At 37.6% G+C, this 57,551-nt stretch carries 52 protein-coding genes and 1 other annotated feature; of the genes, 44 read left to right on the forward strand and 8 right to left on the reverse strand.

Annotation, left to right across the window (positions count from 1 at the left end; all coding sequences use genetic code 11):
• Window positions 1-77 precede the first annotated feature (77 nt).
• The 6 genes from CHI06_RS11420 (at window position 78) to aspA (ending at window position 6,548) form a co-directional block, all read left to right on the forward strand.
• Complete coding sequence (locus CHI06_RS11420; protein WP_095248679.1) at window positions 78-1,412, forward strand: Na+/H+ antiporter NhaC family protein; 1,335 nt, start codon at window positions 78-80, stop codon at window positions 1,410-1,412.
• 87 nt (window positions 1,413-1,499) lie between these two features.
• The gene (gene pxpB / locus CHI06_RS11425; RefSeq protein ID WP_095248680.1) at window positions 1,500-2,225 is read left to right on the forward strand and encodes a 5-oxoprolinase subunit PxpB; all 726 of its coding nucleotides are present in this window, start codon (window positions 1,500-1,502) and stop codon (window positions 2,223-2,225) included.
• Between the two features lie 5 nt (window positions 2,226-2,230).
• Window positions 2,231-2,989 (forward strand): LamB/YcsF family protein, encoded by a 759-nt coding sequence (locus CHI06_RS11430; protein ID WP_095248681.1) that lies wholly within the window; start codon window positions 2,231-2,233, stop codon window positions 2,987-2,989.
• On the forward strand, window positions 2,980-3,939 hold the full coding sequence (locus tag CHI06_RS11435) for a biotin-dependent carboxyltransferase family protein (RefSeq protein ID WP_257009250.1): 960 nt from the start codon (window positions 2,980-2,982) through the stop codon (window positions 3,937-3,939). Before CHI06_RS11430 ends, CHI06_RS11435 begins: the two co-directional genes overlap by 10 nt.
• Window positions 3,940-4,114: 175 nt before the next feature.
• Window positions 4,115-4,999, forward strand: a complete 885-nt coding sequence (locus tag CHI06_RS11440) for a YitT family protein (protein WP_095248682.1) — start codon at window positions 4,115-4,117, stop codon at window positions 4,997-4,999.
• A 124-nt stretch (window positions 5,000-5,123) separates the two neighbouring features.
• Window positions 5,124-6,548: an aspartate ammonia-lyase gene (aspA, locus tag CHI06_RS11445; protein ID WP_095248683.1), complete on the forward strand. Its 1,425-nt coding sequence runs from the start codon at window positions 5,124-5,126 to the stop codon at window positions 6,546-6,548.
• Window positions 6,549-6,588: 40 nt separating this feature from the next.
• Here the strand turns inward: aspA and CHI06_RS11450 are convergent, their stop codons facing one another.
• The 3 genes from CHI06_RS11450 to asnA form a co-directional block, all read right to left on the reverse strand.
• Window positions 6,589-7,785, reverse strand: a complete 1,197-nt coding sequence (locus CHI06_RS11450; protein WP_095248684.1) for a polysaccharide deacetylase family protein — start codon at window positions 7,783-7,785, stop codon at window positions 6,589-6,591.
• Between the two features lie 221 nt (window positions 7,786-8,006).
• Window positions 8,007-8,357 carry a hypothetical protein gene (locus tag CHI06_RS11455; RefSeq protein WP_095248685.1) on the reverse strand — a complete coding sequence of 117 codons (351 nt, stop codon included), beginning with the start codon at window positions 8,355-8,357 and terminating at the stop codon, window positions 8,007-8,009.
• Between the two features lie 82 nt (window positions 8,358-8,439).
• On the reverse strand, window positions 8,440-9,453 hold the full coding sequence (gene asnA / locus CHI06_RS11460) for an aspartate--ammonia ligase (protein ID WP_095248686.1): 1,014 nt from the start codon (window positions 9,451-9,453) through the stop codon (window positions 8,440-8,442).
• 499 nt (window positions 9,454-9,952) lie between these two features.
• On the opposite strand from asnA, the gene CHI06_RS29730 reads away from it, so the two are divergent.
• The 12 genes from CHI06_RS29730 to CHI06_RS11520 all read left to right on the forward strand — a co-directional run bounded on the left by CHI06_RS29730 (window position 9,953) and on the right by CHI06_RS11520 (window position 24,178).
• The gene (locus tag CHI06_RS29730) at window positions 9,953-10,120 is read left to right on the forward strand and encodes a hypothetical protein (RefSeq protein WP_179292604.1); all 168 of its coding nucleotides are present in this window, start codon (window positions 9,953-9,955) and stop codon (window positions 10,118-10,120) included.
• Between the two features lie 104 nt (window positions 10,121-10,224).
• On the forward strand, window positions 10,225-10,572 hold the full coding sequence (locus tag CHI06_RS11470) for a PadR family transcriptional regulator (protein WP_095248688.1): 348 nt from the start codon (window positions 10,225-10,227) through the stop codon (window positions 10,570-10,572).
• A complete protein-coding gene (locus CHI06_RS11475; RefSeq protein WP_095248689.1) occupies window positions 10,553-11,191 on the forward strand; it encodes an HAAS signaling domain-containing protein in 639 nt (212 codons plus the stop codon). The genes CHI06_RS11470 and CHI06_RS11475 overlap by 20 nt, the downstream gene beginning before the upstream one ends.
• Window positions 11,192-11,260: 69 nt before the next feature.
• The gene (locus CHI06_RS11480; protein ID WP_095248690.1) at window positions 11,261-12,721 is read left to right on the forward strand and encodes a DUF4153 domain-containing protein; all 1,461 of its coding nucleotides are present in this window, start codon (window positions 11,261-11,263) and stop codon (window positions 12,719-12,721) included.
• Between the two features lie 62 nt (window positions 12,722-12,783).
• The gene (locus CHI06_RS11485; RefSeq protein WP_095248691.1) at window positions 12,784-13,272 is read left to right on the forward strand and encodes a DinB family protein; all 489 of its coding nucleotides are present in this window, start codon (window positions 12,784-12,786) and stop codon (window positions 13,270-13,272) included.
• Between the two features lie 385 nt (window positions 13,273-13,657).
• Complete coding sequence (locus CHI06_RS11490) at window positions 13,658-15,406, forward strand: SulP family inorganic anion transporter (RefSeq protein WP_095248692.1); 1,749 nt, start codon at window positions 13,658-13,660, stop codon at window positions 15,404-15,406.
• 24 nt (window positions 15,407-15,430) lie between these two features.
• Window positions 15,431-15,763 (forward strand): ArsR/SmtB family transcription factor, encoded by a 333-nt coding sequence (locus tag CHI06_RS11495; RefSeq protein ID WP_095248693.1) that lies wholly within the window; start codon window positions 15,431-15,433, stop codon window positions 15,761-15,763.
• Window positions 15,764-15,995: 232 nt separating this feature from the next.
• On the forward strand, window positions 15,996-17,222 hold the full coding sequence (gene iscB, locus CHI06_RS11500; RefSeq protein WP_142300951.1) for an RNA-guided endonuclease IscB: 1,227 nt from the start codon (window positions 15,996-15,998) through the stop codon (window positions 17,220-17,222).
• A 239-nt stretch (window positions 17,223-17,461) separates the two neighbouring features.
• The gene (locus CHI06_RS11505) at window positions 17,462-19,276 is read left to right on the forward strand and encodes a TIGR04190 family B12-binding domain/radical SAM domain protein (protein WP_095248694.1); all 1,815 of its coding nucleotides are present in this window, start codon (window positions 17,462-17,464) and stop codon (window positions 19,274-19,276) included.
• 250 nt (window positions 19,277-19,526) lie between these two features.
• Window positions 19,527-19,727 (forward strand): cold-shock protein, encoded by a 201-nt coding sequence (locus tag CHI06_RS11510; RefSeq protein WP_007083969.1) that lies wholly within the window; start codon window positions 19,527-19,529, stop codon window positions 19,725-19,727.
• A gap of 171 nt (window positions 19,728-19,898) precedes the next feature.
• The gene (locus tag CHI06_RS11515; protein WP_095248695.1) at window positions 19,899-21,044 is read left to right on the forward strand and encodes an exonuclease SbcCD subunit D; all 1,146 of its coding nucleotides are present in this window, start codon (window positions 19,899-19,901) and stop codon (window positions 21,042-21,044) included.
• Window positions 21,041-24,178: an SbcC/MukB-like Walker B domain-containing protein gene (locus tag CHI06_RS11520; RefSeq protein ID WP_095248696.1), complete on the forward strand. Its 3,138-nt coding sequence runs from the start codon at window positions 21,041-21,043 to the stop codon at window positions 24,176-24,178. Before CHI06_RS11515 ends, CHI06_RS11520 begins: the two co-directional genes overlap by 4 nt.
• A gap of 329 nt (window positions 24,179-24,507) precedes the next feature.
• Here CHI06_RS11520 and CHI06_RS11525 read toward each other — a convergent pair whose 3' ends face one another.
• Entirely contained in the window at window positions 24,508-24,825 is a 318-nt protein-coding gene (locus CHI06_RS11525; protein ID WP_095248697.1) for a putative quinol monooxygenase, read from the reverse strand.
• A 109-nt stretch (window positions 24,826-24,934) separates the two neighbouring features.
• Between CHI06_RS11525 and CHI06_RS11530 the strand changes: the two genes are divergently transcribed.
• From CHI06_RS11530 to CHI06_RS11545, 3 genes are all read left to right on the forward strand, one after another.
• Window positions 24,935-25,663, forward strand: coding sequence for a YwaF family protein (locus tag CHI06_RS11530; RefSeq protein ID WP_095248698.1), 729 nt, complete (start codon window positions 24,935-24,937; stop codon window positions 25,661-25,663).
• A gap of 491 nt (window positions 25,664-26,154) precedes the next feature.
• A complete protein-coding gene (locus CHI06_RS11535; protein ID WP_095248699.1) occupies window positions 26,155-26,358 on the forward strand; it encodes a nucleic acid-binding protein in 204 nt (67 codons plus the stop codon).
• A gap of 1,194 nt (window positions 26,359-27,552) precedes the next feature.
• Window positions 27,553-28,038, forward strand: coding sequence for a hypothetical protein (locus CHI06_RS11545; RefSeq protein ID WP_095248701.1), 486 nt, complete (start codon window positions 27,553-27,555; stop codon window positions 28,036-28,038).
• A 34-nt stretch (window positions 28,039-28,072) separates the two neighbouring features.
• On the opposite strand, the gene CHI06_RS11550 is transcribed toward CHI06_RS11545, so the two are convergent.
• Window positions 28,073-28,480, reverse strand: a complete 408-nt coding sequence (locus CHI06_RS11550) for a hypothetical protein (RefSeq protein WP_095248702.1) — start codon at window positions 28,478-28,480, stop codon at window positions 28,073-28,075.
• A gap of 165 nt (window positions 28,481-28,645) precedes the next feature.
• Between CHI06_RS11550 and coaW the strand changes: the two genes are divergently transcribed.
• Together coaW and selB are read left to right on the forward strand one after the other, a co-directional pair.
• Window positions 28,646-29,452: a type II pantothenate kinase gene (coaW, locus tag CHI06_RS11555; protein ID WP_095248703.1), complete on the forward strand. Its 807-nt coding sequence runs from the start codon at window positions 28,646-28,648 to the stop codon at window positions 29,450-29,452.
• A 99-nt stretch (window positions 29,453-29,551) separates the two neighbouring features.
• Window positions 29,552-31,408, forward strand: coding sequence for a selenocysteine-specific translation elongation factor (selB, locus tag CHI06_RS11560; RefSeq protein WP_257009253.1), 1,857 nt, complete (start codon window positions 29,552-29,554; stop codon window positions 31,406-31,408).
• Between the two features lie 46 nt (window positions 31,409-31,454).
• On the opposite strand, the gene CHI06_RS11565 is transcribed toward selB, so the two are convergent.
• Entirely contained in the window at window positions 31,455-32,933 is a 1,479-nt protein-coding gene (locus CHI06_RS11565) for a TerD family protein (RefSeq protein ID WP_095248705.1), read from the reverse strand.
• 295 nt (window positions 32,934-33,228) lie between these two features.
• Between CHI06_RS11565 and CHI06_RS11570 the strand changes: the two genes are divergently transcribed.
• The 14 genes from CHI06_RS11570 to CHI06_RS11635 all read left to right on the forward strand — a co-directional run bounded on the left by CHI06_RS11570 (window position 33,229) and on the right by CHI06_RS11635 (window position 48,676).
• Window positions 33,229-34,053, forward strand: a complete 825-nt coding sequence (locus CHI06_RS11570; protein ID WP_095248706.1) for a M55 family metallopeptidase — start codon at window positions 33,229-33,231, stop codon at window positions 34,051-34,053.
• A 13-nt stretch (window positions 34,054-34,066) separates the two neighbouring features.
• Window positions 34,067-34,999, forward strand: a complete 933-nt coding sequence (locus CHI06_RS11575; protein ID WP_095248707.1) for an ABC transporter permease — start codon at window positions 34,067-34,069, stop codon at window positions 34,997-34,999.
• Window positions 35,000-35,953 (forward strand): ABC transporter permease, encoded by a 954-nt coding sequence (locus CHI06_RS11580; protein ID WP_095248708.1) that lies wholly within the window; start codon window positions 35,000-35,002, stop codon window positions 35,951-35,953.
• A gap of 4 nt (window positions 35,954-35,957) precedes the next feature.
• Window positions 35,958-36,962 (forward strand): ABC transporter ATP-binding protein, encoded by a 1,005-nt coding sequence (locus CHI06_RS11585; protein ID WP_095248709.1) that lies wholly within the window; start codon window positions 35,958-35,960, stop codon window positions 36,960-36,962.
• Window positions 36,963-36,985: 23 nt separating this feature from the next.
• Window positions 36,986-38,617, forward strand: coding sequence for a peptide ABC transporter substrate-binding protein (locus CHI06_RS11590; RefSeq protein ID WP_095248710.1), 1,632 nt, complete (start codon window positions 36,986-36,988; stop codon window positions 38,615-38,617).
• A 79-nt stretch (window positions 38,618-38,696) separates the two neighbouring features.
• Entirely contained in the window at window positions 38,697-39,620 is a 924-nt protein-coding gene (locus CHI06_RS11595; RefSeq protein ID WP_095248711.1) for a S66 peptidase family protein, read from the forward strand.
• A gap of 12 nt (window positions 39,621-39,632) precedes the next feature.
• Window positions 39,633-40,733, forward strand: a complete 1,101-nt coding sequence (locus CHI06_RS11600) for a mandelate racemase/muconate lactonizing enzyme family protein (protein WP_095248712.1) — start codon at window positions 39,633-39,635, stop codon at window positions 40,731-40,733.
• Window positions 40,726-41,637 (forward strand): C40 family peptidase, encoded by a 912-nt coding sequence (locus CHI06_RS11605; protein WP_095248713.1) that lies wholly within the window; start codon window positions 40,726-40,728, stop codon window positions 41,635-41,637. The genes CHI06_RS11600 and CHI06_RS11605 overlap by 8 nt, the downstream gene beginning before the upstream one ends.
• A gap of 1 nt (window position 41,638) precedes the next feature.
• Window positions 41,639-42,643 (forward strand): ABC transporter ATP-binding protein, encoded by a 1,005-nt coding sequence (locus CHI06_RS11610; protein WP_095248714.1) that lies wholly within the window; start codon window positions 41,639-41,641, stop codon window positions 42,641-42,643.
• A 3-nt stretch (window positions 42,644-42,646) separates the two neighbouring features.
• Entirely contained in the window at window positions 42,647-43,450 is an 804-nt protein-coding gene (locus CHI06_RS11615) for a serine hydrolase (RefSeq protein ID WP_095248715.1), read from the forward strand.
• A 124-nt stretch (window positions 43,451-43,574) separates the two neighbouring features.
• Window positions 43,575-44,297, forward strand: a complete 723-nt coding sequence (locus CHI06_RS11620) for a sigma factor-like helix-turn-helix DNA-binding protein (protein ID WP_095248716.1) — start codon at window positions 43,575-43,577, stop codon at window positions 44,295-44,297.
• A gap of 30 nt (window positions 44,298-44,327) precedes the next feature.
• Window positions 44,328-44,912: an ATP-dependent Clp endopeptidase proteolytic subunit ClpP gene (gene clpP, locus CHI06_RS11625; protein WP_095248717.1), complete on the forward strand. Its 585-nt coding sequence runs from the start codon at window positions 44,328-44,330 to the stop codon at window positions 44,910-44,912.
• A 147-nt stretch (window positions 44,913-45,059) separates the two neighbouring features.
• On the forward strand, window positions 45,060-45,521 hold the full coding sequence (locus CHI06_RS11630) for a MarR family winged helix-turn-helix transcriptional regulator (RefSeq protein WP_095248718.1): 462 nt from the start codon (window positions 45,060-45,062) through the stop codon (window positions 45,519-45,521).
• A gap of 2 nt (window positions 45,522-45,523) precedes the next feature.
• A complete protein-coding gene (locus CHI06_RS11635) occupies window positions 45,524-48,676 on the forward strand; it encodes an MMPL family transporter (protein ID WP_095248719.1) in 3,153 nt (1,050 codons plus the stop codon).
• A 42-nt stretch (window positions 48,677-48,718) separates the two neighbouring features.
• Here CHI06_RS11635 and CHI06_RS11640 read toward each other — a convergent pair whose 3' ends face one another.
• Together CHI06_RS11640 and CHI06_RS30455 are read right to left on the reverse strand one after the other, a co-directional pair.
• Window positions 48,719-49,603 carry a cupredoxin domain-containing protein gene (locus tag CHI06_RS11640; RefSeq protein ID WP_095248720.1) on the reverse strand — a complete coding sequence of 295 codons (885 nt, stop codon included), beginning with the start codon at window positions 49,601-49,603 and terminating at the stop codon, window positions 48,719-48,721.
• 142 nt (window positions 49,604-49,745) lie between these two features.
• Window positions 49,746-49,880, reverse strand: coding sequence for a hypothetical protein (locus CHI06_RS30455; protein ID WP_257009251.1), 135 nt, complete (start codon window positions 49,878-49,880; stop codon window positions 49,746-49,748).
• Between the two features lie 136 nt (window positions 49,881-50,016).
• Window positions 50,017-50,236, forward strand: a binding site (T-box leader).
• Window positions 50,237-50,282: 46 nt separating this feature from the next.
• On the opposite strand from CHI06_RS30455, the gene proS reads away from it, so the two are divergent.
• The 7 genes from proS to CHI06_RS11675 all read left to right on the forward strand — a co-directional run bounded on the left by proS (window position 50,283) and on the right by CHI06_RS11675 (window position 57,482).
• Window positions 50,283-51,713, forward strand: coding sequence for a proline--tRNA ligase (proS, locus tag CHI06_RS11645; RefSeq protein ID WP_095248721.1), 1,431 nt, complete (start codon window positions 50,283-50,285; stop codon window positions 51,711-51,713).
• Between the two features lie 231 nt (window positions 51,714-51,944).
• Entirely contained in the window at window positions 51,945-52,505 is a 561-nt protein-coding gene (locus CHI06_RS11650) for a GNAT family N-acetyltransferase (protein ID WP_095248722.1), read from the forward strand.
• Window positions 52,506-52,675: 170 nt separating this feature from the next.
• Window positions 52,676-53,341: a vWA domain-containing protein gene (locus CHI06_RS11655; protein WP_095248723.1), complete on the forward strand. Its 666-nt coding sequence runs from the start codon at window positions 52,676-52,678 to the stop codon at window positions 53,339-53,341.
• A gap of 133 nt (window positions 53,342-53,474) precedes the next feature.
• On the forward strand, window positions 53,475-54,716 hold the full coding sequence (hmpA, locus tag CHI06_RS11660; protein ID WP_095248724.1) for an NO-inducible flavohemoprotein: 1,242 nt from the start codon (window positions 53,475-53,477) through the stop codon (window positions 54,714-54,716).
• Between the two features lie 90 nt (window positions 54,717-54,806).
• A complete protein-coding gene (locus CHI06_RS11665; RefSeq protein ID WP_095248725.1) occupies window positions 54,807-55,583 on the forward strand; it encodes an SGNH/GDSL hydrolase family protein in 777 nt (258 codons plus the stop codon).
• Between the two features lie 14 nt (window positions 55,584-55,597).
• Window positions 55,598-56,509: an ABC transporter ATP-binding protein gene (locus CHI06_RS11670; RefSeq protein ID WP_095248726.1), complete on the forward strand. Its 912-nt coding sequence runs from the start codon at window positions 55,598-55,600 to the stop codon at window positions 56,507-56,509.
• Window positions 56,502-57,482: an ABC transporter permease gene (locus CHI06_RS11675; RefSeq protein WP_095248727.1), complete on the forward strand. Its 981-nt coding sequence runs from the start codon at window positions 56,502-56,504 to the stop codon at window positions 57,480-57,482. The genes CHI06_RS11670 and CHI06_RS11675 overlap by 8 nt, the downstream gene beginning before the upstream one ends.
• The last annotated feature ends 69 nt before the right edge of the window (window positions 57,483-57,551 follow it).

Here is a 57,551-nt window from a genome sequence, read left to right on the forward strand (position 1 = left end):
GCACAAATCAAAAGAGTTCTAAAATCAACAGTTACCTTTAACACAGCCTAGGTTAAACGGAAGAGAGGGTGTTTACCATGAGTACAAACAAAAAAGGCAATCCATGGGCGTTGATACCTTTTGCTGTATTTTTAGTATTATTTATCGGATCGGGAATTGTCACGGGCGATTTTTATAAATTTCCGGTCATTGTGGCAATTGTTATTGCAGCAGCTGTAGCGTTAACAATGAATAGGAAAGAAACTTTTAATCAAAAGGTAGAAATTTTCACTAGAGGTGCGGGGGAATCAAATATCATGCTTATGGTTGTGATTTTCCTGTTAGCAGGTGCCTTTTCAGAGACAGCTAAAGGCATGGGTGCAGTAGATTCAACAGTTAATATGGCATTATCTATAGTACCTCAAAATCTGTTAATGGTCGGTGTCTTTATTATTGCTTGTTTTATATCCTTATCAATGGGGACAAGTATGGGAACAATTGTAGCACTAGCCCCTATAGGAGTTGGTATTAGTGAGCAAACGGATATATCACTTGCTCTTTCGATGGCAGCAGTGATAGGTGGAGCCATGTTTGGGGATAACTTGTCTTTTATTTCGGATACCACGATTGCAGCAGTCAGGACGCAAGGGACAAAAATGAAAGATAAATTTAAAATGAATTTTCTTATTGTTCTTCCTGCAGCCATTATTACCTGTATCATTCTTGCTATACTAACAATGGGTGAACAAGCCAATATCAGTCAGCAATCCTTTAATTGGATAAAGATTCTACCCTATCTAGGTGTACTAATTACTGCGTTGGCAGGAGTAAATGTATTTTTGGTTCTTGCATTCGGAATACTGTTCGCCGGTTTTATTGGGATAGTTGATGGCAGTTATAAGCTTATGGAACTCATTCAGAAAACGAGTGAGGGTATGGCGGGAATGTTTGAAATATCCTTCCTGGCCATTTTAATTGCTGGTATGGTGGAAGTAATAAAACATAATGGCGGAATTGATTATTTACTCCATCTCGTAACGAGTAACATTAAATCGAAAAAAGGTGCTGAATTCGGGATCGCTGGACTTGTAAGCTTAACAGATCTAGCAACTGCAAATAATACAATCTCAATCGTTATTGCTGGACCGCTTGCAAAGAATATAGCTGATAAGTACGGAATTGACCCTCGCAAATCAGCAAGTTTACTCGACGTTTTTTCGTGCAGCATTCAAGGATTAATCCCATATGGAGCTCAATTGCTCGTTGCTGCAGGGGTAGCTGGCATATCCCCTGTCAGTATTTTAACCTATTCTTATTACCCAGTATTAATAGGAATATGTGGAGTGGCAGCCATTTTAACTGGTTACCCACGTCTTACTATAAAAAGTGGTAATGAAAACACGACTAAACAATTACGTTCTGATCTACAGTGATCAGAGCGTTTTTTTTGCATAATCACGATGAATTACATAAAGTAAAGTTTAATAATAACAAATTCTTGCGACAAGAAGGTGAGGTAAATGTGTGTTGAAATTGTACCATTAGGTGATTCCGCAATCACGATTACCTTTGGCAATAAAATTGATGAAAGGATTCATCATCAAATTCATCAATTTCTACATGTGTTTAGAGGAAATAAGGTGGTAGGAGTGCTAGAATGTATCCCTGCCTATACGTCCATCTCCATATTTTATAATCCCTCAATTATTTCATATAATCTATTAAAGAAAAAAGTATATTCAGCCTATGAGGCTGCACTGGAAACAACCAAAATAGAATCAATTGTCTATAGGATCCCGGTTTATTATGGCGGGGAGACTGGACCGGATCTAAATTTCATTGCCGAATACAATAAAATAAGTGAGCAGGAAGTAATTAATCATCACGCAAACAAAGAATACTTGATACATATGATTGGGTTTGTAGCGGGTTTCCCATATCTAGGCGGACTTTCCGATAAAATCACCGCTCCTCGTCTAGAAAAGCCGAGATCCAAAATAGCGGCAGGGTCTGTTGGTATTGGAGGAAGTCAAACGGGGATATATCCAGCTGAGGTACCTTCGGGTTGGAGGATTATTGGCATAACCCCATTACGATTATTTGATATTGAAAATGAAAATCCGTCGCTTTTATCGACAGGAAATTATGTCACCTTCCTGCCTGTAGATTATGAGGAGTTCCTTTACCTAAAAGAACGGGCAGCTGCTAGAAAGTATGAAATATTGACTTACAAAAAGGGAGAGTAATAGACATGAATGTTATTGATCTTAATTGTGATCTTGGAGAGAGTTATGGGTTATATAAAATTGGAAATGATAAAGAAATTATGAAACATATCTCTTCTGCAAATATTGCTTGCGGCTATCATGCTGGAGATCATAATGTGATGATGGAAACCGTAAAACTGGCTAAAAAGTATCATGTGAGAATTGGCGCACACCCTGGATTTCCTGATCTAGCAGGATTTGGACGGCGGGAAATGAATATTAATCCAACAGAAATTTATAATCTAACCCTCTATCAGATTGGTGCCCTAGCTGCGTTTGCTCAAACTCAAGGTGTATCATTGGTTCATGTAAAGCCACATGGTGCACTATATAATATGGCATCTAGTAGTCGTTCAATCGCTGTTGCTATTGCACAGGCTGTAGCAGATTATGATAGAAGATTAATCCTTTTTGGTTTATCTGGCAGTGAACTTATACTGGCAGGTAATGAAAAGGGCTTGCTGACAGCGTCAGAAGTATTTGCTGATCGAACCTATCAGCCTGATGGGACCTTAACCTCGAGAAGCCAACAGAACAGTATGATTCATGATGTGAAGCTTGCAGCGGAAAGATTAATTCGAATGGTTAAGGAAGGAAAAGTAACTGCAACAGATGGTACCGACATAGATATCAGTGCAGACACAATATGTGTTCATGGCGATGAACCTGATGCCTTAGAGTTTAGTAAGGAATTAAAACAAGCTTTGTTAAAGGAAAATATAGGGATAAGAAAGTGTTGGTAAGTAAGATGAAGACTCCAATCTTTAAGGTAATAAAACCAGGATTGCAAACTACTGTACAAGACCTCGGAAGATATGGATTCCGTGAATACGGGGTTAGCCCATCAGGAGCGATGGACTCATATTCTTTACAAATGGGTAATTTATTAGTTGGTAACTTCTTAGGTGAGGCAGCACTTGAAGCACCTCTAATAGGACCCGTTCTCTTGGCTTTGCATGACGTCTCTATTGCAATATGCGGCGGTAATTTCACCCCGAAAATTAATAATAAGGAGGTAAACCTTTGGAAATGCACCGTAATAAAGAAAGGGCAAACCCTCTCGTTTGGCAGGGTAAAAGAGGGAGCAAGAACGTATATTAGTGTTGCTGGAGGTATTCATGTTCCACTCGTATTGAACAGTAAATCAACATATTTAACAGGGAAATTTGGAGGGTTGGATGGCAGGGCTCTAAAAGAAGGAGATATCCTTTATGGGAAACCCTGCATCAGAAGAAATAGATTTCTTCACGCCAAGTTTATTCCAGAATATACGAATTCATTAACACTTAGGATAATAGCGGGCCCCCATAAGGATAAATTTACTTCATTCGGATTCGAAACATTCCTGACTAGAGAATATATCATCTCTCCTCAATCAAACCGAATGGGGTATCAATTATCGGGTCCAAAAATTGAGCATAGCAGTACAGCTGATATTATTTCTGACACCATTCCCTTAGGTGGAATTCAAGTCCCACCAAGCGGGCAGCCCATTATTCTAATGGCTGAGCACCAAACTACAGGAGGCTATTCTAGAATAGGAACGGTTATATCAACAGATATCCCGCTTCTTGCTCAAGCTAAACCGGGAACAAGGATAAGATTTAAGGAGATTTCCCTTCAATCTGCCCAAAATTTGATAATCGAATGTAAGAAAACGATAAAATATTTAAACTTGTTGTCTAGGTCTTAACCTTCCTAAAAGTGAACTTAAATTCAGGTTTAATAGATTTTATGATATAATGATAGTAATAAATAATTCATGATAGCTGCATAACTTGGTAATAATAACCTAGTCCGAGAATTAACAGCATAATTAACTTCTCAAGTATGGTTTTTATAATAAATTTTTGATAAGGTGTGATTTTGTGACAGAATTAGTAAACGGAAAAGTGCAGCATCGAAAACTGCCTCTTAGTAAAAAAATCTTTCGAGCGATAGCCATTTCTCTCGGTGCGATATTAATGGCTACCGGTCTAGAGATCTTTTTAGTCCCCAACAAAGTAATTGATGGCGGCGTAACAGGTATATCGATAATGTTATCTCATCTAACGGGTCTTGAGCTCGGTATCTTTCTATTCCTGTTAAACCTGCCATTTGTATATTTGGGATACAAACAGATGGGTAAAACCTTCGCTATTTCTACTGTATATGGAATTATTGTTTTATCTGTTTTTACAACATTATTTCATCCAATACCAGCCTTTACCGACGATATACTTCTTGCGACCATTTTTGGCGGCATGATATTAGGAATTGGAGTTGGAATTGTTATTCGCTTCGGTGGAGCATTAGATGGTACAGAAATACTATCGCTTGTGATCACCAAGAAAGTACCATTCTCCGTTGGTCAAATTATTATGTTTATTAACCTCTTTATTTTAGGGGCAGCAGGATTTGTGTTCAGTTGGGACCGGGCGATGTATTCCTTGCTAGCTTACGTTATTGCTGCGAAAGCAATTGATACGGTAGTGGATGGTTTCGAGGAATCGAAATCTGTTTGGATTATCAGTGATGTAGCAGAAGAAATTGGAAATGCCGTAAATGCTCGCTTAGGTCGTGGTGTAACATACCTTAAGGGTGAGGGAGCCTATACCGGAGACCATAAGAAGGTAATTTTCAGTATCATCACTCGACTAGAAGAATCGAAACTGACAACGATTGTTGAGGAAATTGATCCAAATGCCTTTTTGGCGATAGCAGACATATCCGAAGTTAGGGGCGGACGTTTCAAGAAGAGGGACATCCATTAATTTACACATTTACGAAAAAATCTCAGGGCTAAGTTCTCTGGGATTTTTTTATTATCCTCTTTCAACGGTTTTTATGTTACATTTGATGTGTAACTGATAGATTACTAGAAAAGGATGAAACGGGATGTCAACAGACAAGAAAAGAATTGAGAAAGACTTCTTAGGTGAAAAAGAGATACCGGTTGATGCGTACTATGGGATTCAAACGATCAGGGCAGTAGAGAATTTTCCGATTACAGGTTATCGCATTCATGAGTCCCTAATTAAAGCGCTTGCAATGGTAAAAAAGGCAGCAGCAATTGCTAATATGAATACTACTAGATTATACAAAGGTCTTGCTGATGTCATCATACAAGCTGCAGATGAGATTATTGCTGGTAAATGGGATGATCAATTTATCGTCGATCCGATTCAGGGTGGTGCGGGTACATCGATGAACATGAATGTAAATGAAGTCATCGCTAATCGTGGACTCGAATTACTTGGCCAAGCTAAAGGTGATTATTTTCATTTAAGTCCTAACACACATGTAAATATGTCACAATCTACGAATGATGTTTTTCCAACAGCAATACATATCTCAACTCTTACATTATTAGAAAAATTACTAGTAACAATGGAAGATATGCAAAAAGTATTCAAACAAAAAGCTGTCCAGTTTGAGAAGGTTATTAAAATGGGACGTACGCATCTACAGGATGCCGTTCCGATTCGTCTTGGACAAGAATTTGAAGCTTACTCTCGGGTCCTTACTCGTGATATCAATCGAATTAAACATACACGAGAGCATTTGTTAGAAGTGAATATGGGAGCGACAGCAGTAGGAACAGGCTTGAACGCAGATCCTAAATATATTAAAGATGTAGTGAAACAACTCGCTGAAATCAGTGGTTTTCCACTTGTAAATGCAGAGCACCTTGTGGATGCTACCCAAAATACAGACGCTTATACAGAGGTTTCAGCCGCTCTAAAAGTCTGCATGATGAATATGTCGAAAATCGCTAATGACCTTCGCTTGATGGCTTCAGGTCCTCGAGCTGGGCTTGGTGAAATTCGTCTGCCTGCACGTCAGCCAGGTTCTTCGATTATGCCAGGAAAGGTGAATCCAGTTATGCCTGAGCTAATCAATCAAATTGCCTTCCAGGTGATTGGGAATGACCACACCATTTGTCTTGCATCTGAAGCTGGTCAACTTGAGCTGAATGTAATGGAGCCAGTTTTAGTTTTTAACCTTCTTCAGTCCATCAGTATTATGAACAACGGGTTCCGTGCTTTTACAGACCATTGCTTAACAGGCATTGAAGCAAATGAAGAGCGTTTAAAAGATTATGTAAACAAAAGTGTGGGAATTATTACGGCTGTAAATCCACATCTCGGATACGAAGTAGCAGCACGAATTGCCAGAGAAGCGACCATTTCTGGGAAATCTGTTCGTGAACTATGTTTACAGTATGATGTTTTAACAGAAGAGGAATTAGATATTATATTGAATGTCTATGAAATGACTGAGCCAGGTATTGCAGGAGAAGAACTTTTGGATAGAGATTAATCTTTGAAGGGTGCTCCTTAATGAGCACCCTTCTTAGTGTCTATAAATCGAGTAATTCTGTTAGGGTTACTAAGTTATATCCCATTGATTTTAGTATAGGGATGACCCTATCAACTGCTTCAGGTGTATTGATTCCTCCAATATGCATGAGGATGATGTCTCCGTTGCTTGCTCCTGATTGTATTCTTGAAATAATAACTTCAACAGAAGGCTGCTGCCAGTCAATGGTATCAATGGTCCATTGGATGCTGTATGGATATCCTGCACTGCCAACAGCTTTTAGGGCAGCTGCATTATAGGAACCAAAAGGAAAGCGGAAATAAGGACGTGGAGTAACACCTGTTGCTCGTTTTATTGCTTCTTCTGCTTTTATAATATCCTGGACAAAAATATTCGTATTCGTGTTAACTGAATCTGGGTGGGAGTAAGTATGGTTTCCAATATCATGCCCATCAACAGCCATTTTCTTAGCGTAACTCGGAAACTTATCTGCCCAGCTTCCTGTAAGGAAAAAAGTCGCTTTAACGTTATGCTTTTTCAGTACATCCAAAATTGCAATTCCAATTGCGTCACTGCCGGCATCAAAGGTTAAGGCGATTTCCTTTTGCTGAAGGCTGCCGTTTGAAATGATGACAGATTGCGCTGTCGTTGGTGGAGTTTCTTGTTTTGGCGGTTCTTGTGGCGGAGGTGGCTCAACATTTTTTCCATATAATTTTAAGATTTGACCAACGAAGATATTATCTGAGGTTAGATTATTCCATTGCTTTATTTTAGCAACTGTCAAATCGGCCCTCTCTGCAATCGACCATAAGGTGTCTCCAGCCACAACTTTATAATCCACAGTTCCATCTTCTGGGACAATAATTTTTGCAGGTTCTGCAGGAGGTGGATCGGCTGGCTCCTCATCTTTCGGATCTTCATCTTTTGGCTCTTCACCGGCTGGTTCTTCATCATTTGGATCTTCAACTGTTGGATTTACTGGTGGAGGATTTTCTATACCTGGGTCCTCGTTTCCTTTATCAGGAATTTCGGTCATGGGTGGATCAGGATTGTTTTGTCCAGGCTTTGAAAGGTCCCAATTTAAGAAAAACAACATAAAGACAAAGCCAATCATACTCAAGGCTGTAAGTGAGAAGTAAATCCACTTCCCCCTCTTTTTTTGGAAGTGCGAAACAACCCCCAATACTAGGAATAATGAAAATATCATAACGGTAAGAATCATTATTATTCCTGTCATCGAAAATTCCCCCTTATTGATAAAAATGAATAGGGAGCAGAATTCAAGTTCGGATTATTACTGTATATGGGTACATAATGATTGTCAGTGAGGAATTTAGTAGGAGGAACAAATTTCTGCTTTAATTATATCATATGAAGGGTTATAGGCAGATGGTCACGAATTATTGGTAACAACATAAAAAGAACCGCACATGATTATCATCCGTGCGGTTCTTTACGTTATTTTTCACTCTTCTTATCATTCTTTTTGTCATTCTTTTTATCACTTAGAGCCCTATAGATTTGTGTATACATGCTTCCTTCAGTGATATTTTCTAGGAAAAAAGGACCAATAAGTTCTAAGTATTCCTCATCGTCAAACAACCTTTTGTTTTCTAATTCCATTTCTCCTAACCCATCGTATGTAGTAAGAAGTGCATAGGTATGATCTTCTCCTGAAATAGGTGTTAGGATTTCAACATGATGGTTATAATTATCATTTCTGAATTTTTTAATCTCACGTAAATTGTCTATCGCTTCTTTAAATTTATCCTGTTTAATAATAAACGTCTGATAAACAAAAACAGACATTAAAGCACCCCCTCAAGAAATATACAAGCATACATATCTTTATAAATCTCCAGAAAGTCTTCTTATTATTCAGGTAGTTAATTTACAAGAGTGTGATGTTTGCTTTTCTACAGTTTTCAATAATTTCATCATTCCAGACGGAAACCTGAACCTCGCCAATGTGTACTTTTTGAAGGAACAACATACATATTCTTGATTGTCCAATTCCTCCTCCAATTGTATAAGGCAGTTCCTGATTTAGAATAGCTTGATGGTATTCTAAGGACATTCTATCCTCAGTATTTGAAATCTTTAACTGTTTTTTTAGTGCCTCTTCATCTACACGAATGCCCATAGAAGAAACTTCAATGGATTGTTCCAGAAGGGGATACCAGAAAATAATATCACCATTTAATGTCCAATCATCATAATCTGGTGACCGACCATCATGTTTTTCCCCAGATAATAACTGACCCCCAATTTGCATAATGAACACGGCACCATATTCTTTTGCAATCCTGTCTTCTCGTTCTTTCGGTGAAAGATCTGGATACATTGTTTCAAGTTCCTGCGTGGTAATAAAATGAATCTCATCAGGCAGAGTAGGCTCAAGTACAGGATAATGCTCGTGTAAATAGTTTTCTGTGTTTTTAAATACTTGAAATATTTTTTGTACTTCTGATTTTAAAGTCCCTAAGTTACGCTCTTCTTTTGTAATAATTTTCTCCCAATCCCATTGGTCTACATAAATGGAATGCAAGTGGTCAAGAACTTCATCTCTTCTAATCGCATTCATATCTGTGTATAAACCTGCATCATGGGCAAAGCCATACCTTGCCAGGGCCATCCTTTTCCATTTTGCTAACGATTGAACAATTTCAATATTTGCATTTTTAATATCTAGTGCCTCAAAGGAAACCATTCTTTCGACACCATTTAAGTCATCATTTAAACCCTTGCCGGATTTTAAAAGGATAGGGGCCGATACTCGGGTTAAATTTAAACTCTCAGCTAATGAACTTTCAAAGAAATCCTTTGTTTTCTTAATTGCCACTTCTGTTTGTAAAAGATCTAATTTTGAAGCATAAAGCTGTTGTGTAGATAGTGAATTTTGCATTACATCAAAACCTCCAGTAAATCATAATTGAAAAAGTGTTTTTATATGCAATCAGATGTATTCCAAAAGAATATTCTGAGATTATAGCAAAATTATGATTTCCTTTCCATAGGTTTAGATCAAACAACAAAAAAAAATCTCTCCAACCGATTTGACTCGAATGAAGAGATTTTTTCACTACCTCAGTTGATCCCAATCTGAGTAAGTCCCACCGCCTTGACAACCTGGACATTCAACTGAGTTATAATAAGCAAATTCATTATAGGGATAAACTGTAAAGCCTCTCCCGTAGCAATCAGGACATTTTTCTTGAGTCCTCATATGAGATACATGATTTTGATATCTAGTTTCTCTCCATTGGTTAAAGGAGTTAATTAAACCCATGTTTTACACCTCATTGTTTTTTTCTTAGTATGATGAAAAAATGGAATAATTATACAGGAAATGATTTATGTATGTTTTTTACCATGATTCCCAAACTATTAGAAGAGGTGATACTATGAGTGATTGGAACGAACAAGCAGCCCCTAATAATAATATTCCGCCAAGAATTGTTAGACCCTTTGAGCGTCGTGATCAAAGCGTTAATCATGAGTTTTCCGAGGAATTATCTGATGGCGGGGAACGTGACGAATTTATCCAACATCAAAAAAAGATTAAGAAATAGTCAGGATTGGTGACGATTTGAAAAATCGTCACTTTTTTGTTTTACAAATGATTTTATCTAGTGTAGAATTTCTATGTACCTAATAATTCTAGGTAGGTGAGGAAATGTTTAATCGTGAACTTGTAAAGGGAAGTACTTCATTAATCTTGCTTCAATTGTTAAATGAAAGAGATATGTATGGATACGAATTAGTGAAAGAATTAGAGCAGCGAAGTGATAATGGCTTAAGCGTTAAAGAGGGGACATTATATCCAGCTTTACACAAGCTTGAAAAACAAGAGTATATAGAGTGCTATTGGCAGGAACAGGAAAAAGGTCCCGCACGGAAATACTACCAAATTACAGATGCCGGAAAAGAAGTACTGAATGAAAAAACCCGTGAATGGCAGGATTTTGTAAAGGTGATGAACAAGGTAATAGGGAGATCAAAGCATGGAACGGCCGAAGAATAAATTTCTAGAAGAGCTCGAAAAAGGGCTTGGAAACCATCAAGATAAGAAAAGTATTCTAATGGAATATGAAGTCCATATCGAGGAAATTCTTATTGAATCTTATGATTGTAATGATGAGACTGAAATAATGGAAAGATTTATTTCCAGACTAGGGAGTCCTGAGGATATAGCAGCCATGTGGAAAGAGGAGCTCTCTGTAACACCGAGTAATATGAAATGGCTTTTTATCCTCATGAATATACTCTTTTTTGGGGGAGGAAGCTTATTAACGTTTTTCCATAATGTATTTCAATGGAATTGGCTTTCCGTTATTTGGAGTCATCTAACGGCAATCCCAGTCTTAATTGCCTTTATTTATATGTTTTTTTGGGCATTGCTCGGCTACGAAATTGGAAAAGGCTTTGGACATGGAGGAAGAAGCCTGCTAAAAAAGACTTTTTTACTTTCATTGATACCAAATCTGTTGTTAATGGTCTTAACGGTATTTGAAATTATTCCGCATTCGTGGTTTGAACCGTTATTAACAAAATCATTTATTATTGCTTGTATCATTTTGACCATCATCTTATATCCAATTAGTTGGCTTGGATATCGGTGGGGTAAGAAGGCATCGATATAAGCAGCTTTTTTTACCTACATACCTAGTAAAACTATGTATATAGAATTTCTATATGGAAGAGGGATATTTATGGAATTGAAAATAGGCAAATCAGATTGGATTTTTTTATTGTTGTGTATGGTGTTAGGAATTGTGGCAGAGGAAGCTTTTTTTAGAGCTGAAATAGGCATATCCTACTTAGTGTTTATTGTTGCCTTTTATGGCTTGTTCTTTTTCCGATACCGCCGTGTTTCCTCCTCTCACCAGCGATTCGGTTATCTTGTATTGATTTGTATCTGGCTGTTAGCAGCTAGCTATTTTATTAATGATAATATGTACTTTTATGCTTTGAATATTATCGCGATTCCAATACTTGTTTTTTTCCATCTTGTATTAGTAACAAGTCAAAAAAGCATTCGTTGGAATAAACCTGCCTTTATTACCTACTTATTTTTGAAATTAGGTGGTGCAATAAAGTATAATTTCGTATTTGCGTCACTTTTGGGAAAGGTTTTTAAACAGGGTGTCGACGAAAGTAAGTTTCAGGTGTGGAAAAAGGTTTCAATTGGAATATTGATTTCCATTCCCGTTTTGATGGTTGTTTTAATGTTGCTTATGTCTGCAGATACTCAATTTGAAAAGATGGTAGGGGGAATTCCACAATGGTTTCAAGTAATCGATGCTGAAGTAGTTTTTCGTATCGTCGTAGTTTTATTTTATACTTTTGCCTTCTTTGGTCTTATGCAGGTTCTGATGAAGAAACAAATAAATGTAATGAATCAGAATGGTGATGAACAAACCTTTAAAATGGATGATGTCATTACCATTACTGTCCTAGTGTTAATAAATGTGGTATATGTCCTCTTTACCATTGTTCAATTTAAATACTTTTTCAGTGGGTCGCTGCAAGGTGACTTCACCTATGCTGAATATGCAAGAAAAGGCTTTTTTGAACTTTTATTTGTTACACTGATCAATCTTTCGATTACTGTACTTGTTTTAACCTTTGTTAAGAGCACGATAGGTTTCATAAAAAGATTTATTCAATTGCTGCTAACCACTCTTGTCCTTTCGAGTGCTGTGTTATTGAGTTCAGCCTTCATGCGTTTAAGCATGTACGAAGACGCATATGGGTTTACCTTCATAAGAGTGATGGCGCATTCGTTTATGATTTTTCTTGTTGTCATTTTCATGTATACCTTAATTAAGATTTGGATAGAAAAACTTTCCTTATTCCACTTTTATTTTATAAGCGCATTACTCTATTACACAGTGATGAACGTAATAAACGTCGAGCAAATTATCGTGACAAAGAATATTGAACGATATGAACAAAGTGGGAAAATTGATTTGCATTACCTAAATAGCTTATCTTACACAGGTATTCTAGGATTAATTGAGCTATATGAAGAAAACCCTCAGCTTCCGGGATTGAAAAATGTATTACTAGAAAGAAAAAATGAAGCAAATCTGAGCAATAATTCTTGGCAATCCTATAACTTAAAAAGAGTTCAAGCAAATGAAGAATTAAGAAAACTTCACTTAGAATAAAGGTTATCAAGGGATTTGGTCGAATTTATTAGGATAAACATTTATCTAGGGGAGATTGGATAATGAATCGTAAAGATGTATTACTTGAACAATTTCTTTGTTGTCAAAAAAAGAGTCATTGGTTTGTTTCTTTTGAAAAAGCAGTCGCTGGATTAACTCCGGAGCAAGCCAACTGGAAAAAGACTGATTCCGAGAATTCTATTTGGGAAATTATTAGCCATTTAGTTTTTTGGAATGAGAGATTTTTAAACCGATTTAAGAATATTGCGGTTCCAAAGATGGAAGGGAGTAATGATACTACTTTTACTTTTTTAAAAGAGTTGGAATGGGAGCAAGTCTTAGAGCGCTTTAATGTGGTAATCACTGACTGGTATGAAACCCTTAAGAATAGTGAAGATGAGAAGCTTGATCAATATATTAGTAAAGATTCGAAAGAAACATGGTTAGAATCACTATCGAGTATTACCCTTCATAACGCTTATCATATCGGGCAAATTGTTACAATTCGAAAAATGCAAGGTTCCTGGGATCCTGAACAGGGGTTAAGCTAACTGAAAAAACCGGGCCGGTCTTTGGTAGTAATTAATACTTTCATGATGACCATAATTGAAGGATAAGTGAAAAAGTTGTCACCATGACAAGAATCAATAATGATGGTTGTAATCGAAGGGAAAACTTATAAAAAAATAAAAAAGACGCCTGCATATAGCAGGCGTCTTTGCGTATTGAGGCGAAAAACCACACTCCACATAGTGCGCTCCAAAAAGGAATGTTTCTCGACTTACACAACTCAGCTCATCGCTCAATAAATATACCACAGTGAAAGGGGACAATACAACTGGAAATATTTTTTAAACAAATGTCTTGATTATTGCTTCGTATTCCTCTATATTCAAATAATCAGATATACAAATTTAAAAGATAAGAAGGGTTCATATGTTTAGTGACAAAAGATTCCATCAATATTCCTTAAGTAATGTACCAAAAGATGTCCTATCAGGACTCATTGTCGGTGTAATTGCCATACCTCTTGGGATGGCCTTCGCGATTGCTTCAGGGGTGAAGCCGGAATATGGAATCTACACAACAATTGTTGCCGGAATCCTCATTTCCCTTTTTGGAGGCTCGAAGTACCAAATCGGCGGTCCAACTGGTGCGTTTATTCCGATTTTATTTGGAATCGTTATGACGTACGGATACGAAAATTTGTTAATAGCAGGATTTTTAGCCGGGATCATGCTGGTTTTAATGGGAATTTTCAAAATGGGATCATTAATAAAATTTATCCCAAGACCTGTAACCATTGGATTTACAACGGGGATTGCGATTACCATTTTTACCGGACAAATTGCTAGTTTCCTAGGATTGACGGGGATTAAGAAACACGAAGAATTTATCAACAATCTAAACGAACTTATCATTAACATTGATACTATTAATCTTTTGAGCATCCTAACAGCTGTCATATGTTTAGCAACCATTATTCTGACACCCAGGATTGCCCCTAAGGTCCCAGGTCCACTAATAGGTTTAGTTGTTTCAACTATGATTGCTACCTTTCTATATCCAGGGCAAGTAGCAACCATTGGAAGTGCTTATGGACAGATTCCAAGTTCATTGCCACAACTCCAAATACCTGATTTGAGCTTTGAAATGATTATTACTCTATTAAAACCAGCATTTATCATTGCCATGCTTGGAGGGATTGAATCCTTACTTTCAGCAGTTGTGGCAGACGGGATGACGAATAGTAAGCATAACAGCAACAAGGAACTTATTGGTCAAGGGATTGCCAATATGATTACACCGCTTTTTGGAGGAATACCGGCAACAGGGGCTATTGCCAGAACAGCCACGAATATTAAAAATGGTGCTGTTTCCCCATTATCAGGGATTATTCACGGTATTGTAGTATTGCTTGTTTTAATGTTTTTCGCTCCATTTGCATCTTATATTCCGCTGGCAAGCATGGCACCTATCCTAATGGTTGTTGCCTGGAATATGAGTGAACGCAAAGTATTTGCACATATATTAAAAACAAAGTCTACTGATTCGCTTGTCTTAGTCGTTACTTTTTTATTAACGGTTTTTGTTAATTTGACAACGGCGGTTGAAGTCGGTTTAGTCATGGCTGCAGTTCTATTTACAATGAGAATGAGCAATCTGATGACCACTACAAAGGCACTGCCAAACCTTGAGCATAAACATGCAAAGGTCGAGACTCAAATCGTATCTGATACGCATGATTGCCCTCAAGTAAGTATTTATAATGTAGAGGGTCCATTATTCTTTGGAGCTGCGCAAACCTTTGAAACTTCGATTATGAATACGATAAACTATCGTCCTAAAATTCTTTTATTACGGATGAGCAGGGTGCCATTTATGGATACAACGGGTGAGGCCAATTTGGCTAGTATTGTGTCCCATTTTTCAAAAAATGGTATAGTGATTATATCGGGAATAAACGAACAGCCCAAAAATGTTTTGAAAAGTACGGGCTTATATGATGTGATTGGTCAAGAGCATTTCTTTGAACACACAGGTGACGCCATTCAATTTGCATTATCTGAACTGGATCGCAATAAATGTCTTGGCTGTAAACACTTCGCATTTAAAGAGTGTAAGAAGCTTTCGGCACAAGAAGTAATGGAAAGCAGTAAACAGAAGCTCTCGGCTACTTACTAGAACGGGATTAAGGACGTGAATGGATTGAATCTTGAAATGCAGCAATTTAAGGCGGAATTTTTCAAAGCTCTTGCACATCCTCTGAGAATCCGCATATTGGAGCTGCTAGCTGAAGGGGATAAGAATGTAAATGAAATTCAAACCCTTGTTGGCAGTGAAGGATCTGCTGTTTCACAGCAGTTAACGATTTTAAGAGCGAAGAATATTGTCTCGGGAACAAAAGAAGGAAATAAAGTCATTTATACGCTTAAAGATCCAATGATTTTTGAACTGCTAGCCGTTGCTCGACAAATTTTTAACAATCATCTTGTGGACGCGATTACGATATTAGATAAGTTCAGAGACGAGGGTCAATAACCCACCACTTACCTAACGGTTGAAGTGGGGGCTTGTTAAAAGCCCTTATTGACTACCCTCAGTCTCTTGCAGACTACGTTGGAAAGGTCATGACACCCTCGGATGCCCCTCAAGTCCGTTGCACTGTCGCTTATGGTTAAAAGCTCTGATGGGTAGGAGCGGTGCTGTAAGCTGAACAAGCCCTTCCAACCTTGGGTATGAGGCACTAACTCCCAAAAAGGAGGTACACGTTATGTTCGTGTACATTGTAAACAAACAAGGGGAACCGCTTATGCCATGTTCTCCTCGCAAGGCAAAAATCTTATTAAAAGAAAAGAAAGCCAAAGTGGTTAAACAAACACCATTTACCCTTCAACTTTTATTTGGAAGCAGTGGGTACAAACAACCCATTTCATTAGGTGTGGATGCAGGCACCAAGTATGTTGGGTTGTCGGCTACCACGGAAAAACAGGTCTTATTGGAGGGACAATCCCAACTTCGCAACGATATCAAAGAATTGTTAGCCACTCGCCTGCAGTTCCGCCGTGCCAGAAGAAGTCGTACCACCCGCTACCGCAAACCTCGTTTTCTGAATCGGAAGCGGAAGGAAGGATGGCTTGCTCCTTCTGTTCAAAACAAAGTAGATGCTCATATCAAATTGGTGAAATTGATTTACAGTATTCTTCCAGTTACCAAATTAACTGTTGAAGTGGCACAATTCGATACGCAACTCCTCAAAAACCCCTCTATTGAAGGTGAACAGTACCAACAAGGAGACCAAATGGGTTTTTGGAATGTACGGGAGTACATCTTTTACCGTGATGGGCATACCTGTCAATGGTGCAAAGGTAAAAAGAAAGAAAAGATTTTAAATGTCCACCACATGGAGAGTCGCAAAACAGGAGGGGACAGCCCTGATAATTTGATTACTCTATGCGAGAGCTGTCATAACGACCTTCACCAAAAAGGGTTGGAGCATCTATTTAAACGAAAATCAAAACCTTTACGGGATGCCTCGCAAATGACCGTCATGCGTTGGTTTATTTACAACCAAATAAAGGAAAAGTACCATGATGCCCAATTCACCTATGGATACATCACCAAGCATACTCGCATCGCTCATGGATTAGCCAAAGAACACAGCGTCGATGCTCGTTGCATCAGTGGAAATCCCTTAGCCAACCCAACAGAAACGGTGGTTCAATGGAAAGCGGTTCGCAAAAATAATCGCCAGTTGCACAAAGCCACGATATCTAAAGGTGGAAAACGGAAAAACAACAAAGCTCCCCGCTTCGTGAAAGGATTTCAACTCTTTGACAAAGTAAGGTACAACGGAATAGAATGCTTTATTTTTGGTAGGCGAAGAAGTGGTTACTTTGATCTCCGCTATTTAGATGGAACAAAAGTTCATGCGTCTGCTAACTGCAAACAATTACACCTCATAGAATATGCGAATACGCTTTTATGTGAAAGGAGGTAGGGCAAGCGATTCCTCCTCGACTTGCTTGGCTGAAGTCGGGTTATCCTCGCCCGAAAGTTGATGAAGAAGTAGTAACCATGCCGAAGAATTAATTTTCCTCGGTTATTTTTATGTTTAACCCTAGGAATATCTTGTTTTTTTAAAAATCAATTAACTGTAATATTTGAACCATCTTTTTCCTTGATTACTATATTACTATAAAGGTGTATACAAATATTAGGAATTTAGGAAGTGATCAAATGATTTACGACTTGGTACTGCTGCATCCACCTACAGTCTACGATTTCAGAAAAGAAATGCTATTTACCGGTCCAATCAGCGATGTGGTTCCCTCATCACCCGTTTTTGAAATGTACCCGATTGGTTTAACTAGTATAGGGGATTATCTTGAACGATTTGGATTAAAAGTGAAGATTGTCAATATCGCAAATCGAATGCTTTTAAATCCGAATTTTGATGTTGAGAAAAAAATTAAGAATATAAAAGCAAAGGCATTTGGGATTGACCTCCACTGGCTTCCTCATGCGCATGGAAGTGTGGAATTAGCAAAAATCGTTAAGAAGTATCATCCTGATACACCGGTTATGTTCGGGGGACTTTCCAGCACGTATTTTCATAATGAATTAATAGAATATCCTTGTATAGATTTTGTTGTCCGCGGTGATACAACTGAAAAATTAATCCTAATGCTGCTAAATAAGTTGGAGAAGAAGGATGTATCGGGATTTGCTGATATTCCTAATCTAACCTGGAAGCGAAATAATCAATATTTTTATAACGAAATTACTTATGTTCCAGATAGTCTGGATGAGTTTAATTTGCCAGGTTATCGCTATGTAATAGGCTCAGTCTTTAAATATTTTAATCTATTAGACCCATTGCCATACAAAGGATGGATGCAATATCCAAATACAGCTATATTAACTTCTAAAGGTTGTAATTATAATTGTTTAATCTGCGGCGGTTCCAAAGATGCCTATGAGTTAAACTGTAATCGGAAGAAGTTAGTCATGCGTTCTCCACAAAAAATGCTCGAAGATATTGCTTTAATTCAAAGATTCACATGTGCACCTATTTTTCTTTTGAATGATATAAGGCAAGGGGGAAGGGAGTACGTTGATGAGTTCCTAGACGGCTTAGCAAAAATGAAGTTAAAGAACGAAATGGTCTTCGAATTGTTTAATTATGCAGATGAGAAATTTTTTGAAAGATTAAATAAGGCAATGCCAAAGTACAGTATCGAACTTACCCTTGAATCGGCTGATGAAGATATCCGTAAATATAATGGCAAACTGCCTTGTACAAATGCCAAGGTAATAGACATGCTCCAATATGCGTTAAAGCATGGATGCGCTAAAATTGACTTATTTTTCATGACGGGAATCCCTAATCAAAGTTATGAAAGTGCTATGAGAAATGTTGATTTTTGTGAAAATATTCACAAAGAATGTGGAGGAGCTTCGAATATTTCGTACTTTGTTGCACCACTTTCGCCATTTCTTGATCCAGGAAGTCCGGCATTTGAAAATCCAGAAAAGTATGGTTATAAAAAATTTTGTAACAAACTAGAAGACTTCCGTGAAGCTATGAAACAACCATCCTGGAAAAATATGCTTAGCTATGAAACAAACAGCATGACAAGAGAGGAAATTGTAAAAGCGACCTATGATTCAGCTTTAAAGTTAAATGAATTTAAATACAAGAATCTTATTATTGTAAAAGATGTTCATGATGAGGTTAGGCTGAAAATAGAAAAGTCAGTCGAGTTCCTTACCAGACTTGACGCACTGGAGCTCCTGCCGGAGGATGAAAAACTAAAAGAGCTTTCCATAATAAAAAAAGAAGTGGATCAAATCAATCGACACAGTATTTGTGGTGAGAATGAACTGAAATGGGAAGTCAAAAAGCTGTTTGCAAACTTCCCATCACTAACCTATATTGGTTTAGAATTACTTATTAAAGATGTCGTAAAGGATATAAAATGTAAATTTGGCAGGATTGATAGGAATCAAGTTATGGATACAAATCCTAGCAGTAATCAGCACGAAAAGTAATGTCATACAAACAGCCAAAAAACACTACAAACCCCGAATTTTGTAGGCTTTTGTCTATCGTATTTTATTGACTATAAATCTGAAAAATGTTAAATTTTAGTCAGCCGTTGCACGAGATTAGATTTATGTTACAAAGCTTGTTCAAGTTTTAACTGAAGTTTGGATAAGAAAGTGGAAGTAAAGCTATCACGTTGTAATTTGGTGAATTTCACACATGGCTTAATCTAAGCCAATAGGAGGATTTTTTTACATGAAAAACGGTAAAGTAAAATGGTTCAACTCTGAAAAAGGTTTCGGATTTATCGAAGCTGAAGATGGAAACGACGTATTTGTTCACTATTCCGCTATCCAAACTGAAGGTTTCAAAACTTTAGAAGAAGGTCAAGAAGTATCTTTCGAAGTTGTTGAAGGTGCTCGTGGACCACAAGCTGCTAACGTAACTAAAAAGTAATTTATGAAGCCAATGATTTAACAGCCCGACCAATGCGTCGGGCTGTTTTTTGCATTTTGTGAAATAATCTTAACCCAGTATTGCCTTTAATTGCTTTGTTTTCCATCCTCATTTAAGTTGGTATTTTGCTATAATAGTATTTATGAGTTAATAAATGATGGGGTGACTAAAATGAAATTTATCCATACTGCCGACTGGCATTTAGGAAAGTTAGTGCACGGTGTATATATGACGGATAATCAGCGTGAAGCACTAAATCAGTTTATAGAAATTGTTGCGGAAGAAAAGCCGGATGCGGTCGTGATTGCCGGTGATTTGTATGACCGTTCTGTTCCGCCAACAGACGCAGTAGAATTATTAGATGAAATTCTGTTTAAAATTAATGTTGAGCTAAAAACGCCTGTTGTTGCGATTGCAGGAAACCATGATAGCGCTGAACGTCTTTCATTTGGCAGCTCCTGGTATAAGCATAGCCAATTCTATTTATCTGGTAAGCTTTCGGATAGCTTTAAGCCAGTACAGGTTAACGGAGTCAATTTCTATTTAGTACCTTATGCAGAACCTGGAGTGGTACGACAACTTCTTGTAGATGATTCGATTCATTCCCATCAGGATGCTATGAAAGCATTGATTGGCAGGATGGAGGAAAATTTGAATCCCAACGAGCCTAATGTGTTGGTAGGACATGCCTTTGTCTTAGGCGGGCAGACTTCAGACTCCGAACGTGTTTTATCCGTTGGGGGATCTGGTTGTGTAGGTGCAGAGCTTTTTGAACCATTTTCTTATACGGCACTGGGTCATCTCCACAGTCCCGATGCCATTAAACATGATAAGGTAAAATATTCCGGATCCCTATTAAAGTATTCATTTTCAGAAGCAAAGCAAAATAAATCGATTTCCATTATTGAAATGGATGAAAAAGGAAATTTTTCTCATCGCTATAGGTCCTTGAATCCAACACATGACATGCATGAACTTGAAGGGCATCTAGAGGAGTTACTAGATCCTTATTTTTATGAAAAACAAAAATTACATGATTATCTGAAAATTACCTTGCTAGATGAAGGTGCATTACTTGATCCGATTAATAAACTACGTCAGATATATCCGAACGTACTCCATCTTGAAAGGAAAATAGATATTACAGATTTGAAGAAAAAGCAGTCATTTAACATTACTCAAAATGAGAAAAAATCCGAGCTTGATTTGTTTGAGCAATTTTATGCGGAAATGACGACCGCAGAGTTTTCCGCTGATAAAAAAGAAGTTATGGCTGATGTGATTGGAAAAGTGTTAAGTGAGGAGGGTACAAAGTGAGACCATTAAAACTAACTATGCAGGCATTTGGCCCTTATGCAGATGTTGAAATCATTGATTTCACTCAGCTGGGGAATCGCACGATGTTTGTCATTTCTGGTAAAACCGGATCTGGTAAAACCACTATTTTTGATGCGATTAGTTATGCGATTTATGGAAAAGCAAGCGGCGAAGACCGCAACGGCCCCGAATTAAGGAGCCAATTTGCAAGAGCAGATTTGGTAACAGAGGTTTCTCTCGACTTTTCAATCCGTAACAAAGGTTATTCGATCACCCGCTTACCTCAACAGCTAAAAAAGAAAGAAAAGGGCGAAGGTTTTACGACATTACCAGCCAAAGCAGAATTATATAGTTGGGATGAGAAGGGTGAAAAGAAATTAATCGCCACCAAGATCAATGAGGTGGAGGAAAAGGTTAAGGAAATTATGCTGATTGACAGCAACCAGTTCCGCCAAATCTTAATGATTCCTCAAGGTGAATTTCGTAAGCTGTTAACGTCCGACAGCAAGGATAAAGAAGTTATTTTACAGCGGTTGTTCCATACTCAAATTTATAAAATGGTGGAAGACAGGCTGAAGGTTGAATCAACAGAATTGAAGAATTCTGTTGAAATACAGGTTCAAACTAGAAATGATAATCTTCGACGTATTCAAGCTGTAACAAACGATGATCTAAAAGGATATTTAGAAGCTGACAGTGTAAACGATTTGATCATGATGCCATTACTGCAGGAAGAAATCAGTGGTATGGAAAGCCTACTTGAAAAATTGGTTATTAGCTTGAAAGTAAAGGAACAGGAACAAGACTCCTTAAAAGGCAAGTTATTTGAAGCCGAAACGATTTTAAAGCAAATTCAAACAAGAGAAGCTTTAAATGCAGAAAAAATTCAACTTGAATCACAAGCAGAAGCTTTTGCTGAAAAAGAAAAACAGGTACAACTTGCGCATAAAGCAGCATTATTGGCACAGCAAGAAGAGCTTTGCCATCGTCTAAAGCGAGATTTGGACCAACTGAAGGGAAATGTAACATCTATACAGAGCGAAATTGAAAAATTAGATGTTCTTACAAATCAATATGAGCAACTGTGGCAGGCAGAGCAGGAGCGTGAAGGTGAACGGCAAAAAGCACTAGATACCATTAATCAATTAATAAATATGAGAGACGATGTTTATTCCTTTGCTGCTTTAGTAAAAGAGTATGCAATTGTGGAAGCCTCGCTCAAGAGTGAAAAGGACAAGTATCAAAAAGCAGAAAATAATTTTGTAAGCTTGGAAGAACGAATCAAAGTACTAAACGACAAAAAGATAGTCATTGAGAAAGGTAAGCTACAATATTTAGAAAATGACCATCAGATTGAAAAAATGGAGACCGAACTTGATAAGCTAGAAAAATATGAACTTAACCTGGGACGCCATCAAAAAGCAGTACAAGATCTTAAAGTGAAATCCAGTAAGTTCGAAAATATAACCGCTAGATATTTGGATGCAAAGGCACTAGTTGAAGATATGGAGAATCAATGGCTGCATGGTCAAGCGTCACTTCTGGCAGCACGACTTACTAGTGGTGAGGCATGTCCAGTTTGTGGTTCAGAGCATCACCCCTCACCAGCTTCAACGAATCAAGCTCTAATCCCTAATGAAGAGGACCTGAAAGCTGCAAAGCAGCAGGCAATTCTTTTGGAAAAAGAAAAATCAGCAACAGAATCTCAGTACTTTGAAAGTCAATCTATTGAAAAAACACAACGGGAAAAGTGTGAAGAGATTATAAACGAAATACACGCTTATCGGATTGATTTTAAGGAATCGGATTTACAATTAACGAAAACAGAAGTGATTTCTAACAGAAATAAGTTACTTGAATCACAAAAAATACTTGCTGCTCAAATTAAAATGCTTGATCAAATTAATCTTGAAATCGAAAAAAGCGATACGGAAAAAACAGCATTACAAAGTGCTATTCAGCAGTTTGCAGCGCATGTATCAGAATTGACTGTACAGTTTACTGAGAAGAGAACGAATTTAACTAGGATGATGAAGGTTATTCCAGAGAATCTTCGTACTGAAGCAGCCTATGAAACAGCACTAACATCATCTAAAAAACATCATGAAATGTTAGTCAAAAGGCTCGAAGAGGCGCAGCAGCGATTACAAGCAGTGAAAGAAAAACAAACTGCTGAAACTGCCAGATTACTGGACGCGGTGATGCACCACTCTAGCAAAGAGAATGAGTTGAAAACAGAAAAAGAACTCTTTGTTAATAGACTTGCAGAACAAGGTTTTATTAATTATGGGGAATACCATTCGGCTAAAAAAAGCGAAGCTGATATCCGTAGTCTTGAAGGTCAAATCCGCAGTTATCGTGAAGAGTTACGCTCTGTTTCAGATCGCTTAAAAGAATTGACTGAGCTTTTACAAGGCATTAAGACCCCAGATGTTGATGGATTAAAAGCTTCTTTAGAGAATTTAGCCCGTGAAATTGAAGTGCTAACCAATAAGCGGACAGATTTATTTGTTAAAAAGAGAGACAATGTGGATATTTACAACAATGTCGAAAGAATTAATGAGCAAATGAAAGTGTTGGAGGAACGATATAAGCTGATTGGACATCTTCACGAAATTGCTAAAGGACAAAATACCTATCGAATTACGTTTGAACGCTATGTACTTGCTGCTTTCTTAGATGATATTTTGCGGGAGGCAAATGTTCGATTAAGGAAAATGACGGCAGGCCGATTTGAACTTCTAAGGAAAACAGACCGTTCAAAGGGGAATGTTCAAAGTGGCTTAGAGCTGCTTGTCTTTGACCAATATACTGGTCAAGAGCGCCATGTAAAAACTTTATCCGGCGGGGAAAGCTTTAAAGCCTCTCTATCATTAGCTCTTGGACTAGCAGATGTCGTCCAAAACTATGCAGGCGGAGTTTCATTAGAGACGATGTTTATTGATGAGGGCTTTGGAACGCTGGACCCTGAATCACTTGATCAAGCGATTGAAGCACTGATGGATATCCAAAGCAGTGGACGCTTAGTCGGTATCATCTCGCACGTTCCAGAGCTTAAAGAAAGAATTGATATTAGACTAGAGGTCATAGCAGGGCAAACCGGGAGCAGGACGGAATTTATTTTTACAAATTAATAAGTTTGTTGTTTGGAGTGACCGGATAACGGAACACATAATGTCCTCGGTCACTGAAGCGGGTCCTTAGTGACCGAAAATGAAAAAGTGTAATGTTCCTGGTCACTCAAGCGAGTCCTGAGTGACCGAAAATGATAAAGAGTAATGTTCTCGGTCACTCAAGCGGGACCTGAGTGACCGAGAAGGAGAAAGAAAAATGCTCCTGGTCACTAAAGCGGGTCTTAAGTGACCGAAAGATGAAAAATAGAGTTAGTTTGGTCACTCAAATAAAAACACGAGAGTTCAGAAGGAATCTCTCATGTTTACTGAATCTATGAATTTAACTATACCTAAATCGCTTTGAAATTTGGAAAGGGATATTGCGCTTCTGCTAGGGATGAGAGATTTGTCAGATCGGCTAAAGAAGCAATTTGATTCCATACAGCCATGACTTTTTCTGATTGATGTGCCTTGTCAATTGCCTCACTAGACTTCCATTCCGCTATTTCAATGATTGTACCATCCTCAGTTTGAAGTGTTAGCAATTCACGTTCTGTTATTAATCCTTCATCTCTTAGGACGGGGATATGTACATTAAGGATTTCTTTTAATTCATTCTCTTTTCCAGGTTTCGGACGATATAGTGCCATAAATACGAGTGCAGACATGTATTAGCCTCCTTATTTTTATAATAATCATCATAACCGTATATACTAAAAAACGTCAACAAATCGCTTGAAGCGCATTGACTTATGACATAAAAACATTGGTGATACAATGGAAAAATATTTTCAAGCAGATGGTAAAGATGCCTTTATTTTATTTTCAAAAACACATTGGATGACGATATTTATTTTAGGTGGAGTAATTGTCTTAATCTTTCTATTTAGAAGATTTCTTAGGAAGACACCCCTCAATAGTATTGTCAGAATAGGATTGGCAGCCACTTTAATTATTTCAGAAATTAGTCTGCATGTATGGCTATGGCGTATAGGAGAGTGGACTATTCAATATTCTCTGCCATTCCATCTAAGCAGTATTTCCATCCTCCTATCCGCAGCTTTACTGCTTACTAGGAGCTATAGTCTTTTTGAATTTACCTATTTTGCAGGCGTTGGAAGCGCTCTGCAGGCAATGTTCACCCCTGATATTAGTGCTTATACGTTTCCCCATTTCCGTTATGTTCACTTTTTTATTTCGCATGGTGGAATCGTGGTGGCAAATTTATTTATGGTATTGGTAGAAAAATATAGACCAACTGCAAAGAGTATTTGGAAAGCTTTTTTGTACTTAAATCTATATACTTTTTTTGTGTTTTTATTGAATTACTTTATTGCAGGAAATTATATGTATATCTCCGAAAAGCCAGTAAACCCATCGATTTTGAATTATTTAGGACCATGGCCATTGTATCTTCTTCCTTTAGAAGTCATTGCATTAATAACCTTTTTGTTATTGTATTTTCCATTCTGGTTCATTAAAAAAAGAAAGGAAGCAGACAAATGACATCAACATTTTCCCATAAGCAAATGGCAGTAAATTGTTTTAATGAGGTTTGGGATTATCTTGAACTATCAGAACGGCAGTAAAAGACGACACTTCTAAAGAAATACTGGTTAACGATTTGAAAACAATACGCATGTATAAAAGAAGATTCTCATAAGAGTAAGTAGTTCAGTTTTTGTGGAGAAACATCGTATATAGGATACTAATTAGCAGACTTAATCACAAATTTACTCAGTCTGTTCTATTTACCGTTATTTCAACATTTATTCGCTTTTGACACACAAAATAACATAGCAAATATCACACCAAATAACAGTGTGACAATAACTATTGTCGAACTGTTATTTAGGTTGTTAAATTGATTGTTAATTGACTTTCAACTAGAAAGGATAAAAAGGGAAATTCTAATTATTTGTTACAATAGGTATATAGATTGTGAAGAGTTGAAACGAAGTAGGTTAGCTTTAATTTGATTTAAAGGGGATTTAATAATGACAAGGATTTGCAATCAATGCCAAACTGAAATGATAAAAGATTGTAAAGTAAATGTTGAATATGACTTGTCTGGAATTACGATTAGTCAAAAGCGTAAAGGACTTTTCAAAAATGTTTCTGCAAAGACTAAAGCAGCTGTATGTCCAAATTGTGGTAATGTTGCTTTCTATATTGATGATTACCAAATATTTAATAAATAATTACTTATTCAGCGTACGGGAGCTTTAACAGAATAGGTTTAATAATAAAAACTCTCAGAGGACTATAACTAAAGGGTTCACTTTAGAGGTGCATGACCTCGTTTTGCCTAAGCAAATGTCACTGAAATTGGCAACAAAAAACATAGAAAAGAGTGTTCATTTGAATAGAAATGGCACTCTTTTTTTACTTTGGCTGTTTGGTAAACTTTGTGTTATTCCGCTTTAGTGATTGAGGACAGTTTTACCGATTTCATGGCAAGATTTGTCCTCAAGAGCGAGTATATTGTACCCGTTTTGGTAATAGAAATGACATATAATTTGACACCAATTTTTCCTTGTACAATATTTAATGTCATTTGATATTGAACATCTATTGTATACTGTCAATTCTTCTTTTAATCAATCTAAACCCTTGATACGATAACAAAAATGGCATACGCCAATTCGTATGCCATTTCGTGCGTCAATTTGGCTTCGTGCACCCTTTAAGTGAACCCTTTAGGATTATAACTCTGAGTGTTTTTATTTGTTATTTGGTATGCGATTTCCACTGTGAATTAGGAGCTATTTGTAATGATTTTTCAGTTTTTCTCCACATTATCTGAACTACGTATCATAAGAGGTCTTCTTTTTTTAAGGAACATGCATGTTTTAGAATATAAAGTTTAAGCTAAATAAGTGGATAATATAGACTGCTTAGAAATAGGAGAGTAGTATGCATGATTGTAACCTTTTATTTTTTCATTAGCTGGGTGCTTGTGATGCTGTTTTTACATAATAGAATACAACAGCATGCCTCTGTTAAAGAAGTAACTCTACTGTTATTACTAAGCTGTCTTATTAATACTCATGCCTATGTTGGTTTGTTTGACACGTTTAAGTGGATGAAAACTACGACGGATACTCAGTTATTTATAGCAGTTCTTTTTTTTAAGAATCTTCTAGTTCCATTATTGATTTCCTGCTTCACCTTCCTAATTTATCGGAGCCCTTGGAATAAAAAGATAGTCTTATTTTTGCTATTTAGCTTGATAATCTTATCGCTTGATTTATTAAATGTATCCAAAGGAATGTACTCCTTTAAGCAATGGAATCATTTTAATACTTTTTTATACTTTACATTTTTTTTGTCGGTCCTATTATTTTCCTTGAAATGGTTCAGAGGTCTGGATTTGAGTTCAGGTGGTGAAAACAATGTCGTGGACTGAAACAGGATTTGGTTTAAATGATTACTGTGTTTTAGTAGGTGTTATCATCACGTGGGGTATTTATTTCTTTATTCCAAAAGTATTCACTAAACAGTTCAGGGTACTTATCTTTCTTTTCAGTTTAACAGTTGCGAGTATCATGGATAACTCTTTTGGAGTAACCCCATTTGATTATTATGATATTATGGATGGTCCCAAATATACGGGCATGGATCTCGTTGTCTATCTCCTTTATCCCCCTTACGGCTATTTTTTTCTCTACTTTTATAGAAAGCTCTGTTTAAGTGATATATATATTGTTTTCTATATATCCATTGCGACAATCATTTCAATTTGCTATGAATGGTTACTTCACAATGTTGGAGTGTTCCATTATAAGAATGGGTATCAAATCGTGTACTCTATATGTTTTTATTTATTTTTCCAAAGCATTCTTATTATCTATTATCGCTTAGTTGAATTTAAACATTAAAAAACCAGAAAAATTTCTGGTTTTTTAGTTTGATTTAATTTTTACCAAGGTAAGTTGTTAACTCTTTAATATTCTTTCCTTGGTAAACCACACCTGCTTGGTCAAAAAGTATATAAGCCGGTTCTGTTTCAATGTTAAGCTCTGGATATGCTTGCTGTGACATTTCAAGCTCAGGCAGACTCAAAATATTATTGACTTTTTCAGTGATTTTATTGTTTTTTTCAATCGGATTATCATTATCCCCGATGACTAAAAGCGAATATGTTTTATCACTTTCAGATAATAGATTTGGATAGGGGAAAGCAGCGATTGTTTCCGTATTTGTTACAGTTTTCTGCTGCGTCTTTTCGGATGTTGGCTTCGTTTCCTCTTTAAGTTCAGTGTTTTGACAACCGACTAATAGAGTCAGCCCTAAAACCATTGGCAAAGCGATTCTCTTCATTTGAAATCTTCCTTTTTTGTAATTGAATTCTTTTCTACACCATAGCACATAATTAGTCGCCTTGAACGGGCTGAATGTGGAGGATTCATGAAATGAAAAAGCAGGATAAATAGGGATTATTGTCAAATAAGTAATAAAATCAGTTCTTTTGAAGGAGTGGGGGCAATGCAACAAATTACTGCAGGAATTGATGCTGGTGGATCTTTAATCAAAATCGTTTATCAGGAAAATGGGAGAATGCATTTTAAGAAATTTTCAATAAACAAGCTGGATTCCGCTATTTCATGGTTAAAAATGGTAGCTCCCTCTTTAAAAGTTTCCATTACAGGCGGTAAAGCTCTTGGTATACAAAATTGTTATTTTCAAGACAGCGCGTTAATCCCTGAATTTCAAGCCACATGTGAGGGTGCACGTTTTTTACTAGCAAAAGAAAATAAGAGTATAGAAGAAACCTACTTGGTTGTAAATATCGGTACGGGAACATCATGGCATCTGGTAAGCGGGGAAAAAGCGGAGCGAATTCTTGGCAGTGGAATGGGCGGAGGTACATTCACGGGTCTAGGTTCTTTATTAACGCAAGTACAGGATTATCAACTGCTTACAGTTCTCGCGGAAGAAGGAAATAAAGGAAACGTGGATATGCTTGTAAAGGATATTTATGAAACAGCAGACAGCCCCATTCATGGTGATTTAACAGCTGCGAACTTTGCAAAGGGTAAAAAACTGGCCCATAAGGAAACAGACAGACTGGCCGCACTTTCCAATATGATTGCTGAAACCATTGTATTGTTAACCTCGCAGGCAGCAACTATTCATCGAGTAAAAAGTGTGGTTATCATAGGAACTGCAATTATTGGTAATCAATCATTAAAACATGGTCTAGAATACTATTTGAATATGTTAGGTTTAACTACGATGTTTTTGGAAAAGGGTGAATATTGCGGGGCGATTGGAGCATATTTAAGTGTCTAAGAATGTTCTCTTGAACTATGTGTTCTTTAAGGATAAAGTAAAAAGGAAGACCGAAAAAAGTAGGTGGCAACTTTGGAAAAACGATATTTTACAATTGGCATGGCTGGACATATCGATCATGGTAAAACTTCTTTGACGAAAGCCCTGACCAATGTCGATACTGATAGATTAAAGGAAGAAAAAGAACGACAAATCTCGATTGAACTTGGATTTGCTCCATTATATGAGGATCAGGGTATTCAAATTTCGGTTATTGACGTGCCGGGACATGAGCGCTTTATTCGTCAAATGATTGCTGGGGTCGCAGGAATTGATCTTGTAGTAATGGTTGTCGCAGCAGATGAAGGAGTCATGCCGCAAACGAGAGAGCATCTGGATATTCTAAAATTCTTAGGAGTGAAAAACGGGCTCGTTGCGATTTCTAAAATTGACAGGGTTGATGAAGAATTTATTGAGCTTGTAAAGGATGATATTTTAGAAGAATTAACAGGGAGTGTCTTTGAGGATGCCCCGTTTGTATTAGTGGACAGTCTTTCGAAAAAGGGCGTAGAAGAGTTAAAAGAGTTAATCATCAAAACGTTAAAAGAGCAGGAAATGAGAGATGCAAAAGGTGCGTTTCGTCTGCCGATTGACCAGGTGTTTACGGTAAAAGGTCAAGGGACGGTGGTTCGTGGAACGGTTTATGAAGGGACCGTGGAAGAGGGTCAAACACTTAAGATTATGCCGCAGGGACTTGAAGTTAAAGCAAGGCAAATTCAGGTTCATCATAAGCAAGCGCAAAAAGCATATGCTGGCCAGCGTACCGCTATTAATCTTTCGGGCGTTCCGAAAGAGGATTTGGAACGCGGTGATGTTTTGGTATCATCTGAACACTTTATTGTTACGAAAACAGTGGATGTAGCGATACGGGTAGTTGAAGATCTCGAACATATGGTGAAACAACGGATGCCGATTAAGCTTCATATTGGAACCACAGAGGTAATGGGACGGATTGTCTTTTTTGACAGGAACGAAATTAAAGAAGAAAACGGTGAAATACTTTGTCAGCTTCGCTTAGAGGAAGAAATCCTCACTAAGCGGGGTGACCGCTTTATTTTACGGCGTCCAAGTCCGCAAGAGACGATTGGCGGCGGCTGGGTCATCGACCCGAGAGGGAATAAATATCGTTTTGGAAATCAAACCATTGAAGAATTGGAAAAGAAAAAAGTTGGATCACCCAAGGAACGAATGACTGCTGCTATTTTTGAAGCTAAAAGCTTAACTTTAGGTGAATTAATAAAACGTACTGCACTTGATGAAGAAACCTTGAATGAGTTTTTAGTTGATGATGAATTTGTCTTATACAATGGTAAAGAATTTACACTCAAAATGTTAATTAATTCGATTGAAGAAGACATCTATGATCGTCTACAAGAATTCCATCAATTGTATTCCATGAAACTTGGCCTTAATAAGGCTGAACTTTTGCAGTCTATGCAAAAAAGATTCCCTAAACCGCTAATAGATTTTGTAGTTGAAAACGGGATTGCAAATGAAGTATTTAAGCGAAAAGAACAGTTTGTTTCATTGGCAAACTTTGTACCGCATGTACCGAAAAGCTGGCAAAAACGGGCTGAAAACATGTTAGGTGGATTAAAGAAGGATGGGCTAAAGGTTCGTTATTATAAAGACTATTTTTCTGATTCTGGTATTCCAGAGAATTTAGAGGCTGATTTAAGTCGTTATCTTGAAGAGCAGGAGTTAGTCATCCATTTAGACGAGCAATTTGCTTATCACGGTGATGTCTTTAAAGAGGCCGTTGAAAAACTGCGAAGTGGTACCGGACAAGAGTTTGAGGTAGGGGATGCCAAGGAAATTCTTGAACTTTCGCGTAAATATATGATTCCATTTTTAGAAAGATTAGATTCTAAAGGTCATACAAAACGAGTGGAAAATAAACGTGTTTGGCAAAAATAAGCAAGTAAAAACCTCAATCCAATATAGCGGATTGAGGTTTTACTTACTATGAAAGAAATTCGCCAGGATTTAATCCTAACTCGCGGCAAATATCGCTGACCATTTGCATTTCATTGTGGTCAAAATTACCGTCTGCATACCCAATGGCAATACAATAGCGAGCCACTAAACGGGCAATTTCTGGTTTTGATCTAATTTTTCCAAGTGCACGGAAGGCTTCTGCTCTTCCTATCATTCGATCAGCTTCTATTTTAGATACAAAGTAGTTAAATCTTTGAATGACTTTATTGCTATCAAAAACGCGCAATTCTTCGCTGGAATTAACAAATTCAATCATTTTCTGACGTTCAGTGGCATCCAAATATCCGTCTGCCATGGAAACCAGGGCACATGCCGCTACTACTGCCTCTAAAACATCCTGACTCTTGTAACGATTAAACAATTCCTGAGCTTTTCTTTTTGATTGATTGGCCCATTCAGTTAAGTCGGCTTGATTCGGCGACCATTTATTACCACAGCTGTTGCAAGTAAATTTTATTTGGTTTTTCCCAATAAAACCACCAAGCAATCCAACTGGCCCTAGAATTAACCCGCCGATCGCTGCTTTCCCCAAACCAAATCCCTTTTGCCCTGTTCGGACATTTGAAGAGTTACAGCGCGGACAATGAATATCATCCCCATATGTACGATGGTTGTTCGGTGATGATGTTTGAGTTGGATATCCAAAAGCTGGCTGCGAATAGGAAGATTCCGGTTGTAAATGAATTCGCTGAGGCTGTTGGTTTTGATGATATGGATTAGAACTGTATTGATTTTGATTAAATGAATTTTGGTTTTGATATTGGTTCTGATTGTTAAATTGATTTTGATTGTTATTAAATTGGTTCTGATTGTTGTTAAATAAATTTTGTTGAACTGGTGGTGCCTGTGATGACGAAGCTGCAGGTGCATCATCTACTGATACACCAAAATTGCGGCATAACGCAGCCAGTCCACCTTGAAAACCGCTGGCAATCGCATTAAATTTCCATTCTCCATTATGACGGTATAGTTCAGCCGCAACAATCGCTGTTTCAACAGTAAAATCTCTTCCAAGGTTAAAACGAAGTAGTTCCTCATTGGTTTGTTCATTAAAGATTCGTACGTATGAATTAGAGATTTGTCCAAAATTTTGCTGCTTCATTTGAGCATCATGAATCGTAATCGTAAAAGCAATACGATGAATGTGGCTGGGAACTCCCTGTAAATTGATACGGATTTGTTCGTCATCCCGTTCGCCAGCACCATTTCGGTTATCCCCGCTATAATTAATCGAGCCATTTCCGCCAGATGGATTATTATAAAAAATAAAATCCTGATCACTTTGAACCTTACCAGTTTGCCCTAATAAAAAGGTTGAGGCATCCAAATCAAAGTTAGAACCATTATGTGCAATATCCCATCCTAAACCCACGACAACATTTTGCAGACCAGGATGTGACTTTGTTAAATCAACTTTTTGTCCTTTACTAAGCGTAACTCCCAAATTTTCCACTCCTTATAAAGTTTATTATTCCTATATTCATTTATAAACCTAATTATGTAGAAGATTGAACTTACTTTCAATTATTTCATTTACTATAACTACGAGGTAAGTGATGATAAAGTTTCAAAATTAATATTTTTTCATTCCTTCTATTACAAATCCAACAAAGCGAACCTAAAATAGTTTTCTTCGGTAAGAACCATTTTGAAATAATATTTTAAAAATAAATTGAAAAAAGTAGAATAATAATTTATAATTTTAAGAAAATTAAGAATTTCAAATTAGGGGGTTGAATATGAAATTATACATATCTGTAGATATGGAAGGAATAACAGGTCTAGTTGATCACACCCATGTCGATTCCAACAAGCATAATTATGAACGGAGCCGAATCATCATGACAGATGAGGCAAACCATGTTGTAACGACTGCTTTTGAACAAGAGTGGAAGGAGGTAGTTGTAAACGACAGCCATTCCAAAATGAATAACTTGTTAATCGAAAGGCTGCATCCTGAAACACAACTTATTACAGGTGATGTGAAGCCTTTTTCCATGGTTCAGGGCTTGGATGAATCTTTTGATGGAGCCATCTTTGTTGGCTATCATGCCCGTGCTTCTTTAAAAGGAGTAATGTCCCATTCAATGATTTTTGGAGTCCGGAATATGTACATTAATGATGTGGCTGTTGGAGAATTAGGGTTTAATGCCTATGTTGCTGGGTATTATGATGTACCTGTCTTAATGGTAGCGGGTGATGATGGTGCCGCTAATGAGGCTGAAAAGCTTATTCCCAATGTCACAACAGCTGTAGTAAAAGAGTCTATTTCACGGTCTGCTGCAAAATCCTTAACACCTGCAAAAGCAGGACAACTTATTCGTGAAAAGGCAGCTTACGCATTAAGAAATAAAGGATCTGTAAAGCCGCTTATCCCGCCTGATTGTCCTTTGTTAGGAATTGAATTTGCTAACTATGGACAAGCAGAGTGGGCCAACCTAATGCCAGGAACAGAAATCGTACCTGGAACAACTATTGTCCGTTTTCAAGCCAAAAATATATTGGAAGCATATCAAGCAATGCTTGTCATGACTGAATTAGCGATGAGAACTACATTCTGTTAGGAAAGGACAAAGCATGAATACATATTTTATCAAACGATTTATAGCCATGATTATTACTCTTTGGCTTATCATAACAGGGACATTCTTCTTAATGCACTCGGTTCCGGGATCACCATTTAATGAAGAAAGAACAACGAACGAAGCAATTCAAAAAAACCTCGAAGCTTATTATCATCTAGACGAACCTCTCTTAGTCCAATATGGAAACTACTTATCCGCTCTACTGCACCTAGACCTTGGTCCATCTATCAAAAAATCATCACAGACTGTCAATGAAATGCTGGGAAGGGGATTTCCGGTTAGTTTTGAACTAGGATTTTATACACTATTCCTCGCGGTCATTTCTGGAATTACACTCGGGATTATTGCCGCCCTTCGTCATAATGGAGTGATCGATTATCTTTCGATGAGTATTGCTGTCCTTGGGATATCGATACCAAACTTTGTAATGGCAACATTTTTAATTGAACAACTAGCTGTTAATTTTCCTATTTTTCCGGTTGCAACCTGGACTAGCCCGAAACATATGGTACTGCCAATTTTAGCTTTGGCAACAGGTCCAATGGCGATTATTGCGAGGTTAACCCGTTCAAGTATGCTTGAGGTTCTAACACAGGATTATATAAGGACTGCAAAAGCAAAAGGATTATCACCCGTTAAAATTGTTTTTAAACATGCTTTAAGAAATGCTCTTCTCCCTGTAGTGACTGTCTTAGGTTCATTAGCAGCGAGTATTTTAACTGGGACGTTTGTAATTGAGAAAATTTTTGCAATTCCAGGGATGGGAAAATATTTTGTTGATAGTATCAATAACCGTGATTTTCCGGTCATAATGGGTACCACCGTTTTTTATAGTGCGATTTTGATTCTCATGCTTTTTTTAGTCGATCTTGCATACGGAGTATTGGACCCTAGAATCAAGCTCCACAAAAAGGAGGCGAAGTAAATGGAACTGCGTAAACAGGAAGAACAGAATATTTCGCCTGGTATTCCTGATGAATGGTTTGTCCCTAAGGTACAAAATCAATCAGAAGCAGAAGCTGTCGTAAGACCTAGCTTGTCGTATTGGAAAGATTCGTGGTACCGGCTTTTAAAAAATAAACTGGCAATGGCTGGGATGGCGTTTTTGATCTTGGTAGCTATATTCGCCATTTTTGGACCCATTATTTCACCTCACTCGGTTGAAACACAAAAGTTAACCTCTCAAAATCTGCCGCCATCCAGTGAATATTGGTTTGGGACAGATGATTTAGGAAGAGATGTATTTACACGAACAGCATACGGTGCCCGTATATCTCTATTTGTTGGTTTAGTTGCCGCCCTTATTGACTTTATTATTGGTGTTGTTTATGGAGGGATTGCTGGTTACAAAGGAGGAAAAACCGATAATCTCATGATGAGGTTCGTGGAGATTTTGTATGGTCTTCCTTATTTACTAGTTGTTATTTTAGTCATGGTAGTGATTGGTCCAGGGTTAACAACGATCATCCTAGCGCTGTCGATTACCGGATGGGTTGGTATGGCGAGACTTGTCCGCGGACAAGTCTTACAAATTAAAAACTATGAATTTGTATTGGCATCCAAAACATTTGGAACGAAAACAGGAAGGATTATTCGCAAGAATCTTTTACCAAATACAATGGGACCAATCATTGTCCAAATGACTCTTACGATTCCATCAGCTATTTTTGCAGAAGCGTTTTTAAGTTTTATCGGCCTTGGAATTCAAGCACCGCATGCAAGCTGGGGAGTCATGGCCAATGATGGTTTGTCTACGATTCTATCAGGATACTGGTGGCGATTGTTTTTTCCAACTCTATTTATATCATTAACTATGTTTGCATTTAATGTTTTGGGTGATGGGCTGCAGGATGCTCTTGATCCGAAACTGAGGAGGTAACATCATGGAAAAAATTCTCCAGGTTAAGGACCTTCAAGTATCCTTTTCCACGTACGGCGGTGAGGTCCAGGCGGTTCGCGGGGTCAGTTTTGATTTACATAAGGGCGAAACGCTCGCCATTGTCGGCGAATCCGGTTGCGGGAAAAGTGTAACCTCTCAAAGTATTATGAGACTGATTCCTGATCCACCAGGGAAAATCATTGGCGGAGAAATCCTTTTTAATAATATGGATGTAATCAAGTTAAAAGAACCTGATCTGCGGAAAATTCGCGGTGCGAGTATATCCATGATTTTTCAGGATCCCATGACCGCTTTAAATCCCACACTTACCATTGGTGAACAAATTATGGAAGGAATCATGGAGCATGAAAAGATATCAAGGGCAGCGGCCAAAAAGGCTGCGGTTGAAATGCTCCAGCTTGTTGGTATTCCGAGCCCTGAAGCACGTTTAAAACAGTACCCTCATCAGTTTAGCGGCGGGATGCGCCAGCGGATTGTGATAGCGATGGCACTAGTGTGCAGTCCTGACGTGTTAATTGCAGATGAACCGACTACGGCTCTAGATGTAACTATACAGGCACAAATCCTGGAATTGTTCCGTGATATACAGAAAAAAACAGGTGTTTCAATTATTTTAATTACGCATGATTTGGGGGTAGTGGCCCAAGTTGCCGATCGAGTGGCAGTTATGTATGCCGGTAAAATTGTGGAAATAGGAAGCAGAAGGGAAATCTTCTATCGACCTCAGCACCCTTACACCATTGGACTGCTTCAATCTGTGCCACGATTAGATATTGAAAAGGCTGAGCTGGTGCCGATCCCAGGAACACCGCCTGACTTATTTTCACCACCTGCAGGCTGTGCCTTTGCTGCACGCTGTAGGTATTCAATGGAAGTGTGTGAACGAGTGTATCCGGTTAGATCCTCGCTAAGCAACAACCACCATGTGGATTGCTGGCTGCAGGACGAACGAGCCAATAAATTGGTTTCAAGGTTTGTAAAAATATAAAACTATTATTTAGGGGGAAGAAGATGAAGAAGTTTATTACGATGATGGTCTCTTTTATGTTGTTATTTGCTTTAGCCGCATGTACAGCAAATAGTGATTCTGGAAGCGAGCCAAAGGATGACGGAAATAGTGATTCTAAGGAAAAAACGGAAAAGGTCCTCTATCTAAATAACGGACAAGAGCCTACATCATTTGACCCGCCTATCGGTTTTGATGCGGTATCGTGGAATGCGTTAAATAATATCATGGAAGGATTAACCCGTTTAGATGAAAATCATCAGCCAAAAGCTGCAACTGCTGAAAAATGGGATGTATCAGAGGATGGCAAAACCTATACCTTCCACATCCGTGAAGATGCAAAATGGTCTAATGGTGATGATTTAACAGCAGATGACTTTGTATTTTCCTGGAAACGGCTATTAGATCCAAAGACAGGTTCTGGAGCAGCATTTTTAGGATATTTTATTGAGGGTGGAGAAGCCTTTAATACAGAAAAAGGAACAGCTGAAGATGTAAAAATAAAAGCAGTAGATTCGAAAACATTTGAAGTTACATTAACAAGTCCGCAGGCTTATTTCTTAAGTGTTATTGCAAATCCAGCGTTTTTCCCAATCAACGAAAAAGTAGCAACTGAGAATCCAGAATGGTTTTCTGAAGCAGATTCTTTCGTTGGTAACGGTCCATTTGCATTATCAGAATGGAACCATGACAGTGATTTCACAATGGTAAAGAACGACAAATACTGGGATGCCAAAAATGTTAAATTAGATAAAATCCATTGGGCTATGGTTGATGATACCAATACGGAATATCAAATGTTCAAGACTGGTGAACTTGATACCTCTGACGTTCCCGCGGATTTAGCAGAATCATTGTTTAAAGAAGGCGATGTCAAAGTAGAGGACCAAGCAGGTGAGTATTTCTATCGCTTTAATGTAACAATGGAACCTTTCCAGAATGTTAATATCCGTAAAGCATTTGCGATGGCTGTTGACCAAAAGCAAATTGTAGATTTAGTTACCAAAAATAAAGAAAAGCCCGCATATGGTTTTGTTTCATATGGCTTTACGGATGCAGCAGGCAAAGACTTCCGTGAAACAAATGGTGACTTACTTAAAACGAATGTAGAACAAGCGAAGGAGCTATTGAAAAAGGGAATGGAAGAGGAAGGCTATTCAACTCTTCCTGAAGTAACATTGACTTATAACACTCTTGATTCACACAAGAAAATTGCCGAAGCCCTTCAGCAAATGTTTAAGGAAAATTTAGGTGTTGACGTAAAACTTGCCAATATGGAATCGAATGTATTTGCAACAGAACAAAAAGCATTAAAATTCCAGCTGTCACGCAGTTCATTCCTTGCAGACTATGCAGATCCAATTAACTTTGTGGAAAACTTCCAAACTGGACATTCTATGAACCGTACAGGCTGGAGCAATGCAGAATTTGACCAATTGGTGAAGGATGCGAAAAATGAATCAGATGAAAAGAAACGATTTGACTTTATGTATAAAGCCGAAAAGATTCTCTTTGAAGAAGCACCAATCATTCCAATCCACTTCTATAACCAAGTATATTTACAGAATGAAAGTGTGACAGGAATTGTCCGTCATCCAGTTGGATACTTAGAATTAAAGTCCGCGGATAAAAAGTAAATCAAGGAAAGGGATGTTCGCAGAACATCCCTTTTGTCCTAAAATTGTAGACTAACAAAAGGTGAGAAAGGGTGATTTGATGAGTTTACTTAAACCAAACCGTCTGCACACAGGGGATACCGTTGGAGTAATTGCTCCAGCTAGCCCGCCAAATCAAAAATATCTCGAAAAAGGAATAGAGTTTTTAAAAGGATTAGGATTACGGGTAAAGGTTGGTAAGAGTGTTGAAAAAATCTATGGCTATTTAGCAGGAATCGATGAAGAAAGGTTAGATGATATACATGCTATGTTTCTCGATTCTGAAGTAAAGGCAATTTTTTGTGCATGTGGCGGCTATGGAACGGGGAGGCTGGCAGCAAATATTGATTACGAAATAATAAGAGCAAACCCGAAGATTTTTTGGGGTTATAGTGATATTACTTTTTTACATACTGCTATTAGGCAAGAAACAGGTCTGATTACTTTTCATGGCCCCATGCTGGGGTCGGATATTGGAAAGGAGGACACTTATACATATTCAAAACAAGGTTTTCAGCAATTATTTAAGCCAACTGATGTAAGTTATACAGAGCGCTTTTCTCCTTTAGAGACATTGGTGGAGGGTGTTGCTAGTGGTGAACTTGTTGGCGGAAATTTATCCCTTTTAGTCAGCACCCTCGGAACTCCATTTGAAATTGATACGACCGGTAAGATTTTATTTATTGAAGATGTGAATGAAGAACCAAGATCAGTAGATCGGATGCTGAATCAACTTAAAATGGCTGGGAAACTAGATGAGGTAGTTGGGATCGTTATTGGAGATTTTTGTGATTGTACATCAAAAAGGGAACTGTCTTTAACTCTTGAAGAAGTTATTAACCATTATGTTTTGTCAGCCAATAAACCGTCTTTAAAAGGGTTCATGATCGGACATTGTAATCCTCATATATCCCTTCCATTGGGAGTAAAAGCGGACTTAAATACGAGTAATAGAAGTTTAATCGTTGAAAGCGGCATCTTTTAAAGGGGGAAAATCATGATTATTAAGGATATTGAAACATTTCGAGTAGCCGTTCCACTCATCAAACCTTTTAAAACAGCATTAAGAACGGTTACAACAGCAGAAGCGATTTTTGTAAGAGTGACGTGTGATAATGGAATTACTGGTTGGGGCGAAGCACCTCCAACTGTGGTTATTACTGGTGATAGTCTGTTAAGTATTGAATCAGCGATTCTCCAGGTAATTAAACCATTTCTTGAAAATAAAAGTCTTCTAAACTATGAATTAATTTTTCAAGGATTAAAGACTATTATGGTAGGAAACTCTAGTGCGAAAGCTGCAATTGATATGGCCTTGTATGATTGTATATCCCAATTTTGTAAACTTCCGCTATACCAGTTCCTTGGTGGGCACAAGAAATTGCTAGAGACTGATTTTACCGTTAGTGTGAATGGTCCTGAAGAAATGGGTGACGATGCTGTATCTTATATTCAAAAAGGCTTTAATGTATTAAAGGTTAAGGTTGGGAAAGACGATGTCACCAAGGATTTAGAACGAATCAAGGAGATTAGAAAAAGAGTGGGCAATACCATAAAAATTCGGTTGGATGCCAATCAAGGCTGGACCGCAAAAGATGCGATTACAACTATTCGTAAAATGGAGGATATTGATTTACGAATAGAATTAGTGGAACAGCCAGTGAATGCGGACGATCTAGAGGGGCTAAAACAAGTTACCGATTCTGTTGATACGCTGATTATGGCAGATGAAAGTGTTTTTACACCTAAGCAGGCATTTCAAGTTTTAAAGACAAGAAGCGCTGATTTAATTAATATTAAGCTGATGAAAGCGGGCGGAATCTATCAAGCTCAGATTATCAATCAGCTCGCTGAAACATGTGGAGTAGAGTGCATGGTTGGAAGCATGATTGAAACTAGACTTGGTATCACGGCAGCAGCACATTTTGCGGCTAGCAAACAAAATATTACTCGATTCGATTTTGATGCACCACTTATGCTGGTGAAGGATATTGTTGAAGGAGGTATTCATTATCAAAATAGATTTATCACACTTCCAGATTGTCCTGGCCTCGGAATTAAGCATGTAACGATAGAAGGAGGGGTTACGGTTGGATAAACGACTTGTAAATGTCCCAGTAGCAACTGTGTGGACATCGTATAACTCTGCAAGAGAATTAGATGTGCCAGCAGTCAGTAATCCGGTCGACATCGATCGATGGTTAGAAGGGTTAACATTTGAAACAAGACTTGGGTTGTGCGAGCAAAACCTTGTACAAACTCAGCTTTTATATGGCGAAGAAGTCATCGTAATCGAAGAGAAAGAGAATTGGTCGCATATTATTATTCCGGATCAGCCGACATCGAAAAATATTAAGGGCTACCCTGGCTGGGTTCCGTCATCTCAATTGGTGAAATATCCATTGGACTGGAATATTAATAAAGGTCCAGTTGTTATTATCACGAATCCTAAAACATTTTTAGAAGAATCAAATATTGAACTCTCTTATCAAACCATTCTACCTTTATTAAAAGAAGGTGAAGGAAAGGTTCTAGTAAAAACTCCTGATGGGACAGATTTGCTGAATTCAGACCATGTTACCATTTATGAATCGCTGGCAAATCGCTATAAGGGAAATGGAACTAACATTGTTGCCGATGGAGAAAGATTTCTTAATCTTCCATACTTATGGGGCGGAATGAGCAGCTACGGATATGATTGCTCAGGTTTCAGCTATTCCATGTGTAAAGCAAATGGGTATATCATCCCCCGCGATGCACACGACCAGGCAAATGCAGGAGAAGAAGTCAGTACAGAAGAAATAAAACCAGGTGATTTGCTATTTTTTGCCTATGAAGAAGGAAAGGGCAGGATTCATCATGTTGGAATTTATTATGGTGACGGAAAATTACTCCATTCTCCTAATACAGGAAAAACGGTTGAAATTATTTCATTAGCTGGAACAATCTATGAACAAGAGCTTTGTGCAGCAAGGCGATATTGGGTTGAATCGGAGGCATAGTATGGTGAAATTATTACAAGTAAACAATTTAAAGAAACATTTTCATTTAGGAAAAAATGAAATCTTAAAAGCAGTGGATGGTGTTTCTTTTCATATCAATAAAGGGGAAACCTTTGGAATTGTTGGCGAATCAGGTTGTGGGAAGTCTACAGCTGGAAGAACCATTATCGGACTCTATAACCAAACCGAAGGTGAAGTTATTTTTAATGGAAAAAACATTCATACTTTAAAGTCTAAGGAAAGACATACCTTTCACAGACAAATGCAGATGATCTTTCAAGATCCTTATGCATCCTTAAATCCAAGATCAACAGTAGCTGAAATAATATCCGAGCCCATGGAAGTTCATGGCATATATCCGAATAAACAAGAGCGGTTAAAACGAGTTTTTCAATTACTAGAGGATGTTGGGTTAAATCGCAACCATGCCAATCGCTATCCGCATGAATTCAGCGGCGGGCAGCGTCAAAGGATTGGCATCGCCCGTGCTCTAGCATTAGATCCGGAGTTTATTATCGCTGATGAGCCGATTTCTGCACTTGATGTATCTGTACAAGCACAAGTGGTGAATTTGTTAAAACGCCTTCAGAAAGAAAAAGGGTTAACCTATCTATTTATCGCTCATGATCTCTCGATGGTGAAACAAATTAGTGACCGAATTGGGGTTATGTATTTAGGACAATTAGTTGAATTGACAGAAAGCAGTGAGTTATATAAAAAACCTCTGCATCCATACACACAGGCGCTGCTGTCTGCGATTCCGATTCCAGATCCTGACATTGAAGATCAGCGTGAACGGATAATTTTAAAAGGAGAGCTGCCAAGCCCAATCAATCCACCAAGCGGCTGCGTCTTCCGAACTCGCTGCCCGATGGCGATGGAAGTTTGCTCCTCTGAAAAACCAAGCTGGAGGGAAGTTGAAGCAAGCCATTTCGTCGCGTGTCATTTATATGATAAAAACAAAACAGGTGACCATGATTATTCACAGGTTGCGGTTACTAGGTAGACTATGGAAATATTAAAAGAGAAAATTCGTGAAGAACTCTATGGATTCGATGGGCGGATCGGCTTAGCAATAGAAATAGAAGACGCAGGAAATTTCTATATCGATAGTGAAGAGGTGTTTCGTTCGGCAAGTTTAATAAAAATTCCCATTTTACTAGCAGGGCTTGGGAGGCATAAGATAGGCGAACTCGACGTAGAACAACTGATTCCCATTTCAAAGGAAAATAGAGCAGGCGGATCAGGAATTTTATATGCACTATCTGATCAGTTATCATTGACAGTAAAAGACTTAATGACCTTGATGATTATCGTTTCAGATAACACAGCGACCAATATTCTGATTGATTTATTGGGGATGGATAAAATCAATGCTTTTATAAAAGAAATCGGATTTGAACACACTAAGTTAAACAGAAAAATGATGGATTTTGCTGCAATTGAAAAAGGAATCGACAACTTTACAAATTCGAGAGAAATGATTCATTCCCTTAAATTGTTGAATGAAATAAACGATGTTATTGGAATCACAGGACCTCCAATTGCGTATCATGCATTAAGACATCAGCAATTTAGAGATAAGCTCCCTGCAATGGTGAACCTAGAAAAGATAACTGTAGTAAATAAAACCGGGGAACTTCCGAGTGTTGAGCACGATTGTGCTATATTTGAATATCAAGGCAGAAAAGGCTATATTGCTGTTTTGACGGACAGTGTCATCGATCAAAATGAAGCAAAACAAATCATAAGGAACATTGGAAAACATATTTCTGATTTTTTCATTCGAACACACAAAAATTTGCTGGAATAGTTAGTAATGATACTGATTTGGGTACATCCCGAGTCAGTTTTTTAATAAAAGAAATGTTTTACCCCGTATCTTTTTTCCATTTTGAAACGTTTATAGGGTAGAGAGTGTTAAAGGAGTGAACACAATGACAAATGGATTTAGTGAGAACACCAGGGAAGACCAACAACATGAAAATAAGACTGATGATTCTTTTTGGATTGAATTTTATCCAAAACTACAGCGATATTGTCACTTTTTAGCCCAAAATAAATGGGATGGCGAAGATATCGCTCAAGAAGTTTATTTGAAAGCTAAGAAATATTCCACTGCAAAGCATAAGATGACCTCAGCTTTGGTAAATAAGATTGCTTACAATCATTGGATTGATGTGGTTAGAAAAAGAAAAAACGAATCAAATCATATAAATCATGAAATTTCTAGTCAATTAGCAGCGAGTCAGACGGATGATAGGATGAATTCGGTCGATTTATTGGTAAAGCATTTCACACCAAAACAAGCCGTCATTTTTATGCTCAAAGAAGCATTTCAATACCAATCAAAGGAAATTGCAGCTATTCTTGGGACAACAGAAATGGCTATAAAGTCCAATTTGAATCGTTCTAAAAAACGTCTTGAAAAAATAAATGAAAATGATCGTTCCTTCCCTATGGAATTATTTTGGGATGAAGAAGAACGAGATAAATTAGCTGATTTATTTGATGAATCGTTAAAAGTCCAAGATCCTAGCGTTTTAATTGATTCACTCTCATCATTCAAAAGTGTTATGGATGTTCCACAGCTTGTTTCAAGAAATATTGGATCGTATAGAATTCACACTCCTTCAAGCACTCTCTGTATGGCTGCTTAGCCAATATCTGCTTTCAAGGAGGATTTATCAATGAGTACAATTCCATATGTTATTGAACAATCTAACCGTGGTGAACGGTCCTATGATATTTATTCTCGTTTATTGAAGGATCGAATTATTATTATCGGTGATGAAATTAATGATCACACGGCGAACAGCGTGGTGGCTCAATTATTATTTTTAGCGGCGGACGCGCCTGATAAAGAAATTTCACTTTATATAAATAGCCCAGGAGGGTCCACCTCAGCTGGGTTTGCTATCTATGATACCATGCAATACATTAAGCCAGATGTTCGTACCATTTGTACAGGGATGGCTGCATCATTTGGAGCGATGCTGCTGCTCGCCGGTACAAAAGGTAAACGGTATGCTTTACCAAATAGTGAAATTATGATTCATCAGCCACTTGGAGGTGTTAGAGGGCAGGCAACAGAAATAGAAATCTCTGCAAGACGCATCCTAAAGTTGCGTGAACATATTAATCAGATTATTGCCGACAGAACCGGCCAAACTATTGAAAAAGTAGCAAAAGATACAGACAGAGATTACTTTATGAGCGCCGAAGAAGCCAAAGCATACGGAATTATCGATGAGATTCTATACCCCAAAGAATAAATCAAAAATAATAATGCAAAATATGAAGAAAAAGGTTAGCCATTCGCTGGCCTTTTTTTATTGACACCTTTTATGACATGTCTTATAGTTAAACAGGTGAATAGTTTAACAGTTTAACTAATTTTAAAAAGTGGGGTGAAATGGACAATGGATAAAAAAATCATTCAGGAATTAATCGACCGGTACGTGTCCGTTTCTTTTGATGTCAATAAGAAAGCAGCATCTTTACTTAAGTGTCAGATAGGAGAGGATTTAACCACTGACCAGCACTATATTCTAAGTTATATAAAGCAATCGCATAATTGCACATCGTCTGAATTGGCAGAAGCCTTTGATGTAAATAAAAGTGCAATAACTGCTATTATCAACCGGTTAGCAGACAGAGGTCTCATTGAAAGAACCCGTGATGAAAATGACAGAAGAGTTGTTTATCTAACTTTAAGCGAAAAAGGAAACGAGCTGCACAACAAAACTCAGGAAAAAGTACACCTTTTAGTAGAGTCATTTATCACCCAATTTGATGAAACAGAAATTACAAATTTTATCAATACTTATGAAAAATTAGCCCTGATATTAACCAACATGAAAAAGGAAGAAGTGGGGGAATAAACGTGAGAGCGATTATTAAAGGAAAATGGTTTATCCTTATTGCCTGGATAGCATTGATTGCAATGCTTTTTATGGCTGCACCAAATATGGAAAACCTTGTCCGTGAAAAGGGGCAAATTAACGTTCCAGAGGGCTACTCATCTACTCTCGCTGAGAAGATTCTAAAAGATGTCCAGTCGAGTGAAAATAGCGGGAATGAGCTGCAAACAGTCTTAGTCTTTCATAGTGATAAGAAGTTAACGAATGAAGACTTTGATAACGCAGAAAAAGCAGTTAACATGCTTGAGAAGAATAAGCAAAAACTTGGTATTACCTCGATCCTAACTCATTTTAATCAAGAAGAATTAAAGGAACAGCTAGTATCTGAGGATGGTAAAACCATTCTTGTTTCTGTAAATGTCATAGCAAATGACCGTGAAGGAAAAGAAATATCCAAAGACTTATATGAAGCACTTGATGCTGTTGAGATAGAACACTATTATACCGGAAACTGGTTAATTGCCGAAGACCTTGTAACCAACTCTCAAGAAGGTCTGAAGAAAACAGAAGGTATCACGGTTGTGTTCATATTGTTCGTCCTATTACTTGTGTTTAAGTCAGCAATTGCTCCGATTATTCCATTAGTAACGGTAGGATTTAGCTATTTGGCTTCACAATCCATTGTTGCTATTTTAGTAGATAAAGTGAGTTTCCCCTTATCAACCTTTACGCAAATTTTCTTAGTAGCAGTCTTATTTGGAATCGGTACAGACTATTGTATTTTACTGCTAAGCCGTTTTAAAGAGGAAATGACTAAGAATGATAATGTAGTAGAAGCAATTGTTATTACCTACAAGAATGCTGGGAAAACAGTATTCTTCAGTGGATTAGCCGTTATGATTGGATTTGCTTCGATTGGGTTTTCAACCTTTGTACTATATCAATCAGCAGCAGCGGTTGCCATTGGTGTAGCGTTATTGTTACTGGCACTTTTTACGGTTGTTCCATTTTTTATGGCAGTGTTAGGAAAGAAACTTTTCTGGCCATCTAAGGGTAAGCTTGAACACGGGGAAAGTAAATTTTGGGGATTTGTTGGCAGGTTTGCTCTAGCACGTCCTTTAATTGCATTACTCATTGTGGCAGCTATTTCAGTGCCAGCTTTATTTACCTACGATGGAGATTTATCTTTTAACTCTTTAGAAGAGATAGGTGATGAATTTAATTCTATCAAAGGATTTAATATCATTTCTGACGGCTTCGGTCCAGGTGAATCTATGCCTACTCAAATTGTCATTAAAAATGATGACGAAATGAATACTTCAGAATACATTGCTATTACTGAAAAAATAAGCCAAGAACTTAATAAAATTAGTGAAGTAGATTCGGTACGTTCTGTGACACGTCCAACAGGCGAAACAATTGATGATTTATATATATCTGAACAAGTAAAAAGTCTAGGTGATGGACTTGGCCAAGGGAATGAAGGAATTCAGAAGATTAGCAGTGGTCTTGCCGAGGCAGGAGACCAGCTTGAAGCCAACCAGCCTAAAATGGAAGAAGCTGTAGATGGAATTGGCCAGTTAATTACTGGTACGAACCAGTTACAGTCCAGTATGGGAAGTATTCAAAAGAACCTTGCTAAAATTGAAGATGGCCTAATTCAAGGTGCAACCGGTACTACTCAAATAAAAGAAGGCTTAACAGTTGTTAAATCTGAGTCTGCCAAGGTATTAGCAGGCAGCAAACAATTGCTTGATGGTTACAAACAAGCAGAGAGCGGCCTTGCTGCTCTTTCCGGAAACTACCAACAAGTAGCAAAGGGTGTTAGTGATTTACACGATACCTTAGCGGCAACAAATCAATATTTTACTAATTTAGAAAGTCAATATAGTGGTATTGAGGAAAATGGTAACTATAAAGCTATAAAAATGACCATTCAAGGTTCACAGGCAGCAACAGCAGAATTAGCTGGAAGCTTAAATCAATTGAATGCTGGATTAAAAGGTGCACAAGACGGTATCAGTTTTGCTAATGGGAAATTCTCAGAATCCATCACTGGCCAAGAAGCCCTTGTGAAAGGAATGGAGGATCTCTTAAATGGTCTAACTGAGATTGAAGCAGGACTTTACACATTGGGTAATGGCCAAGGACAAATTGTGGATGGACTTCCTCAATTTTCAAATGGTTTAAGTGGTGTTAATAACGGTCAGCAGCAAATTATGACAGGTTTTCAAGACTTGGGTGGTCAAATTACTCAGTTGACAGATGGATTGACGCAAAGTGCTGATGGATTAAACCAAGTATCTGATGGTTTGAAGTCTGCGGAAGAATATCTAGCTGGAGTAGGCAGCCAAGAGAAAAATGGTTTTTATATTCCACAAGAGGTCCTAAACAGCAAAGACTTCGAACAAGTTCTAGATACCTATATGTCAAAGGATCATAAAGTAATGACAATTGATGTAGTATTTAGCAAGAATCCGTACTCAAATGAAGCCCTTAATCGAGTACCAGAAATTAAGAAAACTGTTGAACGGGTGGTAAAGGATACAAAGCTTGAAAATGCAGAAGTAGCAGTGGGTGGAGTATCAAGTATGCACCATGACCTTGATAAAATTTCACAAGCGGATTACTCACGAACAGTGGTGCTGATGCTGATAGGGATTACGTTTATTCTAATCATTTTATTCCGTTCCATCATTATGCCGCTTTATTTGATAGGATCGTTAATCTTAACCTACTATACTTCTATGGCACTAGCAGAGGTCATTTTCGTCAATTGGTTAGGTTATTCAGGTATTAGCTGGGCTGTTCCATTTTTCGCATTTGTTATCTTAATAGCGCTCGGTATTGACTATAGCATTTTCTTAATGGATCGTTTTAACGAATTTAGACATATGCCAGTAGAACAAGCAATCCTTATCGCTATGAAAAAAATGGGAACCGTTATTATCTCTGCAGCAATCATTTTAGGAGGCACGTTTGCTGCGATGATGCCGGCTGGTGTTTTATCCTTGCTCCAAATTGCGGCTATCCTCTTAATCGGACTTTCACTCTATGCACTCGTGATATTACCATTGTTTGTCCCGGTCATGGTAAAAACATTTGGGGTAGCAAACTGGTGGCCGTTTAGAAAAAATAACGATAGTGTAGTAGATCATCATTCAACACATATGTAAAAAAACAGCTCGCTGATGGTTTCAGCGAGCTGTTTTTTTAGGTTATTCAACAATAACCGTTCCTTTAAACATATTCATTCCACAGCTAAAGGTGTATTCACCTTCTTTATCAGGTGTAAAGGTTAACTTGGTTGTACCTGCCTTTAGGTTAACGTTATTTAAATCAAAATCAGGCATCATGAAGGTAGAAAAACAGCTATTATCACCTGGATTTGTAATATTTAATTCCACTGGCACTCCTTTTTTTACTTTAATAACATTTGGGGTGTAGCCAGTTGGTGTAATCATCATTTCAATTTTGGGATTGGTTTCCTTCGTAATATCTAATTCTGTATTTTTGGGTGAGGTACTGGTATTATTCTCTTCTGTTTGAACGGCTTCGCTTTCACCAGGAATTTTAACCAAATCACTGCTATATAAAAACAAGAATAAGGCAATGAGTACTAATCCAGCGGATAAGATATTAAATGGAGAAATTCCTTTTGTATCCAGTGTAAGTTTTCCATTTGTGTCTACAATAATGAATAATAGGACGAGGCCAAGAATAATAACATACACACCTAGTAATATTCCTAATATAATGGTTGGGTTATCGAACTGAAGAATTGCCCCCAATAGAGCACCCATTATTCCACTCACGACCCCAGTGGCTGACCCTGTCAAAATGGCAAGGATTCCTATCGGCTGACCAGCGATAAAACCAAGGATAAAGCCTATTAACATACCCAATCCAACAGGGAAAAATAATTCGCCTGAAAGTATACCGCTAATATAGCCAGCTAAAAGTCCACTCATCATGGTTAGTACCATTACGACTACCAGTCCAGATAAGTGAGCTAGTTTATTATTGTTCCGATGTAAAAGGAAAATAGAAGACCCTGTCATTAAACTCATAATCACGATTGTGAATATCGATAACATATACATTAAAAAAACTCCCTAAAGTTTATAAACAACATATGTACATTATAAATGCAATGTATTGTATTTTTAGAGACTTTTATGAACGTTTAATGAAACTTAGAGAAAAATAAAAAAGACGTCAAGTAACGTCCGGTTAATTAGGGGATTATTCTTTCTTTTCATGATCTAATGTATTTTTATAGATTCTTTTTAAGGCTTCATTTTGCATTTTCATAAGTTCCAGTAAGTATTGCTTTTCTTCCTCTTCCTGTTCTACCTCATTCTTTTCTTCGTTTTTCAAGGATATCACCTCATTTACATAATTGTAACCTAAATAGTGGTTAAGAATAAAGATATGGAGAAATGCAAATCAGAATAATTTTCCATAATAATATTTGACATTTTTGTATCTGAAATATATAATTTTGAAAAATAGTATTGAAACTGTGATGAGGATTAGTAAAATGTAAATGGTCTTACAAAGAGAGGAAACCATTGGTGGAAGGTTTCTTAAGACAAACATTTGAACCTGCCTCGGAGTTCTGTATCGGATCATTTTGTTGAAGATACATGCGGATAAAATCCGTTATCATGTCGAGAGTATAAAGCATTTGCTTTATGAATTTAGGGTGGTATCGCCAGGTCTTGGTCCCTTTTTGGGGCCAAGGCCTTTTTATATTCAAAAAAATAATGAGGTGTCAAAATGGCTAAGGAATTTGTAAAAGATGTTACCAGCATGGATGAGGATTTCGCCCAATGGTATACCGATGTAGTAACAAAAGCAGACTTAATTGATTATTCAAGTGTACGTGGATCGATGATTATTCGACCTTATGGGTATGCCCTTTGGGATAATATAAAAAATGAATTAGACCGCCGAATCAAAGAAACAGGGCATGAAAATGTCTATATGCCTTTGTTTATTCCAGAAAGCTTATTGCAAAAAGAAAAGGACCATGTTGAAGGCTTTGCACCAGAAGTAGCATGGGTTACACATGGTGGTTCTGAGGAACTGGCAGAACGATTAGTTGTTCGCCCAACATCTGAAGTTCTTTTTTGTGAGCACTATAGCCATATCATCCATTCTTACAGGGACTTACCAAAACTCTACAACCAATGGGCAAACGTGGTCCGCTGGGAAAAAACAACCCGTCCTTTCTTACGGACATTAGAGTTTTTATGGCAGGAAGGTCATACAGCACATGCAACGGATGAAGAGGCAATGGAAGAAACCATCAAAATGCTGAATGTATATGCAGCGATTTGTGAAGAGATTCTTGCAATTCCAGTAGTAAAAGGGCAGAAGACGGAAAAAGAAAAATTTGCAGGTGCGAAAGCTACTTTTACAATTGAAAGCTTAATGCATGATGGAAAAGCACTACAGTCAGGAACTTCCCACCACTTTGGTACAGGGTTTGCGGAAGCATTCAATATCCAATATACAGATAAAGAAGGAAAGCTTCAGTATGTTCACCAAACATCATGGGGCTTTACAACAAGAATCATTGGAGCCTTAATTATGGTCCATGGTGATGATCGTGGTCTAGTGATTCCTCCAAAAGCGGCGCCAACTCAGGTTATGATTGTGCCAATTGCACAGCATAAAGAAGGAGTTCTTGATTTTGCTTATGAGTTGAAGAAGTCCCTTTCAAATGTTGCTCGAGTGGATATAGATGCAAGCGATAAAAAGCCAGGCTGGAAATTCAATGAGTACGAAATGAAGGGTATCCCAGTTCGTTTGGAAGTTGGACCAAAAGATATTGAAAACAAGCAGGTTGTGTTAGTGAGAAGGGATACATTGGAAAAAGTATTCGTTCCATTGGCTGAACTTGAAACAAAGCTTGCAGAATTACTCGATGATATTCAATCAAATTTATATAATAAAGCATTGAACCACCGTGAAGAAAGAACATCCGTGGCTGTGACGCTTCCTGAATTAAAGGAAAAGCTTGAAGCGAAACCAGGCTTTATTAAAGCAATGTGGTGCGGTGAACTCGCGTGTGAGGAGAAAATCAAAGAAGATACAACAGCAACATCAAGATGTATCCCATTTGAACAAGAACAAGTTTCAAATACATGTGTATGTTGCGGTAAAGAAGCTGACAAAATGGTTTACTGGGCAAAAGCATACTAATATGATTTTTAGACTCTTCCTTATTGGAGGGGTCTTTTATTAATAGACCCTCATGAAGCCCGAAATCAAAAGAAAATTGAAATAGTGGTAACCAAGAAAGGCTCTTGATGCCCGAAATCAAAAGAAAACTGAAATAGTGGTAAACAAGAAACGTTCATGAATCCCAAAGTCGAAAAAGAAATGTGATAATGGACTTCAAGAAGATCCAAAGTTTCGAAAGGGGGAAACAAATTGAAACCTATATTAAGAGAATTTCCAGAGGAGTTTACTACCGAGAGATTATTGATCCGTAAACCCTTACCAGGTGATGGCAAAGCGGTATACGAAGCCACACAAGCATCACTTAATGAACTAAAACCGTGGATGCCATGGGCTCATATGGATCAAACAGAGCAAGATGTAGAAGCCAATATACGTGATAGTATTGCAAAGTTTATTACCCGTGAGGATTTAAGATTACATCTTTTAGATAAAGTAACTGGTGAATTTATTGGTTCATCAGGGCTGCATAGAATAAATTGGGCTGTGCCTAAGTTTGAGATAGGCTATTGGATTGACACACGGCATTCGGGAAAAGGATATATCACGGAATCGACGGAAGCAATCACTAATTTCGCTTTTAATGAACTTCAAGCAAAGCGAGTTGAAATCCGCTGTGATTCTACTAATATAAGAAGCAGAGCCATCCCAGAGAAATTAGGATTTACATTAGAGGGAATATTAAAAAATGATAGTCTATCAGTTGAAAGCAGGGAACTCAGAGATACCTGCATTTTTGCAAAAACAATATAATTAAAGAGTGCTACCAAATAGAAAGAGGTTTCTCACCTGTTGTGTTAGTGGGGCCTCTTTTTGTTCGTAAATAAGAGTAATAAATGAAAATACATTTGCAATTTAATACTTATTTTTATCCATTATAGTATAATTATGGAAGTTGGTAAAATTTTGAAAGGGGATATATCATGACGACAATTAGTTTAATGAAAAAGGCTGCAGGAGTTATTTTAGAAAAGAAGAAACTTACTGATGTGGTTGCAAGAGTTGGGTTAATCTTGGATATTTCAGGGTCAATGCGCTCACTGTACAAAAATGGGACTGTTCAAAAAGTTGTGGAGCGAATTTTAGCTGTTGCCAGTCAGTTTGATGATGATGGAACACTTGATGTTTGGGTGTACGACAATGAATTTTCTCGATTGAAGTCAGTAACTGAGAGAGAATTTGTTAATTATGTAGATGAGTATATTTTACGTAATGATTTAATCCATAAATTTGGTAGGAATGATGAACCTCCAGTAATGGAGGATGTTATTAATAAATATACGGTTGAACAACCTGAGAAGGTTCCAACATTTATCGTGTTTATCAATGATGGCGGTTGTAATAGAACGATTAAAAAGCCAATAGTTGAATCCTCCAATAAACCAATTTTTTGGCAGTTTGTGGGTATTGGTGATTCTAACTTTGAAGTACTTGAAAAACTGGATATCATGGAAGGTCGTTTCATAGATAATGCAAATTTCTTTCACATTAAGGATATTGAAAAAATATCCGATGAAGAATTGTATAATAATCTGCTAAATGAGTTTCCTCAATGGCTGGTAGAAGCAAAATCCAAGGGGATTTTATAATATTAAGATGGTACTTTAGGTCTAGTACAAAGTATTCAAATATAATAGAATGTGATTTAAATCACTTACTCCTTGTGTGGTATCTCATATAATCACTATATAAATAGTAATAACTACATAAGGAGTGTTCGTTTTGTTAAATCAAAAAACAATCGAAATAATTAAATCAACCGTACCTGTTTTAGAAAAACACGGAGAAGCCATTACAACACGTTTTTATCAAATGATGTTTGGGAATCATCCTGAACTTTTAAACATCTTTAACCATGCAAACCAAAAACAAGGAAGACAACAAAGGGCGCTTGCGGGGACAGTGTATGCTGCGGCACAATATATTGATAACCTTGAAGCAATCCTTCCTGTTGTTAAACAAATTGCCCATAAACATAGAAGTCTTGGAATTAAACCGGAGCATTATCCAATTGTCGGCAAACACCTTTTATTAGCGATTAAGGATGTACTCGGTGATGCAGCTACAGATGAGATCATCAATGCCTGGGGAGAGGCTTACGGGGTAATTGCAGATGCCTTTATCAGTGTTGAGGCAGAAATGTATGAAGAAGCCGAAAAACAACAAGGTGGATGGGAAGGTTTCCGTAGTTTTATTGTAGACCGTAAAGTAAAAGAAAGTAATGTTATTACATCCTTCTATTTAAAACCAGTGGATAACAAGGAAATTGCTCAATTTCTACCAGGTCAATATATTAGCCTAAAACTTGAAATCGATGGGGAGGAGTTTACCCATATCCGTCAATATAGCTTGTCTGATGCCCCTGGCAAAGATTATTATCGCATCAGCGTAAAACGTGAAGCCGGAACAGCCAACCCTGATGGAATGGTATCAAATTACCTGCATGACGGTGTAACAGAAGGAGAAATCCTAAATGTAAGTGCTCCAGCGGGAGACTTTTTCCTAGATATTGAAAAAAATACACCTGTAGTGTTATTAAGCGGTGGCGTAGGATTAACACCAATGTTAAGTATGTTGAAAACAGTAGTTGAAGTGCAGCCAGAAAGGAAGGTAACTTTCATACATGCGGCGGCAAATGGAAATGTTCATGCACTTAGAGATGAAGTAGAAGCCCTTGCTTCGAAGGACAATGTGACCTCATTCTTCTTTTATGATTCACCAACGGAAGAGGATCGTAAAAACAATACCTTCGATGTTGAAGGCTATGTGACACAAGAGTGGCTTGTAAACAACACATCAAGTTTAGATGCAGACTTCTATTTCTGTGGCCCTCTGCCATTTATGAAATCTATTAATACTTCTTTAAAGAATTTAGGGGTAAATGATGAAAGAATTCACTTTGAATTTTTTGGACCAAAAGATAGTTTAGAAGAAAGTGCCAAGAAAGAACCGGTTTCCGTTTAGGAAATCGGTTTTTTTATGGGTTGAAAGTTTGATTCAGACATTAATTGTGATTAAATAAAAGGTAGAAATAGCCAGAAAGGATGAAGCTTTTTGAATAAGAATGTCATAAGGTCCATAACAATGGTATCAGTATTTTTTTGCCTCCTCTGGCTGGTAGGACTTGGGTGGGCTGTAGCTGAATATTACGCAGGTAAGCCCGATAAAATCCCAGAGAAAACCGTTATTGAAAAGAAAGCAGAGAAAAAAGATGGAATGCATATTGTTGCCTTAGGTGATTCCTTAACAAGAGGAACAGGCGATGAAACCGGAAAAGGCTATATTGGTGTCCTTATGGACGAAATAAAGGAAAAATCAAAACAGGAAGTGCGGCTAACAAATTTAGGTATTAGCGGACAAAGGTCTGACCAGCTAAAGCAGCAAATTCAGCAAACGGAAGTTAAACGGCAAATTCAATCAGCAGATATGGTTTTAGTCACAATGGGCGGCAATGATTTGTTCAGGGGTGGACAAGGGTTATTTGAAATTAATACAGAAGACATTACTGAAATTGAGAAGAAATTCCTTGAGAACATGAATTTTATTTTCCAGCAGATTCGGGCAAGTAATCCAAATGCAAATGTTTTCTTCATTGGCCTATATAACCCATTTATTGACTTAGAAGAGGGTAAAGAGATGTCAAAAGTAGTTCGTCATTGGAATTATCAGAGTGCGGAATTAAGTGCTACTTTCCCAAAGATTGTATTTGTACCAACATTTGATCTTTTTGAGCTAAAGGTCAATGATTATCTATATACTGACAAGTTTCACCCAAATACAAAAGGGTACCGTTTAATAGCTGAACGAGTAGCTTCATTGCTTACTTGGTAAGGAGACCGGCGAAGATGGAGAAAATAACTTTATCTGTACATAATTTGAAAAAAACAATCGGCAAAAAAGAAATCATTAAAGGGATTAGTTTTGATTTAAAAGAAGGCGAGGTATTTGGATTCTTAGGTCCAAATGGTGCCGGTAAAACGACGACTATCCGGATGTTAGTAGGATTAATCAAACCTACTTCAGGAAGCATTCAGATTGGCGGCTATAACATTGAAGAAAACTTCGAGGAAGCAATGAAACATCTCGGCTGTATTGTTGAAAATCCTGAATTATATCCGTATTTATCTGGTTATGATAATCTGCTGCATTTTGCGAATATGCTTGAAGGGATTGGCAAAGAGCGAATCGGTGAAGTGACGGAGCTTGTGGGACTAAAAGATCGAATTCACGATAGAGTAAAAACCTATTCACTTGGAATGAGACAAAGACTGGGGATTGCCCAGGCGCTATTAGGAAGACCCAAGGTATTAATTCTTGATGAACCAACGAATGGGTTAGATCCTGCTGGAATTAGAGAAATGAGGGAGTTTATTCGGTTCCTTGCTGAAGATGAAGGACTGAGTGTTCTTGTATCTAGCCATCTATTAAGTGAAATTCAATTACTTTGCGACCGAGTGGCGATTATTTCTAGAGGAACCGTGATTAAAACGGATTCTGTTCATAACTTGTTATCAAATAGAGAACGAGTTGTATGGCGTTTCCATCCAATAGAGGAGGGTAAGCAGGTTTTACGTTCCTTCACAACCATTGAAGAAAGAGAAGATGGGTCCATTTCGACGGAATATGATGAGATTAAAACAGCGCAGTGGAATAAAATGCTTGTGGAAGCAGGTATTTCTGTGACTGAAATGAATCGTAAAATGCCTGTATTGGAAGATTTGTTCCTCGAGTTAACCGGGGGTGATTCTATTGAATAAGCTGATTCATAATGAAATGATGAAGCTGATTGCCAAAAAGCGCCTAGTTATCATAGCCATTATTATTGGCATTCTGGTTGCAATGTTTACCTATGCCCAATATAAAGAGGTTGAAAGACAAAGGGAAAAGTTAGGAACCGACGATTGGCGGACGATGATACAACAAACCATTATTGACCAGCAAAACCGAATTAGCAGTGCCCGTATTTCGGATGAATGGAAAAAACAACTGCAAATTGCCTTGCAGCAAAATCAATATTATTTAGATCATGACATAAACCCCTCAGAACCTGGTGCTCCGACGTTTATGAGAATATTTTTGGAGAATTCAATTGAACTATTTATCCCATTAATGGTGATGGTTATTGCCAGTGATATTGTATCCTCTGAGCATAGTCAAGGCTCGATTAAGTTACTATTAACTCGGCCAGTTAAAAGATGGAAAGTCCTTCTGAGTAAATATATCAGTTTAACTTTTGCCATCTCTTTAATTGTAGCTATAGCCGGAATTCTCTCTTATGGTATTTCAGGATTGGTGTTTGGTTATCAAGGGTGGGGAGCACCAGTATTGACTGGTTTTAGTGTGAGTGATACAGGTTTAAATACCGCAAGTGTGAAGTTGATCAATCAATGGCAGTTTCTATTAATGGATTTTGGACTTGTATGGTTTGTGGCGATTGTCGTTGGGACTCTTTCCTTCATGCTTTCTGTTTTAATTCGCAGTACGGCTGCTGGCATGGGTGTTATGCTCGCTGCCCTAATTTCAGGTGCAATTCTTAGCAATATGGTTTCGTCGTGGGAGTCAGCTAAGTATTTCTTTATGGTGAATTTAAAGCTAACAAACTATATGAATGGTAACCCGCCGCCAATTGAAGGGATGACATTGTCATTTTCAATGTTGGTTCTACTTGTGTGGTGGGCGATTGGATTATTTGTTTCATTCTTTGTATTTACCAAAAAGGATGTATATTAAATCGATTAAAAGAGCTATTCCTGCAAATAGGAATAACTCTTTTTATTTTGGCTGTGTCAAAGGTAACTG

Source organism: Bacillus sp. 7884-1, from assembly GCF_002272245.1.
Classification (GTDB): Bacteria; Bacillota; Bacilli; order Bacillales; family Cytobacillaceae; genus Neobacillus.

What these genes read in the sequence shown, in the direction of transcription:
- CHI06_RS11595 (WP_095248711.1), top strand. Translation starts at nt 38,697, where the DNA reads ATGAGTTTACTTAAACCAAACCGTCTGCACACAGGGGATACCGTTGGA.
- CHI06_RS11450 (WP_095248684.1), bottom strand. Translation starts at nt 7,785, where the DNA reads ATGACAGGAATAATAATGATTCTTACCGTTATGATATTTTCATTATTC.
- CHI06_RS11515 (WP_095248695.1), top strand. Translation starts at nt 19,899, where the DNA reads ATGAAATTTATCCATACTGCCGACTGGCATTTAGGAAAGTTAGTGCAC.
- CHI06_RS11630 (WP_095248718.1), top strand. Translation starts at nt 45,060, where the DNA reads ATGGATAAAAAAATCATTCAGGAATTAATCGACCGGTACGTGTCCGTT.
- CHI06_RS11590 (WP_095248710.1), top strand. Translation starts at nt 36,986, where the DNA reads ATGAAGAAGTTTATTACGATGATGGTCTCTTTTATGTTGTTATTTGCT.
- CHI06_RS11550 (WP_095248702.1), bottom strand. Translation starts at nt 28,480, where the DNA reads ATGAAGAGAATCGCTTTGCCAATGGTTTTAGGGCTGACTCTATTAGTC.
- CHI06_RS11455 (WP_095248685.1), bottom strand. Translation starts at nt 8,357, where the DNA reads ATGTCTGTTTTTGTTTATCAGACGTTTATTATTAAACAGGATAAATTT.
- CHI06_RS11620 (WP_095248716.1), top strand. Translation starts at nt 43,575, where the DNA reads ATGACAAATGGATTTAGTGAGAACACCAGGGAAGACCAACAACATGAA.
- CHI06_RS11655 (WP_095248723.1), top strand. Translation starts at nt 52,676, where the DNA reads ATGACGACAATTAGTTTAATGAAAAAGGCTGCAGGAGTTATTTTAGAA.
- CHI06_RS11490 (WP_095248692.1), top strand. Translation starts at nt 13,658, where the DNA reads ATGTTTAGTGACAAAAGATTCCATCAATATTCCTTAAGTAATGTACCA.
- CHI06_RS11485 (WP_095248691.1), top strand. Translation starts at nt 12,784, where the DNA reads ATGAATCGTAAAGATGTATTACTTGAACAATTTCTTTGTTGTCAAAAA.
- aspA (WP_095248683.1), top strand. Translation starts at nt 5,124, where the DNA reads ATGTCAACAGACAAGAAAAGAATTGAGAAAGACTTCTTAGGTGAAAAA.
- CHI06_RS11575 (WP_095248707.1), top strand. Translation starts at nt 34,067, where the DNA reads ATGAATACATATTTTATCAAACGATTTATAGCCATGATTATTACTCTT.
- CHI06_RS11430 (WP_095248681.1), top strand. Translation starts at nt 2,231, where the DNA reads ATGAATGTTATTGATCTTAATTGTGATCTTGGAGAGAGTTATGGGTTA.
- CHI06_RS11670 (WP_095248726.1), top strand. Translation starts at nt 55,598, where the DNA reads ATGGAGAAAATAACTTTATCTGTACATAATTTGAAAAAAACAATCGGC.
- CHI06_RS11600 (WP_095248712.1), top strand. Translation starts at nt 39,633, where the DNA reads ATGATTATTAAGGATATTGAAACATTTCGAGTAGCCGTTCCACTCATC.
- CHI06_RS11615 (WP_095248715.1), top strand. Translation starts at nt 42,647, where the DNA reads ATGGAAATATTAAAAGAGAAAATTCGTGAAGAACTCTATGGATTCGAT.
- CHI06_RS11535 (WP_095248699.1), top strand. Translation starts at nt 26,155, where the DNA reads ATGACAAGGATTTGCAATCAATGCCAAACTGAAATGATAAAAGATTGT.
- CHI06_RS11640 (WP_095248720.1), bottom strand. Translation starts at nt 49,603, where the DNA reads ATGTATATGTTATCGATATTCACAATCGTGATTATGAGTTTAATGACA.
- selB (WP_257009253.1), top strand. Translation starts at nt 29,552, where the DNA reads ATGGCTGGACATATCGATCATGGTAAAACTTCTTTGACGAAAGCCCTG.
- clpP (WP_095248717.1), top strand. Translation starts at nt 44,328, where the DNA reads ATGAGTACAATTCCATATGTTATTGAACAATCTAACCGTGGTGAACGG.
- CHI06_RS11545 (WP_095248701.1), top strand. Translation starts at nt 27,553, where the DNA reads ATGTCGTGGACTGAAACAGGATTTGGTTTAAATGATTACTGTGTTTTA.
- CHI06_RS11570 (WP_095248706.1), top strand. Translation starts at nt 33,229, where the DNA reads ATGAAATTATACATATCTGTAGATATGGAAGGAATAACAGGTCTAGTT.
- asnA (WP_095248686.1), bottom strand. Translation starts at nt 9,453, where the DNA reads ATGCAAAATTCACTATCTACACAACAGCTTTATGCTTCAAAATTAGAT.
- CHI06_RS11530 (WP_095248698.1), top strand. Translation starts at nt 24,935, where the DNA reads ATGGAAAAATATTTTCAAGCAGATGGTAAAGATGCCTTTATTTTATTT.
- coaW (WP_095248703.1), top strand. Translation starts at nt 28,646, where the DNA reads ATGCAACAAATTACTGCAGGAATTGATGCTGGTGGATCTTTAATCAAA.
- CHI06_RS11505 (WP_095248694.1), top strand. Translation starts at nt 17,462, where the DNA reads ATGATTTACGACTTGGTACTGCTGCATCCACCTACAGTCTACGATTTC.
- CHI06_RS11585 (WP_095248709.1), top strand. Translation starts at nt 35,958, where the DNA reads ATGGAAAAAATTCTCCAGGTTAAGGACCTTCAAGTATCCTTTTCCACG.
- CHI06_RS11510 (WP_007083969.1), top strand. Translation starts at nt 19,527, where the DNA reads ATGAAAAACGGTAAAGTAAAATGGTTCAACTCTGAAAAAGGTTTCGGA.
- CHI06_RS11475 (WP_095248689.1), top strand. Translation starts at nt 10,553, where the DNA reads ATGGAACGGCCGAAGAATAAATTTCTAGAAGAGCTCGAAAAAGGGCTT.
- CHI06_RS11525 (WP_095248697.1), bottom strand. Translation starts at nt 24,825, where the DNA reads ATGTCTGCACTCGTATTTATGGCACTATATCGTCCGAAACCTGGAAAA.
- CHI06_RS11610 (WP_095248714.1), top strand. Translation starts at nt 41,639, where the DNA reads ATGGTGAAATTATTACAAGTAAACAATTTAAAGAAACATTTTCATTTA.
- CHI06_RS11420 (WP_095248679.1), top strand. Translation starts at nt 78, where the DNA reads ATGAGTACAAACAAAAAAGGCAATCCATGGGCGTTGATACCTTTTGCT.
- proS (WP_095248721.1), top strand. Translation starts at nt 50,283, where the DNA reads ATGGCTAAGGAATTTGTAAAAGATGTTACCAGCATGGATGAGGATTTC.
- pxpB (WP_095248680.1), top strand. Translation starts at nt 1,500, where the DNA reads ATGTGTGTTGAAATTGTACCATTAGGTGATTCCGCAATCACGATTACC.
- CHI06_RS11470 (WP_095248688.1), top strand. Translation starts at nt 10,225, where the DNA reads ATGTTTAATCGTGAACTTGTAAAGGGAAGTACTTCATTAATCTTGCTT.
- CHI06_RS11580 (WP_095248708.1), top strand. Translation starts at nt 35,000, where the DNA reads ATGGAACTGCGTAAACAGGAAGAACAGAATATTTCGCCTGGTATTCCT.
- CHI06_RS29730 (WP_179292604.1), top strand. Translation starts at nt 9,953, where the DNA reads ATGAGTGATTGGAACGAACAAGCAGCCCCTAATAATAATATTCCGCCA.
- CHI06_RS11480 (WP_095248690.1), top strand. Translation starts at nt 11,261, where the DNA reads ATGGAATTGAAAATAGGCAAATCAGATTGGATTTTTTTATTGTTGTGT.
- iscB (WP_142300951.1), top strand. Translation starts at nt 15,996, where the DNA reads ATGTTCGTGTACATTGTAAACAAACAAGGGGAACCGCTTATGCCATGT.